General features: G+C 73.0%; 47 protein-coding genes, 1 tRNA gene, 1 pseudogene and 1 riboswitch (2 of these 50 running past the window's edge). Of the genes and pseudogenes, 17 read left to right on the forward strand and 32 right to left on the reverse strand.

Features of this window, described 5'->3' with window-relative positions; all coding sequences use genetic code 11:
- From ACZ7KF_RS02765 to ACZ7KF_RS02785, 5 genes are all read right to left on the reverse strand, one after another.
- Window positions 1-465 carry the 5' end (the start) of a hypothetical protein gene (locus tag ACZ7KF_RS02765; protein ID WP_471068742.1) on the reverse strand. Its footprint begins 630 nt before the window's first position, so the window shows 465 of its 1,095 coding nt (coding positions 1-465); it begins with the start codon at window positions 463-465; the stop codon falls past the left edge of the window.
- Entirely contained in the window at window positions 462-1,349 is an 888-nt protein-coding gene (locus tag ACZ7KF_RS02770; RefSeq protein WP_471068745.1) for a COG1470 family protein, read from the reverse strand. Before ACZ7KF_RS02770 ends, ACZ7KF_RS02765 begins: the two co-directional genes overlap by 4 nt.
- Before the next feature lie 430 nt (window positions 1,350-1,779).
- Window positions 1,780-2,502 (reverse strand): LPXTG cell wall anchor domain-containing protein, encoded by a 723-nt coding sequence (locus tag ACZ7KF_RS02775; protein WP_471068748.1) that lies wholly within the window; start codon window positions 2,500-2,502, stop codon window positions 1,780-1,782.
- Window positions 2,503-2,671: 169 nt separating this feature from the next.
- Entirely contained in the window at window positions 2,672-3,250 is a 579-nt protein-coding gene (locus tag ACZ7KF_RS02780) for an ATP-binding protein (RefSeq protein WP_471068751.1), read from the reverse strand.
- Between the two features lie 321 nt (window positions 3,251-3,571).
- Window positions 3,572-3,949, reverse strand: a complete 378-nt coding sequence (locus ACZ7KF_RS02785; RefSeq protein WP_471068754.1) for an STAS domain-containing protein — start codon at window positions 3,947-3,949, stop codon at window positions 3,572-3,574.
- A 247-nt stretch (window positions 3,950-4,196) separates the two neighbouring features.
- Between ACZ7KF_RS02785 and ACZ7KF_RS02790 the strand changes: the two genes are divergently transcribed.
- The 3 genes and pseudogenes from ACZ7KF_RS02790 to ACZ7KF_RS02800 form a co-directional block, all read left to right on the forward strand.
- A complete protein-coding gene (locus ACZ7KF_RS02790; RefSeq protein WP_471068757.1) occupies window positions 4,197-5,093 on the forward strand; it encodes an RNA polymerase sigma factor SigF in 897 nt (298 codons plus the stop codon).
- A gap of 578 nt (window positions 5,094-5,671) precedes the next feature.
- Window positions 5,672-7,219, forward strand: a complete 1,548-nt coding sequence (locus tag ACZ7KF_RS02795; protein WP_471068759.1) for a ricin-type beta-trefoil lectin domain protein — start codon at window positions 5,672-5,674, stop codon at window positions 7,217-7,219.
- Window positions 7,220-7,391: 172 nt separating this feature from the next.
- Window positions 7,392-8,285 (forward strand): annotated as a pseudogene (locus ACZ7KF_RS02800) (DMT family transporter); the annotation flags it as partial.
- A 407-nt stretch (window positions 8,286-8,692) separates the two neighbouring features.
- Here ACZ7KF_RS02800 and hutI read toward each other — a convergent pair.
- From hutI to hutU, 4 genes are read right to left on the reverse strand one after another with little or no spacing between them, the layout of a single operon-like run.
- On the reverse strand, window positions 8,693-9,868 hold the full coding sequence (gene hutI / locus ACZ7KF_RS02805; RefSeq protein WP_471068762.1) for an imidazolonepropionase: 1,176 nt from the start codon (window positions 9,866-9,868) through the stop codon (window positions 8,693-8,695).
- Between the two features lie 29 nt (window positions 9,869-9,897).
- Window positions 9,898-11,250, reverse strand: coding sequence for a formimidoylglutamate deiminase (locus ACZ7KF_RS02810; protein WP_471069561.1), 1,353 nt, complete (start codon window positions 11,248-11,250; stop codon window positions 9,898-9,900).
- Window positions 11,241-12,458, reverse strand: a complete 1,218-nt coding sequence (locus ACZ7KF_RS02815) for an allantoate amidohydrolase (protein WP_471068765.1) — start codon at window positions 12,456-12,458, stop codon at window positions 11,241-11,243. Before ACZ7KF_RS02815 ends, ACZ7KF_RS02810 begins: the two co-directional genes overlap by 10 nt.
- Window positions 12,455-14,119, reverse strand: a complete 1,665-nt coding sequence (hutU, locus tag ACZ7KF_RS02820; RefSeq protein WP_471068768.1) for a urocanate hydratase — start codon at window positions 14,117-14,119, stop codon at window positions 12,455-12,457. Before hutU ends, ACZ7KF_RS02815 begins: the two co-directional genes overlap by 4 nt.
- Window positions 14,120-14,360: 241 nt before the next feature.
- Between hutU and ACZ7KF_RS02825 the strand changes: the two genes are divergently transcribed.
- The 5 genes from ACZ7KF_RS02825 to ACZ7KF_RS02845 all read left to right on the forward strand — a co-directional run bounded on the left by ACZ7KF_RS02825 (window position 14,361) and on the right by ACZ7KF_RS02845 (window position 17,975).
- A complete protein-coding gene (locus tag ACZ7KF_RS02825; RefSeq protein WP_471069562.1) occupies window positions 14,361-15,677 on the forward strand; it encodes a type III PLP-dependent enzyme domain-containing protein in 1,317 nt (438 codons plus the stop codon).
- Window positions 15,678-15,855: 178 nt separating this feature from the next.
- A complete protein-coding gene (locus ACZ7KF_RS02830) occupies window positions 15,856-16,239 on the forward strand; it encodes a hypothetical protein (protein ID WP_225822278.1) in 384 nt (127 codons plus the stop codon).
- Complete coding sequence (locus ACZ7KF_RS02835; protein WP_471068771.1) at window positions 16,236-17,048, forward strand: transcriptional regulator; 813 nt, start codon at window positions 16,236-16,238, stop codon at window positions 17,046-17,048. Before ACZ7KF_RS02830 ends, ACZ7KF_RS02835 begins: the two co-directional genes overlap by 4 nt.
- Window positions 17,049-17,079: 31 nt before the next feature.
- The gene (locus tag ACZ7KF_RS02840) at window positions 17,080-17,583 is read left to right on the forward strand and encodes a roadblock/LC7 domain-containing protein (RefSeq protein ID WP_471068774.1); all 504 of its coding nucleotides are present in this window, start codon (window positions 17,080-17,082) and stop codon (window positions 17,581-17,583) included.
- 20 nt (window positions 17,584-17,603) lie between these two features.
- Window positions 17,604-17,975, forward strand: coding sequence for a roadblock/LC7 domain-containing protein (locus ACZ7KF_RS02845; protein WP_471068777.1), 372 nt, complete (start codon window positions 17,604-17,606; stop codon window positions 17,973-17,975).
- A 7-nt stretch (window positions 17,976-17,982) separates the two neighbouring features.
- Here ACZ7KF_RS02845 and ACZ7KF_RS02850 read toward each other — a convergent pair whose 3' ends face one another.
- Both ACZ7KF_RS02850 and ACZ7KF_RS02855 read right to left on the reverse strand, forming a co-directional pair.
- A complete protein-coding gene (locus ACZ7KF_RS02850) occupies window positions 17,983-18,567 on the reverse strand; it encodes a hypothetical protein (RefSeq protein WP_471068780.1) in 585 nt (194 codons plus the stop codon).
- A 98-nt stretch (window positions 18,568-18,665) separates the two neighbouring features.
- Window positions 18,666-19,508 carry a MurR/RpiR family transcriptional regulator gene (locus ACZ7KF_RS02855; protein ID WP_471068783.1) on the reverse strand — a complete coding sequence of 281 codons (843 nt, stop codon included), beginning with the start codon at window positions 19,506-19,508 and terminating at the stop codon, window positions 18,666-18,668.
- A gap of 254 nt (window positions 19,509-19,762) precedes the next feature.
- Here ACZ7KF_RS02855 and ACZ7KF_RS02860 point away from each other — a divergent pair, with 254 nt between their 5' ends.
- Window positions 19,763-20,212, forward strand: coding sequence for a hypothetical protein (locus ACZ7KF_RS02860; protein WP_471068786.1), 450 nt, complete (start codon window positions 19,763-19,765; stop codon window positions 20,210-20,212).
- Between the two features lie 22 nt (window positions 20,213-20,234).
- Here the strand turns inward: ACZ7KF_RS02860 and ACZ7KF_RS02865 are convergent, their stop codons facing one another.
- The gene (locus tag ACZ7KF_RS02865) at window positions 20,235-20,996 is read right to left on the reverse strand and encodes an SDR family oxidoreductase (protein WP_471068788.1); all 762 of its coding nucleotides are present in this window, start codon (window positions 20,994-20,996) and stop codon (window positions 20,235-20,237) included.
- Between the two features lie 148 nt (window positions 20,997-21,144).
- On the opposite strand from ACZ7KF_RS02865, the gene ACZ7KF_RS02870 reads away from it, so the two are divergent.
- Entirely contained in the window at window positions 21,145-21,990 is an 846-nt protein-coding gene (locus tag ACZ7KF_RS02870) for a helix-turn-helix transcriptional regulator (RefSeq protein ID WP_471068791.1), read from the forward strand.
- A 422-nt stretch (window positions 21,991-22,412) separates the two neighbouring features.
- On the opposite strand, the gene ACZ7KF_RS02875 is transcribed toward ACZ7KF_RS02870, so the two are convergent.
- Entirely contained in the window at window positions 22,413-23,804 is a 1,392-nt protein-coding gene (locus tag ACZ7KF_RS02875) for a cystathionine beta-synthase (RefSeq protein WP_471068794.1), read from the reverse strand.
- Window positions 23,805-23,963: 159 nt separating this feature from the next.
- Between ACZ7KF_RS02875 and ACZ7KF_RS02880 the strand changes: the two genes are divergently transcribed.
- The 3 genes from ACZ7KF_RS02880 to ACZ7KF_RS02890 all read left to right on the forward strand — a co-directional run bounded on the left by ACZ7KF_RS02880 (window position 23,964) and on the right by ACZ7KF_RS02890 (window position 27,564).
- Window positions 23,964-24,983, forward strand: coding sequence for an SGNH/GDSL hydrolase family protein (locus tag ACZ7KF_RS02880; RefSeq protein WP_471068797.1), 1,020 nt, complete (start codon window positions 23,964-23,966; stop codon window positions 24,981-24,983).
- Between the two features lie 286 nt (window positions 24,984-25,269).
- Window positions 25,270-26,490, forward strand: a complete 1,221-nt coding sequence (locus ACZ7KF_RS02885) for an acetyl-CoA C-acetyltransferase (protein WP_471068800.1) — start codon at window positions 25,270-25,272, stop codon at window positions 26,488-26,490.
- Between the two features lie 291 nt (window positions 26,491-26,781).
- Window positions 26,782-27,564 (forward strand): hypothetical protein, encoded by a 783-nt coding sequence (locus ACZ7KF_RS02890; protein ID WP_471069563.1) that lies wholly within the window; start codon window positions 26,782-26,784, stop codon window positions 27,562-27,564.
- 99 nt (window positions 27,565-27,663) lie between these two features.
- Here ACZ7KF_RS02890 and ACZ7KF_RS02895 read toward each other — a convergent pair whose 3' ends face one another.
- On the reverse strand, window positions 27,664-27,975 hold the full coding sequence (locus ACZ7KF_RS02895) for a hypothetical protein (protein WP_471068803.1): 312 nt from the start codon (window positions 27,973-27,975) through the stop codon (window positions 27,664-27,666).
- 99 nt (window positions 27,976-28,074) lie between these two features.
- Here ACZ7KF_RS02895 and ACZ7KF_RS02900 point away from each other — a divergent pair, with 99 nt between their 5' ends.
- A complete protein-coding gene (locus tag ACZ7KF_RS02900) occupies window positions 28,075-28,305 on the forward strand; it encodes a DUF4287 domain-containing protein (RefSeq protein WP_189814252.1) in 231 nt (76 codons plus the stop codon).
- A 55-nt stretch (window positions 28,306-28,360) separates the two neighbouring features.
- On the opposite strand, the gene ACZ7KF_RS02905 is transcribed toward ACZ7KF_RS02900, so the two are convergent.
- From ACZ7KF_RS02905 to ACZ7KF_RS02915, 3 genes are all read right to left on the reverse strand, one after another.
- Window positions 28,361-29,221 (reverse strand): Bax inhibitor-1/YccA family protein, encoded by an 861-nt coding sequence (locus ACZ7KF_RS02905; protein ID WP_471068806.1) that lies wholly within the window; start codon window positions 29,219-29,221, stop codon window positions 28,361-28,363.
- 149 nt (window positions 29,222-29,370) lie between these two features.
- Complete coding sequence (locus ACZ7KF_RS02910; protein WP_471068809.1) at window positions 29,371-30,597, reverse strand: 4-hydroxybenzoate 3-monooxygenase; 1,227 nt, start codon at window positions 30,595-30,597, stop codon at window positions 29,371-29,373.
- A gap of 185 nt (window positions 30,598-30,782) precedes the next feature.
- Window positions 30,783-30,866, reverse strand: a tRNA-Leu gene (locus ACZ7KF_RS02915).
- Between the two features lie 412 nt (window positions 30,867-31,278).
- Here ACZ7KF_RS02915 and ACZ7KF_RS02920 point away from each other — a divergent pair.
- A complete protein-coding gene (locus ACZ7KF_RS02920) occupies window positions 31,279-32,049 on the forward strand; it encodes an ABC transporter ATP-binding protein (RefSeq protein ID WP_471068812.1) in 771 nt (256 codons plus the stop codon).
- Entirely contained in the window at window positions 32,049-34,577 is a 2,529-nt protein-coding gene (locus tag ACZ7KF_RS02925) for an ABC transporter permease (protein WP_471068815.1), read from the forward strand. Before ACZ7KF_RS02920 ends, ACZ7KF_RS02925 begins: the two co-directional genes overlap by 1 nt.
- 88 nt (window positions 34,578-34,665) lie before the next feature.
- Here the strand turns inward: ACZ7KF_RS02925 and ACZ7KF_RS02930 are convergent, their stop codons facing one another.
- The 15 genes from ACZ7KF_RS02930 to ACZ7KF_RS03000 all read right to left on the reverse strand — a co-directional run bounded on the left by ACZ7KF_RS02930 (window position 34,666) and on the right by ACZ7KF_RS03000 (window position 55,711).
- The gene (locus ACZ7KF_RS02930; protein WP_471068818.1) at window positions 34,666-35,958 is read right to left on the reverse strand and encodes a class I SAM-dependent methyltransferase; all 1,293 of its coding nucleotides are present in this window, start codon (window positions 35,956-35,958) and stop codon (window positions 34,666-34,668) included.
- Window positions 35,959-36,158: 200 nt separating this feature from the next.
- The gene (locus ACZ7KF_RS02935; RefSeq protein ID WP_225822296.1) at window positions 36,159-37,541 is read right to left on the reverse strand and encodes an NAD(P)/FAD-dependent oxidoreductase; all 1,383 of its coding nucleotides are present in this window, start codon (window positions 37,539-37,541) and stop codon (window positions 36,159-36,161) included.
- Window positions 37,542-38,119: 578 nt separating this feature from the next.
- Window positions 38,120-39,766, reverse strand: coding sequence for a DUF501 domain-containing protein (locus tag ACZ7KF_RS02940; protein WP_471068821.1), 1,647 nt, complete (start codon window positions 39,764-39,766; stop codon window positions 38,120-38,122).
- 28 nt (window positions 39,767-39,794) lie between these two features.
- Complete coding sequence (locus ACZ7KF_RS02945) at window positions 39,795-40,271, reverse strand: FtsB family cell division protein (RefSeq protein WP_471068824.1); 477 nt, start codon at window positions 40,269-40,271, stop codon at window positions 39,795-39,797.
- A 107-nt stretch (window positions 40,272-40,378) separates the two neighbouring features.
- Entirely contained in the window at window positions 40,379-41,665 is a 1,287-nt protein-coding gene (gene eno, locus ACZ7KF_RS02950; RefSeq protein WP_471068827.1) for a phosphopyruvate hydratase, read from the reverse strand.
- A 298-nt stretch (window positions 41,666-41,963) separates the two neighbouring features.
- Window positions 41,964-42,656 (reverse strand): transglycosylase family protein, encoded by a 693-nt coding sequence (locus tag ACZ7KF_RS02955; protein ID WP_471068830.1) that lies wholly within the window; start codon window positions 42,654-42,656, stop codon window positions 41,964-41,966.
- A 4-nt stretch (window positions 42,657-42,660) separates the two neighbouring features.
- Window positions 42,661-42,837, reverse strand: a riboswitch (cyclic di-AMP (ydaO/yuaA leader).
- A 183-nt stretch (window positions 42,838-43,020) separates the two neighbouring features.
- Complete coding sequence (locus ACZ7KF_RS02960; protein ID WP_471068833.1) at window positions 43,021-44,079, reverse strand: transglycosylase family protein; 1,059 nt, start codon at window positions 44,077-44,079, stop codon at window positions 43,021-43,023.
- 168 nt (window positions 44,080-44,247) lie between these two features.
- On the reverse strand, window positions 44,248-45,522 hold the full coding sequence (locus ACZ7KF_RS02965) for a cytochrome P450 family protein (RefSeq protein ID WP_471068835.1): 1,275 nt from the start codon (window positions 45,520-45,522) through the stop codon (window positions 44,248-44,250).
- Window positions 45,519-48,005, reverse strand: a complete 2,487-nt coding sequence (locus ACZ7KF_RS02970) for a hypothetical protein (protein WP_471068838.1) — start codon at window positions 48,003-48,005, stop codon at window positions 45,519-45,521. Before ACZ7KF_RS02970 ends, ACZ7KF_RS02965 begins: the two co-directional genes overlap by 4 nt.
- Window positions 48,006-48,047: 42 nt before the next feature.
- Window positions 48,048-49,073 carry a nucleoside triphosphate pyrophosphohydrolase gene (locus ACZ7KF_RS02975; protein ID WP_471068841.1) on the reverse strand — a complete coding sequence of 342 codons (1,026 nt, stop codon included), beginning with the start codon at window positions 49,071-49,073 and terminating at the stop codon, window positions 48,048-48,050.
- Between the two features lie 226 nt (window positions 49,074-49,299).
- Window positions 49,300-49,950, reverse strand: a complete 651-nt coding sequence (locus ACZ7KF_RS02980; protein WP_471068844.1) for a SurA N-terminal domain-containing protein — start codon at window positions 49,948-49,950, stop codon at window positions 49,300-49,302.
- A 147-nt stretch (window positions 49,951-50,097) separates the two neighbouring features.
- Complete coding sequence (locus ACZ7KF_RS02985) at window positions 50,098-50,925, reverse strand: glycoside hydrolase domain-containing protein (RefSeq protein WP_471068846.1); 828 nt, start codon at window positions 50,923-50,925, stop codon at window positions 50,098-50,100.
- Between the two features lie 142 nt (window positions 50,926-51,067).
- Window positions 51,068-52,561 (reverse strand): protein kinase domain-containing protein, encoded by a 1,494-nt coding sequence (locus tag ACZ7KF_RS02990; protein ID WP_471069564.1) that lies wholly within the window; start codon window positions 52,559-52,561, stop codon window positions 51,068-51,070.
- Between the two features lie 38 nt (window positions 52,562-52,599).
- Window positions 52,600-53,217, reverse strand: a complete 618-nt coding sequence (locus ACZ7KF_RS02995) for a hypothetical protein (protein ID WP_471068849.1) — start codon at window positions 53,215-53,217, stop codon at window positions 52,600-52,602.
- A gap of 199 nt (window positions 53,218-53,416) precedes the next feature.
- Window positions 53,417-55,711: an N-6 DNA methylase gene (locus ACZ7KF_RS03000; RefSeq protein ID WP_471068850.1), complete on the reverse strand. Its 2,295-nt coding sequence runs from the start codon at window positions 55,709-55,711 to the stop codon at window positions 53,417-53,419.
- Window positions 55,712-55,898: 187 nt separating this feature from the next.
- Here ACZ7KF_RS03000 and ACZ7KF_RS03005 point away from each other — a divergent pair, with 187 nt between their 5' ends.
- Window positions 55,899-56,376, forward strand: the 5' portion of a protein-coding gene (locus ACZ7KF_RS03005) for a hypothetical protein (protein ID WP_471068852.1). It continues 212 nt past the right edge of the window; 478 of the gene's 690 nt are visible here — the first part of the coding sequence; the start codon lies at window positions 55,899-55,901; the stop codon falls past the right edge of the window.

The raw sequence follows: 56,376 nt of genomic DNA on the forward strand, positions 1-56,376 counted from the left end.
GGTCAGCCGGGGGTCGGACAGCACCGCCAGCCGGCCGGTGGAGCGCTCGGCGGGCAGCGGGGCCACGGGATGCCCGGCGACCTCCAGGACGGCGTCGGCCTCCGCCCTGGCGCCGGTGACGGTGGCCACGTGCACCACGCAGGGGCAGGGCACGGGGGGTTCGGCGACCGGCAGTCTCCGGCTGAAGGCGCCGGCGGCGTCGGTGGTCACGGCCCGGCCGTCGCCGTTGGCACAGGAGTTGGTGCCGCCGACGACCCCCCGGGCCGGGGTGGCCCGCCCGCAGACCAGCATCATCAGCAGGGTGCGGGGCCGCCAGCCGGTGCCGCCGACGGTGACGGAGCCGCCGGTGCCGGCCTGGACCGCCGACAGCTTCACGGCCGGTCCGTCCGCCGCTCCGGCCTGGCCGGCCGGCCCGGCGAGGGCCAGCAGCAGCGCGACGAGCGCCGGCAGCACGAGCCGCCTCACGACACTGCTCCCGTCGGCTCGGCCCCGGCAGCCACGGGTGCGGGCCCCGTCCGGCGCGCGCGCCGCCGGCGCAGGAGGACGGCCGTACCCGCGACCGCCGCGCCCGCACCGCCGGTCACCGCGCCCCACGGCACGTACGCGGCCGACGCGGCCGCCGTGTCCCGCGCCCCGCCCGCCGCCGTCACCGTCAGCCGTACCCGCACCTCGTCCAGCACCGGCCGGCCGGGCCACGGCTCGCTGAACGTGCGGCGGGCGCCCGGGGGCAGCCGGACCGGCAGGGTGCGCGGGGCCCGCTCCAGGAGCCGGCCGAAGACACCGTCGGCGCGCACCGCGAGCCGTGGCACCAGGACGGTCGTACCACGGTTGACCAGCTCGTACGTGATCCGGTCGGCGTGGACGGCGAGGTGTTCGACGGTCAGCGCGGCGAGCGAGGGGCCGCCGACGCGCAGCCGGACCGGCACGCGCACGGTACGGCCGTGCGCGTCCCGCGCGACGATCGCGCCGGTGCGGTCGCCGGGGGCGGCGGCCTGCGGCACGGTCACGGTGAACGGCACCTCGGCCCGGGTACGGGCGGGGATGCGCAGACCGCTGCGGGCGAACACCGCCGGCACGCCGGTGCCACGCAGCCGGACCGTGACCGGGGTCCGGCCGCGGTTGGTCACGGACACGGTGTCCCGCAGGACCGTCCCGGGGGCGCCCTCGGCGTAGAACGCGGGGCGCCCGCCGCCCAGAGGCGCGAGGGACCAGCCGCCGGACTGCGCCTGGGCGGGCGGGGCGCCGGTCAGCAGCGCGAGCGGGAGCAGCAGGGCGACGAGGGCCAGCGGGGGGCGCGATGATCGCGAGGGTGTCGTACGTGGGGTGCGCGTGGTACGCGGGGTGCACATCGTAGGCGCTGTGCATGTGGTGCATGTGGTGCAGGCAGTGCATGTGGTGCAGGCGGTGCATGCGGTGTGCGTGCATGCGGTGCTCGTGGCGCACGTCGTGCGCTGTGGCGGGCCGAGGACGCGTGCGGCGGGCGGCATGGGCGGCTCCAGCGGTGGTGGCCGGACGGTTCAGCGGGCGGCGCCGGGGCGGCGGGGAGCGACCGGGGCGAGGCGGTCTGCGGCGGGCGGGCGGGGCGAGGCGGGCGGGGCGAGGCGGGCGGGGCGAGGCCGTCGTGGGTGCGCGGTCGGGCCGGGCTGGGGCGGTCAGCGGCTTGCGGTCGACGGCGTTCGCCTGCGGTTGACGGCGTTCGCGTGCGATCGGCGGCGTTCGCGTGCCATCGGTGGCGCTCGCGTGCCATCGGCGGCGCTCGCGTGCCATCGGCGGCGTTCGTCAGCGGCGGGCGGTCTGGTTCCGTCGGGTCAGCCACAGGGCGCCCGCCGCGCCGGCGAGGAGGACCGTGCCGCCGAGTGTGCCGAGAGCGACCGCGGAGTCCTCGGGGCCGGTCTGCGGCAGCTGCCCGCCGGTGGACGAACCGCCGGAGCCGCCGGAGGCCCCGGTGGACCCGGAGGTGCCGGACGACGAGCCGCCGGACGACGAGCCGCCCGCCGCCGTCACGTCCAGGGTCAGGGACGCCTTGGGGCTGTTGGTCGGCGTGCACGTCGTCGTCGTGCCGAGCGCCTTGATGGTGAGCGTGCCCGCAGTGAAGGTGACCTTGCCGCTCTTCTTCGGCGTGTAGGTGCCGCTCAAGTCGCTGATCTTGATGGGGGTGTTGGCCGGGATGGCCGCGGCGTTGGCGGGGCCGCTGACCGCGAGCGTGCCGCTGTCGGCGCCGCCCAACGCGATGGTGGCGCTCGGGCTCATCGCCCCCTTGCCCAGCTCGACCGGACTGGAGGAGACGCCCTTCTGCCAGGACATGGTGACCGTGTAGCCGCTGCCGCTCTTGACGCCCTTGATGTCGATGGGCGAGACGGCACTCTTGACGCCGATCGGCGTCTGACAGCGGTAGTTGACGTCGACGACGTCGGCGTGGGCCGCCGGCGCGGCCAGCAGCACCGCCGAGCCGGCCAGGGCCGCGACGGACGCGAGCGCGGCGGTTCGTTTCGGGTACGACACGTTCGGTCCACCCCATTCATTCCTGACGGCATATCAGATTCGGCCGTCAAGGTACGCCCGGGGTCGTGAGGAAGGAAGACGCGGCACACGCCGGAGTTGTGACGATCCGGCGTGCGCGAAGGGGTGCCGGAGTGGAGGGAGGCGGGGGCTCGGGTGCCCCCGGCGTCGGTCAGGCCGGGGCGCCCAGTTCCGCCCACACCGTCTTGCCGGAGCGGCCCTGCGCGCGCACGACGCCCCAGTCCAGGCACAGCCGCTGCACGATGAACATGCCGTGGCCGCCGGGGCGGCCGGCGCGGTGCGGGGTGCGCGGGGCCGGCTGGCCGGTGCCCTGGTCGGAGACCTCGACCCGGATCACCTTGTTGTCGCAGGAGATGACGATCTCCTCGGGACCCTCGGCGTGCAGGCAGGCGTTGGTGACCAGTTCGGAGACGACGAGCAGCACGTCCTCGGCGGCGGCCCGCTGATCGGCCGCGGCGGCGGGCAGCCAGCCCCACGCGTACAGCGCCTGCCGGGCGAAGTCACGGGCGAGGGGGACGACTCCGCTCTCTCCCGCCAGGCGGAGCCTGCGCACCTGCGGGTCCGCCCCCGCCGACGCACCGGCGGCCGGGCCGGACGGCGCGGACGACACGGACGACACAGCTGCCCCCGCGGGCGCGCCGACGGTCGGCGCGGCCCCTTCGGGCACGCCGGAAGCGCCGCTGGGCTCCGGGCCGCGGTCGCCCGGCGAGTAAGGCCGGGTGGTGCTCATCAGCGCTTCACCTCACCGATTCACCAGTTCACGATTTCAAAAGTCCGGTCAGCAGTCCGGCCCGCGGCGCGGTCGGAAGTCCGGCCAGGGGTCCGGTCGAAGGTCCGGCAGGGCGGTACGCCGTGCGGCCGTACGCCGTCCGGCCGCCGGCCCGGCACCGTACGCCCGCGGCCCGGGCGGGGTCCCGTGCCGGACGCCTCCTGCCTTCTTCTGCCCTCTCCTGCCCGACCGATCCGGCGAAACACCCCCAACTTCGGCGTGACGCGCGCAACGCTCGCGAAAGCCGGTGGGCGGACCGGGGCGGCGGGGAGGGGCGGCGGCTCAGTCGGCACCGTCGGCCAGTGCCGCCTCCACGGAGTCGTGGACGGTGAACACCGCCTCGGCTCCGGTGATCTCGAACACGCGGGCGACGACCGGCTGCATTCCGGCCAGGTGAACCCCGCCGCCCGCGGCCTCCGCCTTCAGCCGGGCGCCGAGCAGGACGTTCAGCCCCGTGGAGTCGCAGAACTCCAGGCGTGTGCAGTTCACGACGAGCCGCGAGAAGCCCTTGGCCAGGAGGTCGTCGAGGGGCTCGCGCAACAGATCGGCGGTGTGGTGATCCAGCTCACCCGCCGGTGTCACAACGGCGCTGGAGCCCTCTTCCCGCACCTCCACCAGAAGCCGGCCCGACTGTGCGCTGCCGACCGTCCCGTGGTCCATGCCGTCTCTCTCCCGAGGTCGTGGCTGCTGATGCCCTCGAACATTACGCCTTCCAAGCGCACTCCGACACCCGAACATCCGCGCACAATCGGACATATCGCAACAGAACGCACTTGCGACCCGCTCGGTGGAGCGGGTAGGCCTAGTAAGGACACACACCCCTACACGCCGGCTTCGGAGGCGCCGCACACCGCAGTGCACGCAATTGGCTTCGGCAGCCATAAGCCGAGAACGATGGAGGACACCCATGTCACCCCGGCTCGACGCATCGCCTACCCCGATCGCGACGTCGACACCCCCACCGGAACAACTGGATCATCCCATCGACGCCCTCGATCTCTTCGAGGGACTCCCGGAGATCCCCCCGTACGACGAGATCGGCCCGGTCGACGCGCGGGCCCTGTCCAAGACCCTCTTCGAGCGACTGGAGTCGCTGGAGGAAGGGACGCACGAGTACTCGTACGTCCGCAACACCCTTGTCGAGCTGAACCTGGCGCTCGTCAAGTTCGCCGCCTCCCGCTTCCGCTCCCGCAGCGAGCCGATGGAGGACATCATCCAGGTCGGCACCATCGGCCTGATCAAGGCGATCGACCGCTTCGAGATCGCCCGCGGCGTGGAGTTCCCCACCTTCGCGATGCCAACCATCATCGGCGAGATCAAGCGGTTCTTCCGTGACACCTCGTGGTCCGTGCGCGTCCCGCGCCGGCTTCAGGAGCTGCGGCTCGACCTCGCCAAGGCGGGCGACGAACTGGCGCAGCAGCTGGACCGCGCCCCCACGGTCACCGAACTCGCCGAGCGCCTCGGCATCTCCAACGACCAGGTCGTCGAGGGCATGGCCGCCTCGAACGCCTACACCGCCTCCTCGCTGGACGCCCAGCCCGAGGAGGACGAGACCGAGGGCGCGCTGGCCGACCGCATCGGGTACGAGGACCACGGACTCGAAGGCATCGAGTACATCGAGTCGCTCAAGCCTCTGATCGCCGATCTGTCGTCCCGGGACCGGAAGATCCTCTCCCTGCGTTTCGTGGCGAACATGACCCAGTCGGAGATCGGCGAGGAACTCGGCATCTCCCAGATGCACGTGTCACGGCTGCTGTCGCGCACGCTGGTGCGGCTGCGCAAGGGCCTGACCCTGGAGGAGTGACCCTCCCGCCCGGACCACGGAACGCGGCCCGGCCCCGGCCCCGGGCCGCTTCGCCGTGTCCGGAGCGGCGTGACCCGGCGGCGTGAGCGGCGTGACTCGGACGCGGCCCGGGACCCGGGCGGCCAGGGGCGGCTCGGGGCCGGGTGGCTCGGTACGGCTCGGGGTCGGGCGGGGCGTCTCTGCGCTACTCGGCCCGGCGCGGCTCTGCCCGCCGCGGCTCTGCCCGCCGCGGCTCTGCCCGCCGCGGCTCTGCCCGCCGCGACTCGGCCGGGCTCAACTCCGCCCGGCTCAACTCGGCGCAGCCCGGCCCGGAAGGCCCTGCCCGGCCTGGCCTGGCCTGGCCCTGCCCTGCCCTGCCCTGCCCTGGCCTGGCCTGCCCTGGCCTGGCCTGGCCTGGCCTGGCCTGGCCTGCCGAAGGATGTCCGGCGCCCGGACCGTCGTGCGGTCACCTCGGCCCCCGTCCCCTCCGTTACGCGATCAACCGGCGAAACCTCTTTCCCGCGGGCGACGTCGTCCACCACTATGGGCCACCGAACCGGCTGGTATGTCAGCTGCCTTCTCGGGACGGAGGGTGTCGCATGGCCGAGGGGGACCACGCCACGGCGGAGGGCCACGAGGACGCACCGGACGCACGGCTGACGGAGCTGCTGCGCTCCGCCGCCGGCACGGCGTACCCGGCGCTCCAGGAGCTGCGCCGACGGCACCACCCCGCGGTCCTGCGCTACGCCCGGCTGTGCGCGGCGAGCGAGCCCGTGGCCCGCCGGCTGGCGGCGGAGGCGTTCACCACGGCCGCCCGCGAGACCGCCCGCGGCGTCGAACCCCCCGTCCCCCTGCGGCACCGGCTGCTGCTGCTCACCGTCCGGCTGGCGGCCGGCTGGGCGCACGACGAACGCTCCGCGGGCGTCGACCCGGGCCTGCTGCTGGTGCTGAACGCGGCCGGCCTGCCCGACGGCCCCACCCCGCCCCTCCTCCCGGCGTTCCGGTCCCTGCCGTCCCGCACCCAGGGCCTGCTCTGGTACGGCGTCCTCGACGCGGAACCCGTGGAACGCACCGCCGCCTTCCTCGGCCTGAGCCGCGCGGACGTCACCCACGGCACCCCGCAGGCCCTCGGCGACCTCGCCCGGGCCTGTCTGCGACACCGTCTGGCCGCCTCCGACGACCCGCGCTGCGCGGACTTCCGGCGGCTGATCGAGGAGGCGGTCCGGCCGGACGCGCCGCGCCACAGCGCCGACCTGGACGCCCACATGGCGCGCTGCCCGCACTGCACGGCCGGGTTCGAGGACCTGCGGGCGCTGCGGGACGCGCCACGACAGACCCTGGCCGAGGGCCTGCTGCCATGGCGCGGAACGGCGTACCCGCCCCAGGATCCGCCGCCCGCGCCCGTGGCCGTGGCCGGAGCGGCGGACAAGGCGGGCCCGGCGTCCCGCCGCCGCGTTCTGCTGGGGTCGGCGGCCCTGGTCGTGGCCCTGACCCCGCTCCTCGTCCATCTGCTCGCCCCGGCGCGCACCGGCGACCAGCAGCCGACGGCGGCGACCCCCGCGGTGACGGTGACGGCAACGGTCTCCGTCACGCCCTCCGCCACCACCCCACCGGCCTCCCCTACCGCTTCCCCCTCCCCGTCCCCCACCGCCGGGCCCCCTTCCCCCACCCCCTCCGCGCACCGCCCGTCCCCCACCCCGGCCCGCCGGAGGACGCCCCGCCCGACCCCTCCGCCCGCCCCGCCGGGCACCACCTACGCGCAGGTCGTCAACCTCGCCTCCGGCCGCTGCCTGGACATCCGCGACGGCGACCTCTCCGAGGGCAACGACGTCCTCACGGCCCCCTGCTCCGCCTCTCCCACCCAGCGCTGGCGCGTCGACACCGACCCGGGGGTGCTCCGCTCGGCGGCCGACGACGACTTCTGCCTGGACAGCCGGGGTTCGGCCGACCGGGGAGTGGGCATCTGGGAGTGCGACTCGGTCCACGGCCGCAACGGCGACAACCTCCGCTTCACCGTCGACCCCGACGGCACGATCCGCCCGCGCATCGCCGTCGAGACGGCGGTGACACCGGACGGCGGCGACGGCGTGGCCCTGCGACCACTGGACGGCGGGACGGGCCAGCGGTGGCGGGCGGGTGCCGCCTGACGTTCCGGACGGCCTGGTGATCGCGTACACGCCGTCCTGACCACCGGCCGTCTGTTCTTCCCGCCGACCGTAGGGTTCCTGCCGTGCGTCGTCCTCCGTGCGTTTCCGTACGTCCTCCGTACGTTCCCGTACGTTTCCGCACGTCCTCCGTACGTCCTCCCGAGGAGTGTCCATGACCGTCACCGCGCCCCGCGGCGGCCGGCCGACCGATCTTCCCGTGCTGCTGGTCGCGGTGGTGTGGGGTTCCAGCTATCTGGCCGCCAAGGGCGTCACCACGGAGCGGACCGTACTCGCCGTCCTGGTACTGCGGTTCGCCGTCGCCCTGCCGGTGCTGGTGACCGCCGGGTGGCTGCGGCTGCGCGCGCTGAGCGCGGTGCAGTTGCGCGGTGCCGGGGTGCTGGGGCTGATCCTCGCCGGGATCTTCCTGCTGGAGACGTACGGGGTGGTGCACACCTCGGCGACGAACGCGGGACTGATCATCAGCCTCACCATGGTGTTCACCCCGCTCGCCGAGAGCAGGGTGCGCGGCACCCGGCTGCCGGGGTCCTTCATGGCGGCGGCCGGACTGTCGGTGCTGGGCGTGGCCCTGCTGACCCAGGGCGCGGGTTTCACCGCCCCGACCGGCGGTGACCTGCTGATGCTCGGCGCCGCCGTCGCCCGTACCGTGCACGTCCTCGCCATGTCCCGGATGGAGTCGGTGCGCGGCGCGGACGCGCTGTCGCTGACCACCGTCCAACTGGGCGGGGCGGTCCTCGTGTTCGCCGTGCTGGTGGCGCTGCCGGGCACCGGCGCCTCGCCCTGGTCGGCCGCGGCCGGCTTCGACGGCGGGGACTGGCTGGGACTGCTGTACCTGTCCGCGTTCTGCACGCTGTTCGCGTTCTTCGTGCAGATGTGGGCGGTGCGCCGCACCTCCCCGTCCCGGGTCAGTCTGCTGCTCGGCACGGAGCCGGTGTGGGCCGCGGCCGTCGGCATCGCCGTGGGCGGTGACCGGCCGGGCGTCCTCGGTCTGCTCGGCGCGGTCCTGGTGCTCGCCGGTACGGCGTGGGGACGAACGCTGGCGGACCGGAAGCGGGAGGCCGCCGGCGCGGGGCGGGCCGACCCGCGGCCCGGCACGGGCATGGGCGCGGGCACGGGCGCGGGCGCGGGTACGAGCACGGGCGCGGGCGCGGGTACGAGCACGGGCGCGGGCGCGGGCGGCGGCAAGTCCGGCGGGAGTGCGGGCGGCGGAGGGGGCGGCACGGTCGGGAGCGTCTCGGGAGACTCGGCCGGGGAGCCCGTCTGACCGGCTCGCCGTCCAGCCCTCCAGTCCCTCAGCCCTCCAGCCCCTCAGCCCTCCGGCCGTTGAGTCCTCGCGCCCCCCAGTCCCTCGGCCCCCCAGCCCCTCGGGCCCCGCAGCCCTTCCGGACGTCCGGCCGTCCGGTCCTCCAGCCGGGCGGCCGGGCGGCGTGCCCTTCCCGGTTTTCCGGCCGGCGCTCAGGCGACCCGCTCGCCCCTGCGCCACACCTCGCTGACCAGCGGCACCCCCGGCCGGTAGGCCAGGTGGACATGGCTCGGGGCGTCGAGCAGGACGAGGTCCGCCCGGGCACCGGGGGTGAGGCGGCCGATGTCGGTGCGGCGGAGGGCCGCGGCACCGCCCGCCGTGGCCGACCAGACCGCCTCGTCCGGGGTCATCCGCATGTCGCGGACGGCCAGGGCGATGCAGAAGGGCACGGAGGAGGTGAAGGACGAGCCCGGGTTGCAGTCGGTGGACAGCGCGACCGTCACGCCCGCGTCCAGGAGACGGCGGGCGTCCGGCCACTCGGCGCGGGTGGAGAACTCGGCGCCCGGCAGCAGGGTCGCGACCGTACGGCCGTTGGCCAGGGCGTCGACGTCCGCGTCCGTGAGGTGGGTGCAGTGGTCGGCGCTGGCCGCGTCCAGCTCGACGGCCAGCTGGACGCCGGGGCCGTAGGAGAGCTGGTTGGCGTGGATGCGCGGGTGCAGGCCCCGGGCCCGGCCAGCGGTGAGGATCGCGCGGGCCTGGTCGCCGTCGAAGGCGCCCTTCTCGCAGAAGACGTCGATCCAGCGGGCGTGCGGCGCGCAGGCGTCCAGCATCTCGCCGGTGACCAGGGCGACATAGGCCGCCGGGTCGTCGGCGAAGTCGGGGGAGACGATGTGCGCGCCGAGGTACGTCACCTCGTCCGTGTGCTTCGCCGCGAGGCGCAGGGCGCGGGCCTCGTCCTCGACGGTGAGGCCGTAACCCGACTTCGTCTCGAACGTCGTCGTGCCCTGGCGGAGGGCCTCGTCCAGGTAACGGGTGAGGTTCGCCTCCAGTTCCGCGTCGCTCGCGGCCCGGGTGGCCGCGACCGTGGTGCGGATACCGCCCGCCGTGTAGGAGCGGCCGGACATGCGGGCGTTGAACTCCTGCGTCCGGTCGCCCGCGAACACCAGGTGGGAGTGCGAGTCCACGAAGCCCGGCAGCGCCGCCCGGCCGCCGGCGTCGACCCGGTTGTCAGTGGCGGGTGCTTTGCTGGATTCACCGGTCCACACGATGCGGTCGCCGTCGACGACGACGGCCGCGTCCTGGATCAGGCCCAGGGGGGAGCCGTCGCCGAGGGAGGGATCGTTGGTGACCAGCGTGGCGATGTTGGTGATGACGGTGCTGCTGCTCATGGTGTCGTCCTTGTGGGGGTCGGCGGTCCTCAGCCGCGCAGGGCTTCGACGGCGGCGGCCAGCGCCTGCGGCACGTCCGGTACGAGCGTGTGCGCCCCGTCGCGTACGACGTGCCGGCCGCCCACGACCGTGTGCCTCACGTCCGCCGCGCCCGCCGCGAATACGGCCGTCTCGGCGCCCAGCCTGGGCACCGGCCCGGCCGTCCTGACCGAGTCCAGGGCGATCGTCGTCAGGTCGGCGAGCGCGCCCGGCTCGATGGTGCCGGCATCCGTCCAGCCGAGGGCGGCGTGACCGTCGGCGGTGGCGGCCCGCAGCAGCGCGGCGGCGGTCCAGTGGCCCCGGGTGCGGGTGCGCAGCCGCTCGTTCAGTTCCATCGCGCGTGCCTCTTCGAGCAGGTCGATGACGGCGTGGCTGTCGGAGCCGAGGGAGAGCGGGGAGCCGGCCCGCTGGAGGGCGACGGCCGGACCGATGCCGTCCGCCAGGTCCCGCTCGGTGGTGGGGCACATGCAGGTGCCCGTGCCGGAGCCGCCGAGCAGGGCGATGTCCTCGTCGGTCAGATGGGTGTTGTGCACGCCGGTGGTGCGCGGACCGAGGACACCGTGGTCGGCGAGCAGCCGGGTGGGCGTCCGGCCGTGCGCGGCGAGGCACGCGTCGTTCTCGGCGGTCTGCTCCGACAGGTGCACGTGCAGCGGGGCCCGTCGTTCCTCCGCCCATCCGGCCACGGTCGCCAGCTGCCCCGCGGGCACCGCCCGCACCGAGTGGATCGCCGCCCCGACCCGTGCGTGGTCCCGCTCCTTGAGAACTGCACAGCGTTCGGCCCAGGCCTCCGCGCTGCCGTCGGAGAATCGCCGCTGGTGGGCGTCGGGGGCCTCGCCGAAGCCGGAGGAGAGGTAGCAGGTGTCGAGGAGGGTGATCCGGATGCCGGCCTCGGCGGCGGCGTCGATCAGTGCCTCGCCCATGGCGTTGGGGTCGGCGTAGGGGGTGCCGCCGGGGGCGTGGTGCACGTAGTGGAACTCGCCGACGCAGGTGATGCCGGCCAGCGCCATCTCGGCGTACACCGCGCGGGCGAGGGCGTGATAGGTCTCCGGGGTCAGCCGGTCGGCGACGGAGTACATGACCTCGCGCCAGGTCCAGAAGGTCCCGGAGCCGACCTGGACGGTGCCGCGCAGCGCCCGGTGGAAGGCGTGCGAGTGGGCGTTCGCGAGGCCCGGCAGGGTCAGCCCGCGCAGGATCTCGGCGCCGGGCGGCGGGGTGGGCACGTCGGTGCGGACGGCGGTGACGCGGCCGTCCGCGACCCGCACCAGCACACCCGGCTCGACATGGGTGCCGAGCCAGGCGTGCTCCAGCCAGTACGTCCGCGTCGTCTCCGTCGTCACGTGCAGGCCAGCCCTTCCAGTACGTCGGCGAGTGCGTGCACCCCGGCCACGCAGTCGTCCTCGGCCGCGAACTCGGCCGGGGAGTGCGAGACACCGGTGGGGTTGCGCACGAACAGCATGGCGGTCGGGATGCTCCCGGAGAGGATCCCGGCGTCGTGTCCGGCGCCGGTTCCCAGGACGGGCACCTTCAGGTCGGTGTCCTTGCCCAGGATGCGGCCGAGTTCGTCGCGCAGGGCGTGGTCGAACTCCACGACCGGGGTGAAGGACTCCCGGACGACGTCGAGATCGATGCCGTGCGTGGTGGCGTACTCCCGCGCGGCCTTCTCCACTCCCCCGACGACCGTGTCCAGGGTCTCCTGGTCGGCGGCGCGGGAGTCGAGCCAGCCGCGCACCAGCGAGGGGATGGCGTTGACGCCGTTCGGTTCGACGGAGATCTTGCCGAAGGTGGCGACGGCACCGGCGAGTTCGGCCTCCCGGCGGGCGGCGAGGACGGTCTCGGCGTACGACAGCATCGGGTCGCGCCGGTCCACCAGCCGGGTGGTGCCGGCGTGGTTGGCCTCGCCGCGGAAGTCGAAGCGCCAGCGGCCGTGCGGCCAGATGGCGCCGGCGATGCCGACCCGGTCGCCGGACAGGTCCAGCGCGCGGCCCTGTTCGACGTGCAGTTCCACGAAGGCGCCGATCCGGGCCAGCCGTGCGGGGTCGGGGCCGATGGCCTCGGGGTCGTACCCGGCGGCCTCCATGGCCTGCGGCAGGCTGACGCCGTCCCCGTCGGTGAGCCGGTGGGCCTGCTCGACGGTCAGGTGGCCGGCGGTGAGGCGGGAGCCGACACAGGCGAGCCCGAACCGGGCCCCCTCCTCGTCACCGAAGTTGACGATGGCCAGCGGCTTGCCGAACCGTGCTCCCCGGCCGCGCAGTTCGTCCAGCGCGGCGAAGGAGGACACGACGCCGAGGGGCCCGTCGAAGGCGCCTCCGTCCGGCACGGAGTCCAGGTGCGACCCGGTGACGACGGCGTCCCCGGCGTCGGGGTCCCCGAGCCAGGCCCACTGGTTCCCGTTGCGGTCGACCTCGTGGACCAGCCCACGGGCCTCCGCCTGCTCCTTGAACCAGGCCCGGCAGTCGGCGTCGGCCCCGGTCCAGGCGTATCGCCGGTAGCCGCCGGAGGCGGAGCTGCGGCCGATCGGCAGCAGCTCCGCCCACATGCTGTGGAAGGTCACGCCTGGTCACCCTCGCGCATCGGCACCCGCACCCCGCGCTCGGCCGCCACCGACTCGGCGATGTCGTAGCCCGCGTCCACGTGCCGGATGACGCCCATGCCGGGGTCGTTGGTCAGCACGCGCCGGATCTTCTCGCCGCCCAGCTTCGTGCCGTCGGCCACGGTGACCTGGCCCGCGTGGAGGGAGCGGCCCATGCCGACGCCGCCGCCGTGGTGGAGGGAGACCCACGACGCGCCCGAGGCCACGTTCACCATGGCGTTCAGCAGCGGCCAGTCGGCGATCGCGTCGGAGCCGTCGAGCATGGCCTCGGTCTCGCGGTACGGGGAGGCGACGGAACCGCAGTCGAGGTGGTCGCGGCCGATGGCCAGCGGGGCCGCCAGCTCACCGGAGGCGACCATGTCGTTGAAGCGCTCGCCGGCCTTGTCGCGCTCGCCGTAGCCGAGCCAGCAGATGCGCGCGGGCAGGCCCTGGAAGTGGACGCGCTCGCCGGCCATCTTGATCCAGCGGGCCAGGGACTCGTTCTCGGGGAAGAGCTCCAGGATCGCCTTGTCCGTCTTGGCGATGTCGGCGGGGTCGCCGGAGAGGGCCGCCCAGCGGAACGGGCCCTTGCCCTCGCAGAAGAGGGGGCGGATGTAGGCGGGGACGAAGCCGGGGAAGGCGAACGCCCGGTCGTAGCCGGCGAGCCGGGCCTCGCCCCGGATGGAGTTGCCGTAGTCGAAGACCTCGGCACCGGCGTCCATGAAGCCGACCATGGCCTCCACGTGCTTCGCCATCGACTCGCGCGCCCGCGTGGTGAAGCCGGCCGGGTCCTTCGCGGCGGCGTCGGCCATGTCCTCGAAGGCGATGCCGACGGGCAGGTACGCCAGCGGGTCGTGGGCGGAGGTCTGGTCGGTGACGATGTCGATGGGGGCGTTCATGGCGAGCAGCTGCGGGACCAGCTCGGCGGCGTTGCCGAGGACGCCGATGGACAGCGGCTTGCGCTGGTCGCGGGCCTCGGTGGCCAGCTGCAGCGCGTGCTCCAGGCTGTCGGCCCTGACGTCCAGGTACCGGTGCTCGATGCGGCGCTCGATGGCGCGCGGGTCGCAGTCGATACAGAGGGCGACGCCGTCGTTCATGGTGACGGCGAGCGGCTGGGCGCCGCCCATGCCGCCGAGGCCGGCGGTGAGGGTGATCGTCCCGGCGAGGGTGCCGCCGAACTTCTTCGCGGCGACGGCGGCGAAGGTCTCGTAGGTGCCCTGGAGGATGCCCTGGGTGCCGATGTAGATCCAGGAGCCGGCGGTCATCTGGCCGTACATGGTCAGGCCGAGGGCCTCCAGACGGCGGAACTCCTCCCAGTTGGCCCAGTCGCCGACCAGGTTGGAGTTGGCGATGAGGACGCGCGGGGCCCACTCGTGGGTCTGCATGACGCCGACCGGGCGGCCGGACTGGACCAGCATGGTCTCGTCCTGCTTGAGGGTCCGCAGGGTGCGGACCATGGCGTCGAAGGAACGCCAGTCACGGGCGGCCTTGCCGGTGCCGCCGTAGACGACGAGCTTGTCGGGGTGCTCGGCGACCTCGGGGTCGAGGTTGTTCTGCAGCATCCGCAGGGCGGCTTCCTGCTGCCATCCCAGGGTGCTCAGTTCCGTGCCGCGCGGTGCTCGTACGGGGCGGGGTCCCGACATCGTCTGCCTCCTCCTGTGCCTACGTCTATTCACATCCTGTCCCTCTGAATAGAGCTAGTCAATACATCGGGGCGGCCGCGTCCGGGCGCGGCGGATGTTTGTCTGGAAGCACCGGTAGCCGACACAGGACGGGGAAGCCGTGGAGCAGGAGTACGCGCAGGAGTACGCGCAGGGGCACGCACAGGACGAGCGCACGAGCGAGGGCGAGGCCCGGGAGCGGGCGGACCGGCGGGACCGGGCGGTGCGGGCGGCGGTCGCGCAGGGGCTGCTGGGCCCCGACGCGGCCGTGGTGGGCCTGCTGGACGTCATCGGCATCCGGGAGTCGGCGGCGGCGCTGCGGGCGGCGTTCGAGGCGGTGACCGCGCCCGGCACGCCGGTGCTGCACGCCTTCGCGGTGAAGGCGACCCCGCTGGTGCCGGTGGTGCGGCTGCTGCACGAGGCGGGCATCGGGGCGGAGGTGGCCAGCCCCGGGGAGCTGGCGCTGGCCCGGGCGGCCGGGGTGCCGCCCGAGCGGACCGTGCTGGACTCCCCGGCGAAGACCCCGGCGGAGCTGCGCGAGGCCCTGGCCCTCGGCATCGCGGTGAACGCGGACAACCCGCAGGAGCTGGACCGCCTGGACGCCCTCGTCCACTCGGCCCCCACCCGGTCCCCGCTCGGCATCCGGGTCAACCCGCAGATCGGCGGCGGCACGATCGGGGCGACGTCGACGGCGACACGGACCTCGAAGTTCGGGGTGGCGCTGCGGGACGAGGGGGCGCGCGCCTGGGTCGTACGGGCGTACGCGGCGCGCCCCTGGCTGACCCGGCTGCACGCGCACACCGGCTCGCAGGGCATCCCGTTGCCACTGCTGGCCCGGGGCGTGGCGGAGGTGTACGCGCTCGCGGAGGAGATCAACGCGGCCGTCGGGCGGCGACAGGTGGACACCATCGACATCGGCGGCGGGCTGCCGGTGAACGTCGCGGCGGAGGAGACCGCCCCGTCGTACGCGCAGTACGCGCGGCTGCTGGCCGCGGAGGTGCCGGGGCTGTTCGACGGGCGGTACGGGCTGGTGACCGAGTTCGGCCGGTCGCTGATGGCCAAGCAGGGGACGGTGGTGGCCCGGGTGGAGTACGCCAAGACCGCGGGCGGGCGGCGGATCGCGGTGACGCACGCGGGCGTGCAGGTGGCGGCACGGACCGTGTACATGCCGGGGGCCTGGCCGCTCCGGATCGCCGCGTACGACGCCGCGGGGTACCCGAAGACGGGGCCGGAGACGGTGCAGGACGTGGCCGGGCCGGCCTGCTTCTCGGGCGACCTGCTCGCCGAGGGGCGCGCCCTGCCCCCGCTGGAGCAGGGCGACTACGCGGCCGCGCTGGACACGGGCGCGTACTACTTCGCCCACCACTACGCCTACAACTCCCTCGCCCGGCCGGGCATCCACGGCTTCGCCCCGGACGGCACGGGAGGCATCGCCTTCGCGGTCGTACGGGAGCCGCAGACCATCGCGGAGGTGGTGGCGGAATCGGGAGGGGCGCACGCGTCGTCGCTCACCACCCTGCGCGCACCAGAGAGCCGTTGACACGCCCCGTCACCCCTCGAACAAATGGATCAACGGCCTTGTCACACACGTCAGTTGGTCAACACTAGTACGCCGGAAGCATGTTCCACCGGAAAATGCCAAAGGCCTCACCTCCCGCGCACACGTTGCGTAGTGTCGACGTCACTCAGCCGGAGTCCCAGGCGGGAGGGGAGCCACGGTGCCCGGAATCGACGAGTGCCTGCTGGAAGCGATGCGACTGCCCGGTGCCCGGGGGGCCGCGCTGGTGGACTGGACGAGCGGACTGGCCCTCGGCACGGTCGGGGAGGCACCCGGCGGTGACCACGAGACGACCGCCGCCGAGGCCGCCGAACTGGCCCGGATGGCGGCCGAACACGGAACCTTCGCGGCGCGCGGCGACGCGCCCGCACCGGTGGAGGACGTGATCATCAGCAACGGCGACAGCTACCACCTGCTGCGCTTCGTGGACACGTCCTTCGACAGCAGCGTGTTCCTGCACCTGTGGCTCGGCCGCGAGGAGGGCAATCTCGCGCTCGCCCGGATCCGGCTCGGCGAGATGGCGGCCCGGCTGGTGCTGGGATGAGCGCGGTCAGAACCCCTCCGCCGGCGCTCCCCGTGCGCGACAAGCGGGCCGTCCGCGCCCTGTCCCCGATGCTGACCCGGCTCGCCGAGGAGCGGGCCACCGGCATCCTGGTCCGCGAACACGGCGTGCTGCACCTCGCCGAGGGCCGGGTGGTGCACGCCGAGAGCCCCCTCGCCCCCGGCCTCGACGTCCTCCTCACGGCGCACGGCACCCTCGCGAGCGCCGCCTGGCAGCGGGCGGCGGCCCGGACCCCGGGCCCCCTGCACGCGGCCGAACTCCTGCTGAGTTCCGGGGTGCTGCCCACCGGCGCACTGGAGCTGTGCCACCTGGACGCGCTGTACGACGCGGGGTACTTCGCGCTGGCACCGAGCAGCACCCCGGGCCGGTTCCGCTACGACCACACGCCCCGGCTCGGCCCGCTGCCCTCGGTCCCGGTCGTCGCGCTGGAGCACGAGACGCTGCGCCGCCGCCTGCTGCTGCACCGGCTGTGGCCCGACCCGGCCGCCGACAGCGCCCCGCTGATCCGCGCGGCCCCGGCCGACCGCGCCCCGGCCGCACCGGTCACGCCCCGGCAGCGGGCCGTCCTGGACCGCGTGGACGGCCTCCGCACGGCCGCCGACATCGCCCGGAACCTGGGCCGGCAGGCCTTCCACACGCTGGTCGACGTGCGCCGGCTCACGGCGGCCGGGCAGATCACGCCCGTCCCCGCGGCACCGCCCGCGCCACCCCCGGCCCCGCTCCACCAGGTCACCACCGACCCCGACATCGCGCTGCTGAAGAGGCTCAGGGATGCGCTGGAGGCGCTTTGAACGGCACCGCCCCGCCGAGAGGAGACACCTGATGGTGGCCGAAGAGGACCTGCAGACCGTCCTGACCGAACTGCACCGGCTGCGCACCCGGGTCCCGCAGCTCACCGGCGCCCTCGCGGCCGGGGTCGACGGCCTCGTCGTCGCCCACGACACCCCCGGAGTCGACCCGGACGGCCTGGCCGCGCTCACCGCCGCCGCGCTCGGCGTCGCCGTACGGATCACCGACGCCACCGGCAACGGCGGCTTCCGCGAGCTGCTGGTGCGCGGCGAACGGGGCTACATCGCCACCTACGCCGCCGGCCGCACCGCCGTGCTGACGCTGCTCGCCCAGGACCGGGTCAACGTCGGCCGGCTGCACCTGGAGGGCCGCCGGGCCGGCGCCCGCGTCGGGGAGCTGCTGGACGCCGCCGAGGCCGCCGCCCGGGCGGCCCGCCCGGCCGGCAGGGCGCTGGGCGCCGTCAGCGCCGCACCCCCGGCCCGTACCCGTACGACCCGCACGACGAGCGCCGAGGCGCACACCGCAACCGACAGTTGACCCTTTTGAGAGGACCGACCATGGCCAACACCGAGACCGCACTGAAGGAAGCCCTCACCTCCATCGAGGGCGCCACCGGCGTCGCGCTCGTCGACTACACCAGCGGGATGGCGCTGGGCACGATGGGCGGCAGCAAGACCTTCGACCTGAACGTGGCCGCCGCCGGCAACACCGACGTCATCCGCGCCAAGATGCGCACCATGGAACACCTGGGCCTCAAGGGCGAGATCGAGGACATCCTGATCACGCTGTCGGACCAGTACCACCTGATCCGCCTGCTCAAGGGCCGCGGCGGCAACGGCCTGTTCCTCTACCTGGTCCTGGACGGCCGGGCCAACCTGGCGATGGCCCGGCACCAGCTGAAGAAGATCGAGGCGGACCTGGAGGTCTGACGGCGCCTCAGACGAACGCCGTGGTACGGCGACGGGTCCCGCCGGGGGCCGCGTCGCCGGCCGCGACGCCCGTACCCCGCAGGCCCTTCACGGCCCTGCCCGCCGGGCGCCCGCCGCGCCGGTCGAGCCAGTCCACGCGCACCCACAGCAGCGTCTGCTCGGCCCGCTCCAGCCGCCCGAGCCAGGCCGCCTTCAGCCGCAGCCCGGTGCCGAGCCCGGCCAGCAGCATGCCGCCGGCCGCGGGCACCGCGAAGGCGGAGCCGAGCGCGACCGCCGCGCCCAGCAGCAGCCACCAGCGGTGACCCCGGCGCCACACCCGCACGGTCACCGCGCGGTCCTGCAGCACGTCGTGCCTGCCCGCGCGGGCCACCCCACGGGCGAGGGCGGTGTACCGGCCCCGCCGGACCAGCGGCACCACGGCCGCGCCCACCAGGAACAGCACCGCCCCGGCCAGCACTCCGATCCGGCGCCCGGTCAGTCCCTCGGGCGCGACACCGATCCCCGCGGCGGCCACTCCGAGCCACCACAGCGGAGCGGCCCCCGCCCGTACCACGACGGCCACCCGGGCCAGCCCCTGTCCTCCGCGCGCCACGTCGGCCTCCCGTGTCACGTGTCTCCACAGCGTTCGCGTCTCGCGCAGACGCTAACGGCAGAACGTGAGACGAGTCTGAGAGAGGCCGTGCGGAAGCCTCACTCCACGAACAGGCCGCGGGCCGCCGCTCGCACGTCGAACTCCTCCAGGCGGGCCTGGGCGTCCGGCAGGTCGTCGCAGAGCGCCTCCAGCAGCACCCGGCCGAGCAGCATGGGCGCGCACGCGGTGTCGAAGGCGAGCCCGGTGCCGACGGCGGCGGGCAGCAGCAGGTCGGAGTGCTTGGCGACCGGCGCGAACGCCGAGTCGGCGACCGTGACCACGGTCAGCCCCGCGTCCCGGGCGTAGGCGAGGGTGTCCACGACCTCCCGGGGATGCCGGGGCAGCGCGAAGCACAGCAGGGCGGTGGCGCCGGCCCGGACGGCGGCGTCGATGCGGTCGTGGATCATCGTGCCGCCCTCGTGGAGCAGCCGGACGTCCGGATGGACCTTGGCGGCGAAGTAGGCGAAGCCGTACGCCTGCGAGGCGGCGGCGCGCAGCCCGAGCACCGGCAGCGGGCGGGAGGCCGCGAGGATCCGGCCGGCCCGCTGCACCGGGCGGGGGTCGGCCAGCAGCTCGGCCAGGTGCCTGAGGTTCTCGATCTCGGCCTCGACGGCCTGCTGGTACTCGTTGTAGGCACCGGCCTCGGCGGCCGGCTCGGCCGGGACGACCTCGCGCAGGTGCTTGCGCAGGGCGGGGTAGCCGTCGAAGCCGAGGGCGACCGCGAACCGGGTCACGGACGGCTGGCTGACCCCGGCCAGTTCGGCCAGCTCCACGCTGGACAGGAACGGCACGTCGGCCGCCCGGCGCACCATGCTGTGCGCGATGCGGCGCTGGGTCGGCGTGAGCCGGTGGCCCTCGAAGAGCGCCTGCAACCGGTTCGCAGGGCTGTCGGTCGCGCTCATGACGTACTCCCCCTCCAGATCTCCTCGACGCCTCGGGAGAGTACAGCGCCGAGGCGTCGGCACACACCGGCCACCTATTCAGGCAATGTGTCGCTGCATACCGTTATACAGCCCGGCGGCGGAGAGCGGTACGACCCGAGCCGCCCGCACCCGCCCCCGCCCGCCACGGCCCCCGCGCCGGTGGCCCTCCCGGCCCCGGACCGGGGGGGTTAGCCCCAGTGCGGCCGGGCCGACCGCTCCCTAGGCTGACCCGCATGAGCACACTCGATCCGGGGGACGCCGACCTCAGGACGGACCTCGGCCTCCGCAAGGACCTCGACGCGACCGTGCGGGCCCGCCGGGAACTGGGCGAGGAGTACGACTCCGCCCTGGTCGACTCGTTCCTGGAGAAGGTCGAACAGCGGATCGACGACACGGTGGACCGCCGGGTGCGGCGCCTGCTGGCCGAGCGGCGGATGGCGACGGCCCGCGAGTCCCGGCGGCCGAAGCCGGCCGACTCCTGGCCCGAGCGGTACGGCTTCGCCCTGCTCACGCTGGTCCTGGCGATCCCGCTGTCCGCGATCGCCGGCGCCCTCGCCGGGTTCTCCGGGACGGTGGTCACCTGGATCGGCATCGTCGGCGTCAACGCGCTGCAGGCCGTACGGCTGAACCCGGAACTCCTCGCGGGACGCCGCGGCCCGGACCGGTCCGCCGGGGACGACTGAGCGGACCGCCCGTTCCGCGGGCTCACGCCTGTCGGGTCGGCAGCACCACGATCTGGCGGAGGTTCACGTGCCGGGGCCGGCTGGTGGCGTAGGCGACGACGTCCGCGACCTCCTCCGCGGAGAGCGTGCCGATCGCCTCCAGCATGCCGTCCAGCTCCCCGGCCAGCTTCTCGCTGGTGACGTGCGAGGCCAGCTCGGTCCGCGTCAGCCCCGGCTCGATGTTGGTGACCCGGACGTCCCGCGGTCCGAACTCGCCGCGCAGGGTCTGCGAGAGATGGGTGACGGCCGCCTTGGTCGCCCCGTACACCGCGTAGTTGGGGAAGGCCACGTGGGCGCCGATGGAGGAGACGTTCACCAGGTCGGCGGTGCCTCCCCGGGCCGCGGCGGCGAGCAGGTCGGCGCCGAAGGCGCGGATGACCCGCAGCACCCCGGTGACGTTGGTGTCGAGCATCCGCTGCCACTCGTCGAGCCGGCCCTCCTCGATCGGGTTCGGCAGCATGACACCGGCGTTGTTGACGACGAGGTCGACGGCCCCGAAGGTCTCGTGGATCCGCTCCCGGGCGGCCTCGACGGAGGCGTCGTCGGTGACGTCGGCGGTCACCGCGAGCGCCTGGCCACCGCCCGCCCTGATCTTGTCCACCAGCACTTCGAGCCGGTCCGCGCGCCGGGCGAGCAGCGCCACCCGGGCCCCTTCGGCGGCCAGTTGCAGGGCGACGGCCTCGCCGATGCCGCTGGCGGCTCCGGTGACGACGGCGGTACGGCCGGACAGGTTCGCGTACGACATGGGTGTTCCCTCGTGGATCGCTGGCCGGGGCGGCTCCCCGGCGGCTGACACCACTGTCACCGCGTCCGGCCGCCGTACCCAGGGATGCGCTTTTCCTGGGTCTGCCAGTACCAGGATGGCACCGGTGCCGCTCCCCTACGATCGGGTCATGGACGGGGACTGGACCGAAGCAGAGGTGGGCGACTTCCTGCGCTCGCGCCGCGCCCGCATCCGGCCCGAGGAGGTGGGCCTGCCCGTGCACGGGCGGCGCCGTGTGCCGGGCCTGCGCCGCGAGGAGGTGGCCCAGCTCGCGGGCGTGAGCGTCGACTACTACATCCGGCTGGAGCAGGGCCGGGGGCCGACCGTGAGCGACGCCGTCCTGGACGCGATCGCGCGGGTGCTGCGGCTGGACGAGACCGAGCACGCGTATCTGCGCACGGTGGCACGCCCGCGCCGGCAGCGCCGGAAGCCGGCTCCCCGGCCCCGCGTCCGCCCCGGCCTCCAGGCCCTCCTCGACGGCATGGAGCGCACCCCGGCGTTCGTGCTGGGCCGCCGCATGGACGTGCTGGCCTGGAACGCGCTCGGCGACGCGGTGAACGGCTTCAGCCGGATGGCACCGGCCGAGCGGAACATGCCCCGGCAGGTCTTCCTCGACCCGGGCGCCCCGGACCTCTTTCCCGAGTGGGCCGCGGTGGCCGCCCAGACGGTGGCCCACCTGCGCCTGAGCGCGGGCCGGTACGCCGACGACCCCGAGCTGTGCGCGCTGGTCGGCGAACTGTCGCTGAAGAGCGCCGACTTCCGCCGGCTCTGGGCGGACCACGAGGTCAGCGAGTGCGCGTACGGCGTGAAGAGGCTGCGACACCCGGTCGCGGGCCTGCTCACCCTGCCCTACGAGACCCTGACCGTCCCGGCGGACCCGGAGCAGACGATCGTGGCGTACGTCCCGGAGCCGGGCTCGGAGACGGCGGAGCGGCTCGCCCTGCTGGGGAGTTGGGCGACCGCCCACACCGGCTGACCGGTGCCGCGCCGGGATCGCGGGGTCTCGGGGTCGCGGGGACGGTGACCGGCGGGGTGACCGGCACCCGGGCCCACCGGGGTACGCACCGGCCGGAAAGAACTTTCGCGGGGACCGCCGCACCCCCGTTGCCGGGGGGCGGGACGACGGCGGTCCCCGCGAGGGACGCGGGCCGGGTCAGGCCGGGCTTGCGCGTCCGTGGCGTCCATGGAGGTCCGGGAGCCGCTCCGGAGGTCCTTGGCGCCGTTCGGCGCCGGCTTGGGCGGGGAGCCGCTCCCGCCCGCCGGCACTCACTAATCTGCCGGACCCGTGTTAAGCGTGTGCTGCGCGCACGTGACACGCTCGTACCACTTCCGGTACGGCTCGATCGGCCCAGGTCACCGCGAGTTCGCCGAGGTCATGGGCGATTCACCGGCCGTTCGCTACTTGTTGCCGCCCTTGGCCAGGAAGGCCAGCAGGTCCTGCCGGCTGACGACGCCGGTCGGCTTGCCCTCGACCAGGACGATCGCCGCGTCCGCCGCGCCCAGCACCTGCATCAGGTCGCCGACCGGCTCACCGGAGCCGACCTGCGGCAGCGGGGCGCACATGTGCTTCTCCAGCGGGTCCTCCAGCGAGGCGCGCTTGCTGAACAGGGCGTCGAGCAGCTCGCGTTCGACCACGGAGCCGACGACCTCGGCGGCCATCACGTCCGGGTGACCGGCGCCCGGCTTGACGACCGGCATCTGGGAGACGCCGTACTCGCGCAGCACCTCGATGGCCTCGCCGACGGTCTCCTCCGGGTGCATGTGCACCAGGGACGGGATGGAGCCGCCCGCCTTGTCGCTCAGGACGTCGCCGACGCGGGCGCTGGGGCCCTCGTCCTCCAGGAAGCCGTAGTCGGCCATCCACTCGTCGTTGAAGATCTTGCTGAGGTAGCCGCGCCCGCTGTCCGGGAGCAGGACGACCACGACGTCGTCCGGGCCGAGCCGCTCGGCCACCTCCAGCGCGGCCACGACGGCCATGCCGCAGGAGCCGCCCACCAGCAGGCCCTCCTCCTTGGCCAGGCGGCGGGTCATCTGGAAGGCGTCCTTGTCGGAGACGGCCACGATCTCGTCCGCGACGGTGCGGTCGTAGGCGGTCGGCCAGAAGTCCTCACCGACGCCCTCGATCAGGTACGGCCGTCCGGACCCGCCGGAGTACACGGAGCCCTCGGGGTCGGCGCCGATGACCTTGACCTTCCCCTGGCTGGCCTCCTTCAGGTAGTTGCCGGTGCCGGAGATGGTGCCGCCGGTGCCCACGCCCGCCACGAAGTGGGTGATCTTCCCCTCGGTCTGCTCCCACAGCTCGGGGCCGGTCGAGTGATAGTGCGAGAGCGGGTTGTTGGGGTTGGAGTACTGGTCCGGCTTCCAGGCGCCCGGCGTCTCACGGACGAGGCGGTCGGAGACGTTGTAGTACGAGTCCGGGTGCTCGGGGTCCACGGCGGTCGGGCAGACGACGACCTCGGCGCCGTACGCGCGCAGCACGTTGATCTTGTCGGTGCTCACCTTGTCCGGGCACACGAAGATGCACTTGTAGCCCTTCTGCTGGGCCACGATGGCAAGACCCACACCGGTGTTCCCACTGGTCGGCTCGACGATGGTGCCGCCCGGCTTCAGCTCCCCGCTCTGCTCGGCGGCCTCGATCATGCGCAGGGCGATGCGGTCCTTCACGGAGCCGCCCGGGTTGAAGTACTCCACCTTGGCCAGGACGGTGGCCTGGATGCCCTTGGTCACGTTGTTGAGCCGCACCAGCGGGGTGTTGCCGACGAGGCTGATCATCGAGTCGTGGAATTGCACCGTTGTCTCCGGTCGCCGCAAAAGAAGTGTTCGTAGTGGTGTCGCCAGCCTAAGGCCAGCGGTGCGGCCGGGTCGGCCGTTCACTCCCCGTTGAGATTGGCGCACGGTCTGTACGGGGCAAGGAGAGGGTGTACGGCTACGAGGAGGTGGCGGCGACGCATGACGAGCATGTCGAGGGCGCGAGTGGCCCGGCGGATCGCGGCCGGGGCGGCGTACGGCGGGGGCGGGGCCGGACTGGTCGGCGCGGCCGTCGTCGGTCTGGTGCTGGCGGAGGTACGGCTGGCGCGGCGCCAGGTGGGCAACGGCAGCGGCGGCCGGGTGCCGATGGCCGACGGTGTGTACGGCCACGCGTACGACATCCCCGGCGAACCACCGCTCCGCCTCACCATGCTCGGCGACTCCACGGCCGCGGGGCAGGGGGTGCACCGGGCGGGCCAGACCCCGGGGGCACTGCTGGCCTCCGGGCTGGCGGCGGTGGCGGAGCGCCCGGTGGAACTGCGGAACGTGGCGCAGCCCGGGGCCCAGTCCGACGACCTGGAGCGCCAGGTCTCCCTGGTGCTCTCCTCCCCCCTCTCCGCCCCGGACATCTGCGTGATCATGGTCGGCGCGAACGACGTGACCCACCGGATGCCGCCGACCCGCTCGGTACGGCACCTGTCGGCGGCGGTACGGCGGCTGCGCACGGCCGGCGCGGAGGTGGTGGTCGGCACCTGTCCCGACCTCGGCACGATCGAGCCGGTGCAGCAGCCGCTGCGGTGGCTGGCCCGGCGGGCGTCCCGGCAGCTGGCGGCGGCCCAGACGATCGGCGTGGTGGAGCAGGGCGGGCGCACGGTGTCGCTGGGCGATCTGCTCGGCCCCGAGTTCGAGGCGAATCCGCGGGAGCTGTTCGGGCCGGACAACTACCACCCGTCGGCGGAGGGCTACGCCACGGCGGCGATGGCGGTCCTGCCCACGGTGTGCGCGGCGCTGGGACTGTGGCCGGCCGAGGAGGACCGGCCGGACGCGTCGCGGCGTGAGGGCTTCCTGCCGGTCGCGCGCGCGGCGGCCGAGGCCGCATCGGAGGCGGGCACCGAGGTGACGGCGGCGATGCCGACCGGGCCGCGGGGTCCGTGGGCACTGCTGAAGCGCCGGCGCCGGCGGCGGGTACCCGAGGCGGAGCCGGCGACCCCGTCGCTCTGACCCCCTGGGCCCCGCGCGGTCTCCCAGGGGGCCGCCCGGACCTCCCTGGGGGTCTGCACGGACCTCCCTGGGGGTCTGCGTGGACCTCCTTGGGGGGTCTGCCCGGCCCTCCCGGGGCCCGGTCCCGGGAGCCCAGGGGCCCGTTCTCCGGGTCCTGCCCCCTCCTCTGGCAAGCAAGCGCTTAGTAAATTGCGGTCAGTGTCACACCCCGACACCGATGACCTCGCAGGTACGGCCGGGTAACTTCCCAACCGCCCCTGCCCAACCCCCTTTCACTGGAGCCGTGATGCCCGAAGCCGTCATCGTCTCGACCGCCCGCTCCCCCATCGGCCGCGCGAACAAGGGCTCCCTGAAGGACCTGCGCCCCGACGACCTGACCGCCACGATCATCCGGGCGGCGCTCGACAAGATCCCCGAGCTGGACCCGAGGGACATCGACGACCTGATGCTCGGCTGCGGTCTCCCCGGCGGCGAGCAGGGCCACAACCTCGGCCGGATCGTCGCCGTGCAGATGGGCATGGACCACCTGCCGGGCTGCACGGTCACCCGCTACTGCTCCTCCTCCCTGCAGACCTCCCGCATGGCCCTGCACGCCATCAAGGCCGGCGAGGGCGACGTCTTCATCTCGGCCGGCGTCGAGACGGTCTCCCGCTTCGTCAAGGGCAGCTCCGACGGCCTCCCGGACACGCACAACCCCTTCTTCGCCGAGGCCGAGGCCCGCACCGTCGCCGTCGCCCAGCAGGAGGGCACCACCTGGCACGACCCGCGCGAGGACGGGCTGGTCCCGGACGCGTACATCTCGATGGGCCAGACCGCCGAGAACCTCGCCCGCTGGAAGGGCGTGACGCGCCGGGACATGGACGAGTTCGGCGTCCGCTCGCAGAACCTCGCCGAAGAGGCCATCAAGAGCGGCTTCTGGGAGCGCGAGATCACCCCGGTGACCCTCCCGGACGGCACGGTGGTCAGCAAGGACGACGGCCCGCGCGCCGGCGTCACCCTGGAGGCCGTGGAGGGGCTCAAGCCGGTCTTCCGCCCGGACGGGCTCGTCACCGCCGGCAACTGCTGCCCGCTCAACGACGGCGCCGCCGCCCTCGTCATCATGAGCGACACCAAGGCCCGCGAGCTGGGCCTGACCCCGCTCGCCCGCATCGTGTCGACCGGTGTCTCCGGCCTGTCCCCGGAGATCATGGGCCTCGGCCCGGTCGAGGCGAGCAAGCAGGCGCTGCGCCGCGCCGGCCTCACCATCGACGACATCGACCTGGTCGAGATCAACGAGGCCTTCGCCGCCCAGGTGATCCCGTCCTACCGGGACCTCGGCATCGACATCGACAAGCTGAACGTCAACGGCGGCGCCATCGCCGTCGGCCACCCCTTCGGCATGACGGGCGCCCGGATCACCGGCACGCTCATCAACTCGCTCCAGTGGCACGACAAGCAGTTCGGCCTGGAGACGATGTGCGTCGGCGGCGGCCAGGGCATGGCGATGGTCATCGAGCGCCTCAGCTGACCCACCGTCCGTAGCGGATCACGCACGTCAGGTCGTGGAAGGGCCCGGAACCGAGGAGACTCCAAGGTTCTGGGCCTTTCCGTGATCCAATCTCCCCCAGGATGTGACCTATCTCGCTCACCGGGCACATCGGTGCAGGTCAGCGCAGGTCAGCACGGCGTACGACGAAACCACAAGGCCAAAGTCCTGTCCGTTTCGTGACGTTACGCACTGACAGCTGGTTAGTCCGCCCTTCAAGCTGATGTAGGAAGTCGGGGGTCGACTTGAACCAGGAGTATGTCAGTGAGCGCCATGCCGATCGCCCTCCTGCTCACCACGGTTGCCACCGGTGCCGTGGGTGTCGCCGTCCTGCGCACCGTCCTGAAGCTGCGCCGGCAGCTCACGGAGTTGCAGCGGCAGCTCGCCGAGAACCAGGCGGCCACCACCCGCGCCCTGCTGCCGAACGCCCGCACGACGGCGGACGCCGAGCAGATACGCGCCGCCGTGGCCGAGGCGCTCGCCGAGGAGCGGGAGCGCGAGCTGGCCGAGGCCCGCGCCTTCTGGGCGGCGCAGGAGGCCCGTGACGCCTCCGACGCGCCCTCGCTGTTCGGCCTGCCCGAGGCCGATCCGTTCCTGCCCCGGCAGGCGGACTTCCTGGGCCTGGAGCCGCTGGAGCCGGTGACCGAGCCACCCGTCGACGCCGACGAGTTCTCCGGGGACTCCCCGGAACTCGCCGCGGCCCGCCGCCGGCACCCCTCGCACCCCGACTTCGTGCCGGTGCAGTCGTCGGCCGTGAACGACCACGAGCGCACGGTGACCACCCTGGAACAGCTGGCCGCCGAGCGGACCGAACTCTCCGACGTCCGTCCCGGCCCGCTCGGCACGCTCGACGTCTACGTCTTCGCCGACGGCACCACCCTGTGCATGACGCCGGGGCACCGCGAGACGGCGGAGCGCCTGGCGGCCTCCCTGGAGTCGGGCGAGACCCCGTACCTGCTGGGCGGCTCGGGCATCTCCGGCGCCTACACCCTCACGTTCGCGTGCGGCGAGGACATGGTCTACATCCTCGCGGACAGGGTCATCGCGTCGCTCTGACCACGCCGCTCCGACCGCGTCCCTCCGGGGCGCGGAGCCGTGTCGCCGCGCCGTGCGGGCGCGGCGGACCGCGACGGAACCGACGGCGGCGCTCCGGCCTCAGACCCCCGCTTTCCGCCGCGCCTCCTCCACCAGCCGCACGGCTTCGGCGACCTGGTCGTCGGTCTCCAGCAGCACGGCCAAGTCGTGCGCGGCCACGAGGATCTGATCCGCCGCCGCGAACATCCCGGCGTCCGGCATCTCCCGAGGCTCGCTCCCGGGCTCCTCCACCGCCTGGGCCCACCGGGACAACTCCCTGGCCAGGGCGAGAGCCTCCGCCGCGGCGCTCCGCTGAAGCCGGCTCTGCGGCGCCGCGCGCAACCTGTCGGCGAAGTGTTCCACTGCTTGGGTCAAGGGCGTCGTATCAACCACGCGCCGAGCGTAACCCGCCGCACTGTTGCCAATACGCGAACGCTCAGGCACGGTGACCTGAAGGACCGGCTTACATCCCCTTTGCGTTCGGAGGCGCCGATGTCCCACGTCTTCTCCGAGGAGACCCACCGCAATCTGCTCGCCCGCATCCCGCACTGCACCGGTCGTGAGGTCTCCGACTGGCTGCGCACCGTCGAAGAAGGCCCCGCACTGTTCCGCTTCGAGGAGAAGGTCAGCTGGCTCCGGCACGAGTACGACCTGGCGTACGGCCACGCCAAGGCGCTCGTGCACGAGTACGACCTGAGGAGGGCGGCCCGCAAGCTGCTCTGAACGCCGAAGGGCCCCGGGCGAATTGCCCGGGGCCCTCGCACGACCGGCGAACGCGCTAGTCGTTGCTGCTGAAGATCGCCACCAGCCGCAGCATCTCCACGTAGATCCACACCAGGGTCATGGTGAGGCCGAACGCGGCGAGCCAGGACTCGTTGCGCGGGGCGCCGTAAGCGATGCCGTCCTCGATCTGCTTGAAGTCGAGGGTCAGGAAGAACGCGCCGAGCACGATCGCGATGATGCCGACGAGCGCGCCGAGCGGGCCGAAGCTGCGCAGTCCGCCGTCGTCGGCGACGCCGAAGGCGACCAGCAGCAGGTTGACGGCCATGACCACCAGGAAGGCCATCGCGATGGCGAGACCGATGCGGGCGTAGCGGGCGGTGACGCGGATCCAGCCGGCCTTGTAGATCAGCAGGGTCGCGCCGGAGACCGCCATGGTGCCGAGCACCGCCTGGAAGGGGGCCCCGCTCCAGCGGCTGTTGTACATCTCGCTGAGGACGCCGAGGAAGACCCCCTCGAAGGCGGCGTACCCGAGGATCAGCGCGGGCGACGGGGTCCGCTTGAAGCTCTGGACCATCGCCAGGACGAACGCGATCAGCGCGGAACCGACCGCCAGACCGTAGCTGGTGCCGGAGACCGGCAGCAGCGCCCAGGCGAGGACGGCGCCGACGGCGACCGTGCCGAGCGTGAGGGCCGAGCGGACGACGACGTCGTCCATGGTCATCCGGCCGGTGGCGGCCGGGGCCTGCGGCGGGGCGCCGTGCTGGACGTCCCCCTGTGCGTAGGGGTTCTGCGCGTACGGGTTCTGCGCGTAGGGGTTGCCCTGTGCGTACCCGGCCTGCGGTGCGGTGTTGAAGCCGGCGTAGCCGTTGTCGCGGCTGAACCCCCGTCGCGAGAAGACCGGGTTGCTGCTCCTCATTTCACTCCTCCATGGCTGCCGAGCGCAGCCTTGGCCTCAAGAGTAATGGATTGGCAAAGGATCGACCATGATACTTGAGGAGGATCTTTCCCCTGCCGTGCTGCGCAACACGCTACGCGGGCGGTTGATTCCCGGCCATGGACGCACGGCTAACCGAGCGGAAACCCTGTGTACGCCTCGGCCAGGTCGGCCCCGGCCGCGGGAGAGGAGACGATCCGCTCCAGCCGGGCCAGCTGGAGGCGGTCGTCGAAGGCGGTGGCGTCCGGGGCGCGGTGCAGCAGGGTCGTCATGTCGTAGGAGAACCGCTCGGCCTGCCAGATCCGGCGCAGACAGGTGGCGGAGTAGGCGTCGAGAAGCTCCGCGGAGCCGGTCTCCTGTTCGTGGACGAGGGCCCGGGCGAGGGTGACGACGTCGCCGACGGCGAGATTCAGCCCTTTGGCGCCGGTCGGCGGCACGATGTGGGCGGCGTCGCCGGCGAGGAGGAGCCGGCCGTGCCGCATCGGCTCGTGCACGAAGGAGCGCATGGGCGTGACCGACTTCTGGGTGACGGGCCCGCGCTCCAGCCGCCAGTCGTCGTCGGTCTCGAAGCGTCGCTCCAGCTCGTCCCAGATCTCCTCGTCGCTCCACCGCCCGGCCTCGGTCCCCTCGGGCACCTGGAGGTAGAGCCGGGAGACGAACGATGCGACGGGGAGCGACGCGGCGTCCCCGCGAGGGCGGTGGCGGGTGACGGGCGGGCGCATGGACAGCAGGGCGAAGCCGCGCTCGTGACGGGCGTAGACGAGTTCGTCGTGCGAGGGCGCGACGTCGGCGAGGATGCCGAGCCAGGCGTAGGGGTACGTCCGCTCGAAGACCCGGCAGGCGCCGGCCGGGACCGCCTTGCGCGCCACGCCCCAGAAGCCGTCGCAGCCGACGGCGTAGTCGCACTCCAGCACGTCCTCGCACCCCTGGTACCGGAAGGGGATCCGCGGCCGGTCGCTCTCCGCCCCCTCCACCGCCAGCGCCTCCGCCTCGAACAGCAGCGGCCCGCCCTCCTTCAGCTGGAGCGCGACGAGGTCCTTGCATACCTCGGTCTGGGCGTAGACGGTCACGGACCGGCCGCCGGTGAGCGCGGGGAAGTCGATCCGGTGCCGGCGCCGGTCGAAGCGCAGCTCGATCCCGTCGTGCCGCAGCCCCTCCCGGTCCATCCGGTCCCCGGCCCCGGCGGCGCGCAGCGCGTCGGCCGTGCCCTGCTCCAGGATCCCGGCGCGCTGCCGGTGCTCGACGTGGGCGCGGTCGCGGCGCTCCAGGACGACCGCGTCGACGCCGGCCCGGTGCAGCAGCCGCGCGAGCAGCAGTCCGGCCGGTCCCGCTCCGATGATCCCCACGGTGGTGCGCATCGGCCGTCCCCTCCCCCGCCGTCGGCCCACGGCGCTGCCGTGGCCCCAGGGTTCGCCTGGTGAAATTTCCTTCACTTCCGCCTGGCCGCGAGTCTCCGACCGCACGGGCGCCGCTGTCAACGGTCGCGCAGCGGTTCGAAGGGGGCGCGAAGGGGTGGGAGAGGGATGAATTCAAGGGCGGAAGGTGCCCGGAGCCGGACTTGAACCGGCACGCCCGCGAAGGGGCAGCGAGGTTTAAGCTCGCCGTGTCTGCATTCCACCATCCGGGCAGGCCATGGGCTCCGCATCGAGGGTCTGAGCCTATCGGGACCCGTCCCCCGAACAGCGGATGGGTGGACCGATGTTGTCTTATTTTATTGAGGTCTGAGGGTGCATCAGCCCGCGGAACGCGCCATCCGCACTTGCCAATAGCGTGACGTGACAGGTGTACGCGCGCACACGAAATGACGGAATTTCACCGTCCGAACAAGGGCGTTCCACCTGTTCTCGACGAGTCGACGGTCCTCCGGCGCCCTCCCCTTGTCGGGGTCGGCCGTCCTCCCCAGGTATGACACGGGGGCCTCCCGTGCGACCCGGGTCGCCCCCCGGAACCGGAACAGCGACTGACTACAGGCGCTTTCGGCGCCGGGACGATGGAGCGGTCCCCAGGAACACACGTCGTCCCGACAGGAGCACTCCCCCGTGACCACCACACCCACCGCCGGCCGGACCACCGCCGTGGCCGCACGCGCCTCGGAGCTGTCGAAGATCTACGGGCAGGGTGAGACCCGGGTGGTCGCCCTGGACCGGGTCTCGGTCGACTTCCGGCAGGCCGAGTTCACCGCGATCATGGGGCCGTCCGGCTCCGGCAAGTCCACGCTGATGCACTGCGTGGCCGGTCTGGACACCTTCTCCTCCGGGTCGGTGCGCATCGGCGAGACCGAGCTGGGCTCGCTGAAGGACAAGCAGCTCACCAAGTTGCGCCGGGACAAGATCGGGTTCATCTTCCAGGCGTTCAACCTGCTGCCCACGCTGACCGCCCTGGAGAACATCACCCTCCCGATGGACATCGCCGGGCGGAAACCGGACCGGGCGTGGCTGGATCAGGTCATCCAGATGGTGGGGCTGTCCGGGCGGCTGAGCCACCGGCCCTCCCAGCTCTCCGGCGGCCAGCAGCAGCGTGTGGCGGTCGCCCGGGCCCTGGCCTCCCAGCCGGAGATCATCTTCGGTGACGAGCCGACCGGGAACCTGGACTCGCGTTCCGGCGCCGAGGTGCTCGGCTTCCTGCGCAACTCGGTGCGCGAACTGGGCCAGACCGTCGTCATGGTGACCCACGACCCGGTCGCCGCGGCCTACGCCGACCGCGTGATCTTCCTCGCGGACGGGCGGATCGTCGACGAGGTGTACGGCCCCACCGCCGACTCCGTGCTCGACCTCATGAAGCAGTTCGACGCGAAGGGCCGTACCAGCTGATGTTCCGCACCGCCCTGCGCAACGTTCTCGCGCACAAGGCCCGCCTCCTGATGACCGTCCTCGCCGTCATGCTCGGCGTGGCGTTCGTCTCCGGGACGCTCGTCTTCACCAACACCCTCTCCGACGCCTACCAGAAGAGCTCCGCCAAGGGCTTCGACCTGGTCGACGTCGCCGTACGGCCCGAGTACCAGGACTCCGAGGGCGACAAGGTCGGCAAGACCCCCGAGCTGACCCAGGCCCTCCTCGACAAGGCCGCCAAGGTGCCGGGGGCCGCCTCGGCCACCGGTGTGGTCACCGGCTTCACCGCCGTCGCCGGCAAGGACGGCAAGCTCGTCGGCGGCGACTGGCAGTCCGCCGGTGGCAACTACTGGGGCACCGAGGACCCCCGCTACCCGCTCGTCGGCGGCCACGCCCCGCACGGCAAGGACGAGGTGCTGCTCGACTCGGCGACCGCCGAGCGCGCCGGCCTGAAGGTCGGCGACCCCGTGCGCCTCTCCGTCGACGGCCCGGTCCTCACCCCGACCGTCAGCGGCATCTTCACCACCGACGACGGCAACGTGGCCGCGGGCGGCAGCCTCACCCTGTTCGACACCCCGACCGCGCAGGCCCTGTTCGGCAAGAAGGGCACCTTCGACGAGATCGACGTGCGGGCCGCGGCCGGCACCGGCCAGCCGGCCCTCAAGGCCGCGCTGGACAAGGCCCTGCCCGCGAAGCTCGTGCAGACCACCACCGGCGAGCAGCTCGCCGACGACCAGGCCCAGGCGATCTCCGCGTCCATGAGCGGCCTGAAGCAGGCCCTGCTGGTGTTCGCCGGTATCGCGCTGTTCGTCGGCACGTTCATCATCGCCAACACCTTCACCATGCTGGTCGCCCAGCGCACCCGCGAGCTGGCCCTGCTGCGCGCGGTCGGCGCCTCCCGCCGCCAGGTCACCCGCTCGGTGCTCATCGAGGCGTTCGCGGTCGGCACGGTCGCCGGGGTCACCGGTCTGGCCGCCGGTGTCGGCATCGGCGCGGGCCTGCGCGCCCTGCTCGGCTCGCTCGGCGCGAGCATGCCCGACGGACCGCTGGTGATCAGCCCCGGCACGGTGGTGACGGCCCTGGCGGTCGGCATCCTCATCACCATGCTCGCCGCCTGGCTGCCCGGCCGGCGAGCCGCGAAGATCCCGCCGGTGGCGGCGATGAGCAGCGTGCACGCCAAGGCGACCACCAAGTCGCTGGTGCTGCGGAACACGCTGGGCTCGCTGTTCGCCGCGGCCGGCATCGCGGTGGTCCTCGCGGGCACGAGGATGAACGCCGACTCCGGCCAGGGCGCGATGGGCATCGGCGCGGTCCTGCTCATCATCGGCGTGTTCGTGCTGACCCCGCTGCTGTCCCGGCCGCTGGTCGCCGCCGCCTCGCCGGTGCTGCGCGCCTTCGGGGTGTCGGGCAAGCTGGCCCGACAGAACTCGGTGCGCAACCCGCGCCGGACCGCGGCCACCGCCTCCGCGCTGATGATCGGTCTCACCCTGATCACCGGCATGACGGTGATCGCGGGCAGCCTGCAGACGTCCATCGACAAGATGGCCAGCTCGGCGATCCGCGCCGACTACGTCGTCTCGATGGCCAACCGCGGCCCGCTCTCCCCCGATATGGCGCGGAAGCTCGCCGCCGCCGACGGGGTCACCGAGAGCAGCCCGCTGCGCAACGGCGAGTCCCGCATCGACGGCGAGACGGAGTTCCTGACCGGCGTCGACGGCGCGGCGATCGGCAAGCTGACGGACCTGAAGGTGACCGACGGCTCCTTCTCGGTGGGCGGCACGCGGGTCGTCGTGGACGAGGACCGGGCCAAGGACTTCGGCTGGAAGGCCGGTTCGCGGTTCACCGCGCACTTCGAGGACGGCAAGGCGCAGCGGCTGACGGTCGCGGGGGTGTACGAGGGCAACGACATGCTCAACGGCATCATCCTCGACAACAAGGTCCTCACCCCGCACCTGAGCGACCCGGCCGACATGCAGGTCATGGTCAAGACCGCCGACGGCCCCTCCGACGCGGCCAAGGACACCCTGGAGAAGACCCTCGGCTCCAACCCGGCCGTCAAGGTGCAGGACAGGCAGGACATCTCTCACGAGATCGCGAAGATGTTCACGCTGATGCTGAACATGGTCTACGGCCTGCTCGGCATGGCCGTGATCGTCGCCGTGCTCGGTGTCGTCAACACCCTGGCCATGTCCGTCTTCGAGCGCTCCCAGGAGATCGGCATGCTCCGCGCGATCGGCCTGGAGCGCAGGGCGGTCAAGCGGATGGTCCGTCTGGAGTCCCTGGTGATCTCCCTGTTCGGCGGAGTGCTGGGCATCGGCCTGGGCGTGTTCTTCGGCTGGGCGGCCGGTGAGCTGCTGGGCACGAAGATGCCGACGTACGAGCTGGTCCTGCCCTGGGGCCGGATGGCGGTCTTCCTGCTGCTGGCGGGCACGGTCGGCATCCTGGCCGCCCTGTGGCCGGCCCGCCGCGCGGCCCGGCTGAACATGCTGACGGCCATCAAGGCCGAGTAGCCGTACGGCAGCGGCCGTACGACACCGGGAGGGGCCCCGCGGCTGCGGGGCCCCTCCCGTCGTACCGGTGCCGGTGCCGGGCCGGCTGTCAGGCGTTCCAGGTGCGGGTGCGCAGCGGGAGGCCGGAGGCGCCGGGCTCGGGGGTGCGGACCGCGAGGACCTGGTTGACGCCGATGCGGTTGCGTTCGAAGGCGAGCGCGGAGGCGGCCATGTACAGCTGCCAGACACGGGCGCGGCCGGGGCCGGCGAGCCGGACCGCGTGGTCCCAGTCGGCCTCCAGGTTGATCACCCAGCGGCGCAGGGTGCGGGCGTAGTGCTCGCGGATGGATTCCACGTCCCGCACCTCGAACCCGGCCCGTTCCAGCTGGGTGACGGTGGTGCCGATCGGCGCGAGTTCACCGTCGGGGAAGACGTAGGCGTCGATGAACGGATCGACCGCGTACGCCGCCTCGTCCCCCTGCGGGCGGCGGGCGATCTGGTGGTTGAGCAGCCGTCCGCCGTCCTTGAGCAGGGCGTACAGCTGGTTCGCGTAGGCGAGGTAGCGTTCGGCGCCGACGTGTTCGGCCATGCCGATGGAGGAGATCGCGTCGAAGGGGCCGTCCGTGACGTCCCGGTAGTCCTGGACGCGGATCTCCACCCGGTCGGTCAGCCCCTCGTCGGCGACGCGCTTGCGGGCGTACGCGGCCTGTTCCTGGGACAGCGTGACCCCGACGACGCTCACGCCGTGCTCACGGGCCGCGTGGATGGCCATCGAGCCCCAGCCGCAGCCCACGTCGAGCAGCCGCTGCCCCTCCTTCAGGCCCAGTTTGGCGCAGATCAGTTCGAGCTTGTCGCGCTGGGCGGACTCCAGGGTGCCGGCGTCCTCCCAGTAGGCGCACGAGTACACCATGGACGGGCCGAGGACGATCTCGTAGAAGTCGTTGCCGACGTCGTAGTGGTGGCTGATGGCCCGCTTGTCGGTGCGGCGGGTGTGCAGGCGTCGGCGGGGTCTGCGGACCTCCTCGCGCGGCGGGGCGGGCGGGAACGGCGGTCCCGCCAGTTTCAGCAGGTCCCGGACGGCGGCCCGGACGGCGGGGTCGCGCGCGGCCTGGACGAGGGTCCGTGCGTCGTCCCCCCGTTCCCAGACGAGGGACGCCACCGCGTCGAGCGCGGCGTACAGGTCGCCCTCGATGTCCAGGTCGCCCGCGACCCAGGCACGGGCGAGTCCCAACTCGCCCGGTTTGAACAGCATGCGGCGCAGGGCTCGACGGTTGCGGATGACGAGGGCGGGCGCGTCCGGCGGCCCGTCCACCGAGCCGTCCCAGGCTCGCAACCGCACCGGGAGCGGAACTCCCAGCACCTGCTCGGCAAGACTCCTCAGCCGCTGCGCGGCTTCGGCCATGGCGCACACCTCCAAGACGACGATCCCGGATGCCGGTTACCACGTAAACACCGAGAGGTACTTCGCGCAGTCCCGCAAAGGAGTTACAACTGTGCAAAACAGTTGTACGTGCCATGCAGATGGGCCGCCGGGAACGCCGAAGGACCTCCCGCACCACGGATGGCGGGAGGTCCTTCGGATGGTTCGGCGACCGCAGGAGGTCAGGAGGCCTTGGCCTTCTCCTCGTTCTTGCTCGCGGCGGCGACCGGCGCGGGCTTGGCGGCCTCGTAGAACTCCTCGCGGGGGTTCTCCATGGCGCCGAGGGAGACGACCTCGCGCTTGAGGAACATGCCGAGGGTCCAGTCGGCGAAGACGCGGATCTTGCGGTTGAAGGTCGGCATCGCCATACCGTGGTAGCCACGGTGCATGTACCAGGCGAGACGGCCCTTGAGCTTGATCTTCACCTTGCCCATGACGATCATCGCCACGCCCTTGTGGAGGCCGAGACCGGCCACCGCACCCTTGTTGGCGTGCTCGTAGTCCTTCTGCGGGAAGCCCCGCATGCCGGAGATCACGTTGTCGCCGAGGACCTTGGCCTGGCGCAGCGCGTGCTGGGCGTTCGGCGGGCACCAGGCGTTCTCGTTGCCCGCCTTGCGGCCGACGAGGTCCGGGACCTGTGCGTTGTCGCCGGCGGCCCAGATGTAGTCCGTGCCCTTGACCTGGAGGGTCGGCTCGCAGTCGACGTGACCGCGGGGGCCGAGGGGCAGACCGAAGCGGGCGAGGGCCGGGTTCGGCTTGACGCCGGCCGTCCACACGATCGTGTTGGCGTCGACCTCGAGGCCGTTCTTCAGCACGACGTGACCGTCGACGCAGGAGTCCATCGAGGTGGAGAGGTAGATCTCCACGCCCCGGCTCTCCAGGTGCTCCTTGCCGTACTGGCCGAGCTTGGGGCCGACCTCGGGCAGGATCTTGTCGGCGGCGTCGACGAGGACGAACCGCATGTCCTCGCGGGAGACGTTCTTGTAGTACTTGGCGGCGTCCCGGGCCATGTCCTCGACCTCGCCGATGGTCTCCGCGCCCGCGAAGCCACCGCCGATGAAGACGAAGGTCAGCGCCTTGCGGCGGATCTCCTCGTCGGTCGTGGAGTCGGCCTTGTCCAGCTGCTCCAGGACGTGGTTGCGCAGGCCGATGGACTCCTCGATGCCCTTCATGCCGATGCCCTGCTCGGCGAGGCCGGGGATCGGGAAGGTGCGGGAGACCGCGCCCATGGCGATGACCAGGTAGTCGAAGGGCAGCTCGTACGCCTCGCCCACCAGCGGGGCGATCGTGGCGACCTTGCGGTCCTGGTCGATGGTGGTGACCCGACCGGTGAGGACCTCCGCCTTCGGCAGCACGCGTCGCAGCGGGACGACGACGTGGCGAGGGGAGATGTTGCCGGCGGCGGCTTCGGGGAGGAAGGGCTGGTAGGTCATGTACGACCGGGGGTCGACGACCGTGACGGTCGCCTCGCCGTAGCGCATCTTCTTGAGGATGCGCCGAGCTGCGTACAGGCCTACGTACCCACCGCCTACTACGAGGATCCTGGGACGCTCCGTGGTGCTCATGCCATCGAGTATCCACCCGCCTCGGCAGGGGTGCTCGTGCGCCCCTTCACAAGCTTCGACAGGCCCTGTGTTAAACTCCGCGGCCCGCGTGACGCAGGTCATGTCGGCCGGAAGGAACCGCGGGGCGGTTCGCCCCGTTGTCAATGCCGCGTGAGCTGCTTCTCCGGGCCCTCGGGGCCACGGTGAGGATGTCGTGACTCCCTCGGAACAACCCCCTCCGCCGCCCTCCCGCACACCCCATCTGAACATGTTCAAACGGCTCTTGGGCCCCCGGAAGGGCCAATGGGCCCCTCTTGGGGGGCCGGTCCGACGGAAATCCTTGTGAAGAACTTCACGAAGTTTTCCGAAGCGGCCTCGCTCGGCGGCGTGTCACCCCTCCGTCGGGGCGCTCATACGGTAACGGGACTGCTCAGCCGCAGGCTACCGATCGGTAATAAAAGAGACCTGAGCCACGGTCCGGAGCACCGAGGCGCCCGCTCCGCCCCGCCCGCCGCACACCGCCCGCGCCCCGGGACGCACGACGACGGGCCCCGGCCCCTCTGCCCGAGGAGCCGGGGCCCGTCACGCGTCGGCACGGGTCAGCCGCGGGGCTGGTCCTCCCGCGCGTCCTGTGCCGCCCTGAAGGCGATGCCGTCGAGGATGTCGTGCTCACTGACGACCACCTCCGCGGCCCCGGTCCGCTCCATGATCGCGAGCAGCACGAGGGCGCCCGCGCCGATGACGTCGACCCGGCCCGGGTGCATGGACGGGACCGCGGCGCGCTCGGCGTGCGTGGAACGCAGCAGCCACTCGGTGATCTCGCGGACCCGGTCCCGGGAGATCCGGGAGTGGTGGATGCGCGCGGAGTCGTACTCGGGCAGTTCCTGGGCGATCGCGGAGACCGTGGTGACGGAGCCCGCCAGGCCCACCAGGGTGCGCGCCTCGCGCAGCGGGACCGTCTCCTCGGCGAGGTCCAGGGCGGCCTCGATGTCGGCCCGCATGGCGGCGATCTGCTCCTCGGTGGGCGGGTCGCTCACCTTGCCCTCGTGCACCAGGTGCCGCTCGGTCATCCGCACACAGCCGACGTCCACCGAGCGGGCGGCGCGCACATGGTCGTCGCCGACGACGAACTCGGTGGAGCCACCGCCGATGTCCACCACGAGGTAGGGCCGGGGGAGGTCGCCCGCCCGCCGCCCGCCGGCGTCCTCGATCGACGAGCGCTGCACGCCCGCGTCGTCGCGGTCCCCGAGTTCCGCGGTGGCGCCGGTGAAGGAGAACTCCGCCTCCTGCTCGCCGGTGACGACCTCGGGCTCCACGCCGAGGATGCCGAGCACGCCCCGCACGAAGTCGTCGCGGTTCTCCGCGTCCCGGGAGGCCGAGGTGGCCACGAACCGCACCCTGGTCGCGCCCAGTTCGCGGATGACGTCGGCGTACTCACGGCACGCCGCGAAGGTCCGCTCCAGCGCCTCGGGCGCCAGCCGGCCGGTGCGGTCCACGTCCTGGCCGAGCCGCACGATCGTCATGCGCCGGTCCAGCTCCAGCAGCTCCCCGCCGGCCGGGTCGACGTCGGCGACGAGCAGCCGGATGGAGTTGGTCCCGCAGTCGACGGCGGCGACGCGGGAGAAGCCCTCGGGGACCGGCGGCCTGGCGGTGAAGGCCCCGCCTCGGGCCTCTGCGGGGTCCGAGACCGCGCCCTCCTCGCCGGGGTGCTCGTCCGCCGGGTCGGGCGCCACGAGCGGCTGTACGCACGGCCCCTTGAGCCACCACTCCGGCAGCATGGCGATCGCCTCGTCGCCGAGCGGGTTCACACCCGGTCCCGCGGCCAGCGAGTGGCCCACCAGCACGTGCAGGCACTTCACCCGGTCCGGCATGCCGCCGGCGCTCGGGAAGCCCTCCAGGACCTCGATCTCGTCCCGGCGCCGGATGTAGTCCTCGTGCGCGGCCCGGTAGGCGGCGGCCAGCTCGGGGTCGCGCTGCAGCCGCTCGGTCATGTCCTTCATGACGCCGTTCGCCTCCAGCGTGCCGATGGCGGAGGCGGCGCGCGGGCACGTCAGGTAGTACGTCGTCGGGAAGGGCGTACCGTCCGGCAGCCGCGGAGCCGTCTCCACGACGTCCGGCTGCCCGCAGGGGCACCGGTGCGCGATCGCCCGCAGCCCGCGCGGCGGACGCCCGAGCTGCTGCTTGAAGGCCTCGACGTCCGCGTCGGTCGGCTCGGTACGCGGAGTGGGCGGCGGAGGCGTTTCCATGACTGTCTTCGGCTGTCTTTCTGTCGGTTCACTGATCGGAGGCGTCGGACTTGTCGACCCCGTCCCAGACGTTCGCGTACCAGGGCCGGTGGGCGGCCCCGAGGTCGGCGCGGGACTGCTTGGCCGCGCCCGGGTCGACCACCACGTACCCGGTCTCGCCGGGCTTCACGTAGTGCAGCCGGCGGCGGATCTGCTGCTCGGCGTAGGCGTCGTCCTGCCAGCGTGCCTTCAGGTCGCGCAGTTGTTCGACGCGCTGGCGGGCCCGCTCCTGCTGCCGCTGGAGGTCGGCGATCTCCGCGCGCTGGGAGACGTACTGCCGCATCGGGTAGGCGAGGGCGACGACCAGGGAGCACAGCACCAGCGCGAGGAGCGCCGCGCGGCCGGTGAGCCGGGAGCGGCGGGCCTGCCGCCGGGTCTGGGAGCGATAGACACGCGCCGCGGTCTGCTCGCCGAGCAGCCTGAGCCTGGTCGCGGTGGAGAACCGGTCCCGGTCCTTCACGGCCATGTCCCGCCTCCCCTTCACGTGCGTACGTCCCCGCACACGGTACGGGACCGAGTACGGGGACGTACGTACGACTGGCTGAGCCTTGACCCTGGTGGGGTCCGGTGGGGTCAGCCCTTGAAGCGCGGGAAGGCGCTGCGGCCGGCGTACACCGCGGCGTCGTCGAGGATCTCCTCGATGCGCAGCAGCTGGTTGTACTTGGCGACGCGCTCGGAGCGGGCCGGGGCGCCGGTCTTGATCTGGCCGCAGTTGGTGGCGACGGCCAGGTCGGCGATGGTGACGTCCTCGGTCTCGCCGGAGCGGTGGGACATCATGCACTTGAAGCCGTTGCGCTGGGCCAGCTCGACGGCGTCCAGGGTCTCGGTCAGCGAACCGATCTGGTTCACCTTCACGAGCAGGGCGTTGGCGGTGCCCTCCTCGATACCGCGGGCCAGGCGCTCGGGGTTGGTGACGAACAGGTCGTCGCCGACCAGCTGCACCTTGTCGCCGAGACGGTCGGTGATGACCTTCCAGCCGGCCCAGTCGTCCTCGAACAGCGGGTCCTCGATGGAGACGAGCGGGTAGGCCGCCACCAGCTCCTCGTAGTACTCCGTCATCTCGGCGGCGGAGCGCTCCTTGCCCTCGAAGAGGTACTTGCCGTCCTTGTAGAACTCGGAGGCGGCGACGTCGAGCGCGAGGGCGATCTGCTGGCCGGGGGCGTAGCCGGCCTCCTTGATGGCCTCCAGGATGAGGTCGAGGGCCTCACGGTTGGAGCCGAGGTTCGGGGCGAAGCCGCCCTCGTCGCCGAGGCCGGTGGACAGGCCCTTGTTCTTCAGGACCTTCTTCAGGGTGTGGTAGACCTCGGTGCCCCAGCGCAGCGCCTCGGAGAAGGACTCCGCGCCGATCGGGGCGATCATGAACTCCTGGATGTCCACGTTGGAGTCCGCGTGCGAGCCGCCGTTGAGGATGTTCATCATCGGCACCGGCAGCAGGTGCGCGTTCGGGCCGCCCAGGTAGCGGAAGAGGGGGAGGTCGCTGGCCTCGGAGGCGGCGTGGGCGACGGCGAGCGAGACGCCGAGGATGGCGTTGGCGCCGAGGGAGCCCTTGTTGTCGGTGGCGTCCAGGTCGAACATGGCCTGGTCGATCAGGCGCTGCTCGGTGGCGTCGTAGCCGACCAGCTCCGGGCCGATCTGCTCGATGACGGCGAGGACGGCCTTCTCGACGCCCTTGCCCTGGTAGCGGTTGGGGTCACCGTCGCGCAGCTCGATGGCCTCGAAGGCGCCGGTGGAGGCGCCGGACGGGACGGCGGCACGACCCGTGCTGCCGTCGTCGAGGCCGACCTCGACCTCGACCGTGGGGTTGCCTCGGGAGTCCAGGATTTCCCGGGCTACGACGACGTCGATGGACGGCACGAGCATCTCCTTCTTGGATGTGACGCTGGAAGTGCGGGGCTGGTGTGCCTTGCGACTAGAGCCTAACCGTCCCGGGGGCGTCGGCCACCGACCGACCGCCCCGTGGACAAGGCGACGGTACCTTTTGTTTCTACCCGAAACAAAGGTCTTCGGGGGACTGGGCGCAAAAAAGCCCCGTCCCGGTGCGTACGGGGGAACACGCACCGGGACGGGGGGCCCGTGGGGACGGGGGTGGCCCGCACGGGGGCCTTCGGCCAGGCCCGCGGGGATGCGCGGGCCGGGTGGGCCGGCTCTGGGCCAGGGGTCACTTCAGGTGCAGCTGCTGGCCCGGGTAGATGAGGTCGGCGTTCTCGACGATGCCCTTGTTCAGCTCGAAGAGCTTCTCCCAGCCGCCCCCGACCTGGTGCTTCGCGGCGATGGTGCTCAGGGTGTCGCCCTCGACGACCTTGTACTCGCCGTCGCCCTTCTTGACCTTCTTGCCGGTCGGGGTGGTGACGGTCTGGCTCTTGCTCGTGGACGGGGCCGGACGCTCGGCGGAGCGGGAGGCGGCCTGCTCGTCGGTGGAGCGGGAGGTGGTGGTGCTGCCCGAGGTCGAGGGGGCGCTCGGGGCGGAGCCGTTGTACGCGGCGCCGGACAGGCCCGTGCCGCAGACCGGCCAGGCGCCCTTGCCCTGCGCGGCGAGGACCTTCTCGGCGACGGCGATCTGCTGCGCCTTGGTGGCCTGGTTGGCCTGCCCGGCGTAGGCGGTGCCGCCGTACGCGGCCCAGGTGGAGGCGGAGAACTGCAGGCCACCGTAGTAGCCGTTGCCGGTGTTGATGGACCAGTTGCCGCCGGACTCGCACTGGGCGACGGCGTCCCACTCGGAAGCGGTGGCGGCGGAGGCGTTGCCGGCCGCCATCAGCGGGGCGGCGACGGCGGCACCGGTGACACCGGCGAGCGCGACGGCGCGGACGGCCTTGGACGGACGACGGTGCTTGCCCTTACCGGAAAACAGCATGGAAGGATCCCCTCACCGACGCCTGCGAGGTGAGCTGTCGGGTTCGGGCCGGTTGAGTTGCCCGGCCGCACCTCATCGCTGTGCGCGAGATGCGGCTTCACCCCCAGCCGGTCCCAGCTTCAACTGCTGGTCCCGGCACTTACCTTGGGTCCCCCGCTCCTGCCTACGGCGCTTGACGCGTCGACTGTTCCCGGGTGACCGCTGGCAGGATTCGGCGTTGCGGTCGCCGGGGCTCGTGGTGACGAGCGGCCTCGACCGTAGGCACGCGATCCGCGGAATTTCAAAGACGATCACGACTTCTGAGACTCATCCCACACTTTCGCCAAACCGGACATTAGGGCGTCAAGTGGGGCGTCAACTGCCGCTACTTACCGCCCGTTTCGCCCCTGACTTCCAGGGTCTGACCGGCACTGATGTGATTCGGGTCGGACCCGATGGCGTCCTTGTTGTCGGCGTAGAGCCCGCGCCATCCGCCGTCGACGTCAAGGGAGTCGGCGATGGAGGCGAGGGTGTCGCCCTCGTGGACGGTGTAGCTGCCCGGCTCACGGGAGGCGTGCCGGCCGGAGGACGCGGCGGTCTGTCCGCCCGCGGGGCTTTCGTCCGCGCTCGCGCCCCGGTGACGTCCGCCGCTGGCGAGCGCTCCGGTGTCGACCAGGCTCCAAGAACCGGCGGCCTGCTGGGGGTTGTCCTCGATCCCGGGGTCCGGGGTCACCGTGGGGGTGCTGCCGGTCTCCGGCAGACCACCGGTCTCCGGCGAGGCGGACTTGTCCGACTTGGGGGTGTCGGTCCCGGTGGAACCCTTGTCCTTGCCGGCGCCCTTGCCCGGCTTCGCGTCCGGCTTGCCGGTGGCGTCCGAGGAGGAACCGCCCTTGGAGCCGGAGCCGGCACCCGGGTCCGCGTCGGCGGAGTCCGATGAATCCGGCGCATCGGACGAGTCGGAGCTGTGGGACTTGTCCGACGAACCGGAGCTGTCGTCCGATCCGGACGAGTCGTGCGAACCGGTGTCGGCGGAGCCGCCGACGCCCGTGTCGACGTCCACGGAGCCCGAGTCCGTGGTCAGGCCGGACAGCAGGGCGCACGTGGCCCACGGGGAGGTGCCCCGGTCGGCGAGGATCTTCTCGGCGACGGCGATCTGCTGGAGGCGGCTGGCCTGGTCGGCGCTGCCCGCGTACTGGCCGCCGCCGTACTTGTCCCAGTCGTCCTGCGAGATCTGCAGGCCGCCGTAGTACCCGTTGCCGTTGTCGGCGCTCCAGGAGCCGCCGCTCTCGCACTCGGCCACCTTGTCCCACGTGGTGCCGTCCGCCGCGTTGGCACTCGCCGCGCCGAGGAGCGGGATGGCGATGGCGGAGCCGGTCACGCCGGCCGCGACGAGGAGAGCCGGGGCCTGGCGGGGGCGACGGTGTCGGCCGTTCCCGGAGAGCATGCAGAAGCCTTTCGAGCGACAGCAGGACCGACGCGGCGGATGAAGCCGGTCGCCGCGCTGATGGGTGAACGTATAGGCAGACGATCACTTGTCACAAGTTCATGCCGCACAGATCACGTGAAGATCACAAAGTTGAACGCCTGTCATGCTTCTCGGCGGGGGCTGTGTTCAGTCGGTGGGCGTGAACTCGACCGGCAGCGTGCGCAGGCCGCGCATGATGAGCCCGCCGCGCCAGCGCAGCTCTGCGGGATCCGCGGCGAGTCGCAGGTCGGGGAGGCGGGTGAGGAGGGTCGCGAGCGCGGTCTGGCCCTCCAGCCGGGCGAGCGGCGCGCCGAGGCAGTAGTGGATGCCATGGCCGTAACCGAGATGCTGGTTGTCGCGGCGGGCGAGGTCCAGCACGTCCGGATCGGCGAACCGCTCCGGGTCCCGGTCGGCGGCGGCGAGGACGACGAGCACCGGATCGCCCGCCGCGATGTCCTGCCCGCCGATGGCGAGCGGCTCGGTGGCGAACCGCCAGGTGGCCAGCTCCACCGGGCCGTCGTAGCGCAGGAGTTCCTCGACGCCCGTCTCCAGCAGGTCGCTCTCCCCGGCGGCCAGGGACCGCTCCAGCCGCCGGCGCTGCTCGGGGTGGTTGAGCAGGGCGTAGGTGCCGTTGCCGATGAGGTTGACGGTCGTCTCGAAGCCGGCGAAGAGGAGGATGAAGGCCATCGCGGCGGCCTCGTTCTCGGTGAGGTGCTCACCGTGGTCGGAGGCGCGGATGAGACCGGAGATCAGGTCCTCGCCGGGCTCGGGCACGGCGGGCAGCGCCTCGCGCTTCCGGTGGATCAGCTCGGCGAGATAGCCGCGCATCTTCTTCACCGACCGGGCGACCCCGCCGCGCGGGCCTCCGCCGTGCCGGATCATCATGCCCGCCCAGTCCCGGAAGTCGTCCTGGTCCTCGCGCGGGACACCGAGCAGGTCGCAGATGGCGTAGATGGGCAGCGGGAAGGCGAACTCGTGGATGAGATCGGCCGAACCCGTCTTCGCGAACCCGTCGATGAGACGGTCGGTCAGCTCCTGTACCCGGGGGGCGAACTCGGCGACCCGGCGCGGGGTGAACGCCTTGCTGACCAGCCTGCGCAGCCGGGTGTGGTCCGGTGGGTCGATGTTCAGCAGGTGCGTCATCAGCTCGGCCTTGCGCTCGCCCGGAATGCCGGTCTTGCCCTTGGCGTGCTCGGGCTCGTCGTGATGCGCGGGGTTCTTGCTCAGCCGCTGGTCGGCGAGGGCCTGCCGGGCATCGGCGTACCGGGTGACCAGCCACGCCTCGACGCCGCTCGGCAGCCGTGTCCGGTGCACGGGGGCGTGCTCGCGCAGCCAGGCGTAGGCGGGGTAGGGGTCGGCGGCGAACTCCCAGGTGAAGAGGGCCGGGGCGGGGGTCGTCGGGGGGTGGGGCTGGTCGGTCACTCCTCGACGGTATCCGCAGCGTCGGAGGGCGTGCGGCGGAAGGGGGGCGGGAGCGTCCCGGGCGCGGTCGCGGGGGGCGGCGGGAACGCCTCGGGCAGGCCCCGCGGGTCCGCGGCGACCGCCTTGCGCTCCCAGTCGTCCGCTTCCGCGTCCCTGCCCTGTTTGCGCAGCAGCCTGGCCAGGTACTGCTCCGCGTACGGGGCCCCGCGCTCCTGCCCGGTCAGGTACCACGTCCGTGCCTCCTCCTCCCGGCCGAGATGCTCCAGCGAGACGCCGAGGTTGATCGCCGCCGAGGCGTCCCCGGCCTCCGCAGCCCGCCGGAACAGGGGCTCCGTCTCGGCCTCGGTGGCCTTCTTCGCGTTCTCCAGGAAGATGCCGAGGTCGTTCGTCGCGCGCACGTCGCCCCATGCGGCCGCGTAGCGCAGCCACTCCTCCGCCTCCGGCTCGTTCCAGGAGGCCAGGAGGGCGCCGATGCTGCCGGCGACCTCGCGGTGCCCCGCGGCTGCCGCCCTGCGGTACCAGCGCAGCGCGTCCCCCTCCCCTCCGGGTCCCACCAGCATGTCTCCCAGCTCGTGCGCCGCCGCGCCGTCCCCCGCCTCGGCGGCCTCGCGCAGCCAGCGTTCGGCCTGGGCGCGGTGCATCCGGCCGAGGTGCCGCGCCGCCCAGGCGTACCCCGCCTCCGCGGCCTTCTCCAGATACGGCAGCGCCTCCTCCTCGTCCCCCCGCTCCAGCAGCGTCAGCGCCATCACCGACGTCGCCTCCACATGCCCCGCGCCGGCCGCGCGGCGCACCAGGGACTCGCTCTCCTCGCCCTCCGTGCGGAGCGCGAGGGCGAACGTCACCTCGGCGTCGCCCGCCTCGACGCGTGCGCTCAGCGCCGCCCGGGCCGCGCCCAGAATCACGCCGTGGTCCAGCCGTGTCCCGGTGCCGGACTCCGCCGAGTCCAGCAGCGTCCACCACACCCCGTCCGGCACCGGCTCCAGGCCCCCCGACGCCAGCGCCTCGGCGACCAGCGCGCCGTACGCCCGCCAGGTGCCGTCCTCCGCACCCGCCACCAGCAGCCCCGAGACACCGAACAGGGGTGTCGTCGCCCAGGCGAGGGCGTCCTCGTACGACTCTGTGCGCACCGCCTCCTCGTGCTCCGGCCCGTACCGCTGCACCACCTTCGCGAGCAGCTCGGCCGGTACCGCCGCGGTGATCCCGCACCGGGCCAGGTCGACCGCCGCCCGGACCAGTAACCGCCCCAGCGGGTGCTCCCGGCGCGTCCCCGGCCGCCGCCATTCGTCGAACAGCAGGTGCCCCACCGCGAAGTACGACCCCACTCCCTCCGGGCCGCTCCACAGGAACGCCGGGTACGCCCGCGGGTCGTCGTGCGCCGACAGCCGTGCCAGCTCCCCCTCGCTCCACTCGCGGGGCAGCTCCACCGTGCGGGCGGCGCTGACGACCCGGTCACCGGGGGCGGTCCCGGCGCGCCGCCTGTAGTACCCGGCGGGGCTCATCGTGGCGAGCAGGACGGCACCGAGGGCGGTCAGCCGCCCGAGCAGCGGCAGGTCCAGCCGGCCCGCGCCGAGGTGGCCGGTCAGCTCGTCCAGCCAGACCACGTACCGGCCGGGGCTCTCCCGCAGGGCGGCCACCAGGGGACGCAGGTCCTCGCCCGGGTCCGGCTCGTAGACCCGGTGGTCCTTCAGGGAACGCACGGCATGCCAGGCGGTGTACGACTTGCCCGCGTACGGCTCGCCCAGGATGAGCACCAGGCCGGGACGGGCCAGCTGGGCGCCCAGGTCCTCGTCGCAGTCGCGCGGCACGTACGGCGGCACGTCGGGCAGCCCCGGCACGGGCCGCGTCGGCTGCACCCCGAACTCCAGCGGCTCCACGCCACCGGCCGGCCGCCATTTCGCCGGCACCGGCGCCGTGCCGTAGTGGTGGTGCTGCACCCCCACCACCCGGTCGAGGAAGACACCGTCCCGGAACTCGATGTGGTCGCCGGGGGACTCGGGACGGTCGGCGCGCTGCCGTGTGCCGGGTTCCTCGGTGTCCGGCCGCGCGGCGCCGTGGGGATCGGCGTCGGGTGCCGGGGCGGGCGGGGAGAAGAACGCGGGCGGGGAGAAGAAGGGGACGGGATCACCGTCCTGGCTCGCCGCCGCGGGCGGGGGGAAGAAGGGGCCGCCGTCCCGGCTCGCCGCCGAGTGGAAGCCGTCGGCCGTACCCGGGTGGTCCGTGCCGGCCGACAGGGGTGGTGCGGAGCCGGCCCCGGCGACCGCCGTCAGCTCGGCGAACGCGACCGGATGGTCACGGCGCAGCAGCACCAGGGAGGCGAGCTGGAGCTGGCTCGTGAACCCGTCGTCTCCCCGCTGGCTCCACACCTCCATCGCATAGGCCATGTCCGCCTGCCGCAGCGTCTCCTCGACCCGCCGTGCCGCGGCCGGTGAGCGGTGGATCGCGCTCAGCAGCGCGGCCCTCAGCTCCTCCAACTCCCCTGTCACGCGCGCCCCCACGCCTCGCACCCACCCGTTGGGGCAACGGTACTAAGCGGACAGCCCCTCAGCAGCCCGTATCGCGTCCCGGTACGCCCGGGCCGCCGCCCGCAGCGCCGCCTCCGGGTCGACGCCGTCCGCCTCGGCGCCGACGGCCAGCGCCAGCAGCTCGTAACCGATGCCCTCGCCCTGCGGCAGGGGCACCGCCAGGCCCGCCGTACGGGTGCGGGAGGCGAGCTTGGCGGCGAGCGCCAGGCCGGGCTGGCCGAGCGGCACGCCCTCGGTGACCGAGGCACGCCGTTTCTCCTCCGCCTTGGTGCGCAGCCAGTGCTCCTTGACGTCCTCCGGGGTCTCGGCCTGTTCGTCGCCGAAGACGTGCGGGTGCCGGTGGATGAGCTTGGCGACGATGCCCCCGGCGACGTCGTCCACGGAGAACGGCGCGTCCGGGTCCTCCTCGGCGATCCGGGAGTGGAAGACGACCTGGAGGAGGACGTCGCCCAGTTCCTCGCGCAGCTCGGTGCGGTCGCCGGCCTCGATCGCCTCGACCAGTTCGTACGCCTCCTCGATGCCGTACTTGGCCAGGCCCTCGTGGGTCTGCCGGGAGGACCACGGGCACTCGGCGCGGATGCGGTCCATGACCTGCACGAGGTCCAGCAGGCGGGCGCCGGGCAGGTCGTAGGAGGCGGGGAGCAGCTCCAGCTCCGGCATGGCGATCCGGCCGGAGCCGGCCAGCCGGGCGAGGCCGTCGGTGAGCGCCGGCTCGCCCTCGCCCGTCGCCACGACCACCACCGTCCGCCCGCCGGCGCAGGCGTCGACCAGATCCTGCGCGGTGGGGGACGCCTCCGCCACCGCTATCCCGGCCTCGCGGAGATACGGCAGCTGCGGATGCGCGCCGTCCGCGCACAGCACGGCGTCCGCGGTGCGCAGGGCCTGCCAGGCGGGCCAGGACAGCAGACCGGGGGCGACGCGGTGGCTGGTGGTGAGCAGGACGATGCGGCCGGTGGCCGCTTCCGGGGCTGCCGGGGTGCGGGGCGTGGGGTCGGGTCCGGGGCGGGGTCCGGGGCTGGTTTCGTTCACGATCCGAACGTAACCCACGGCGCGAGACGGCGGATCGAGTTGTCCACAGGGCCGAGGGGTCTTGTGATCGTATGACCGCAACCCGCTGCCGTACCGTTCCGGCACCGGTGGCACGCCGCCTCCCGTTCTGGTGCGGCGCCGGCACAGCGCCGCTTCCGGCACCGGTGGCACGCCGCCTCCGTACCGGTGCGGCGCCGTGCCGCACCGGGCCGGGGCGCCCGCCGGGCTAGGCGGTCAGCGGCTTGCCGCCCGCCGTCGTGACCTCCCGCACCCAGGGTGTCTCGGCGTCCACCCGGCTGCTCTTCTGCACGTCCCAGGCGCCGTAACGCGGGTTGAGGTCGACGTGGAGTTCCTCGGAGGCGCTGGACAGGGCTTTCCAGAAGGCGGGCCGGCTGGTGTCGGTGCCGAGCTTCGCGGCGAGCTTCTGCGCCTCCAGCTGCAGGCGCAGATTGTCGTCGAGGCGCGCGGGGGCGATGCCGTACTTCTGCAGCCAGGCCGTCTCCAGACCGGTGCTGCCGCCGGCCTGCTGCTCCAGGCCCGCGCGCATCTGCTGGATCTCCTTGCGGGTGACCGTGATGCCCTCGTCCCGGGCGGCGCGGTGCAGCACCCGGTCGAGCACCATGTTGTGCAGGGTGTCGCGGGTCAGGCTGCTGGTGGAGGAGACGACCTGCTGGTACTGGGTCTCGTCCGGCACCGCGGCGCGCTGCGCCGTGCGGACCTCGTTGACCCGGTTCTCCAGCTGGGCGACGGTGATCCGCTGTCCGCCGACGACGGCCGCGGCGCCCGGGTGCGCATCGCTTCCGCAGGCGGTCAGCAGGGGTGCCGCGGCGGCGATCGCGGCGGTGAGGACGAGCGCGGTGCGACGGCGGCGGTGCAAGGAAACCTCCCGAGGAGATTGTGCGACGGTGCACAAAGTCTTGCGGTGATCGATGGTAGGCAGTGGGCAGGCTGCGGCCAACCCATTCGACCAACGATTCGCGCGCGCTTCGGGCACCGCCGCGCCGCTCCGGGCGGGGGCTCCGGGTCAGCCGACGACGGCCACCGGCGCGTCCCAGGCGTCCCGGTCGACGGTCAGCGTGACACCGCCGTGCGACTCCTTGCTGTTGACCATGTACTGGTGGGCGCGGCTGTGGCCGGTGAACTGGGTGGCGCCCCACGGCCAGTCCGCGGTCGTCGTGTTCCGCTTGTCCCACAGCGCGTACCAGAGGTTGCCCGGCAGGTCCGTCTTGTTCGACGCGGTGGCGATCGCCTTGGCGCTGGAGCTGGTGAAGCCGTAGTAGCCGCCGCGGTAGGTCTTGCCGCGCAGCGTCTTCATGAAGGAGCGCACGTACGTCAGCACGGCGTCGTTGCACGCCTTGTCGCCGACGTCGTACGGCTCCATGTCCAGGTAGATCGGGCTGCCGGTCTTCATGCCGAGCGCGGACGCCTTGCCCACGGCGTCGGCGGCGTCCTTCGCCCCCAGGGAGGCGGCCGTGGCGGCGGTCAGCTTCTCGGGGTTGGAACCGGTCTGGCAGGGCGGCTGGGCGCCGACGTAGAGCGGTATGAGCTTCCAGCCGAGGGAGTCGACCGACTGCACCCAGGAGGCGGTGAGGTTGGGCTGGGCGCAGCCGCGGTTCCTGCCGCCCACGTAGACGGCGGCGGCACCGTAGAAACCGGTGTGCCAGGCCTTCATGGCCGACAGCGAGGGCGCGGTGCAGGTGTCGAACGCGCGGCCGGTGAAGGTCTTCTGGGCGGGCCAGGTGGTGGCGGCCATGGAGGTCTGCGCGGCGATACCGGCCCCGGTGACGACGGCCGCGCCGGCCACCGCCCACGTGAGGTATCTGCGCTTCTTCGACTGCCGGTGACCGGCCATGAATCCCACCCCTGTGTCCTGCGCGCGGTTCACGCGCGCGCGTGCTCGGCGCAAACGAAGCGCAAAGTATCGGGCGCCGGGCCTGCTGCCGGGAAACACGAGCCCTTGCCGTGCACAAGAATCTCTCAGGAACCGGCAAAGACTATCCGCGCACCTGCCCCAGCCACTGCAGGGTCCGCCGGACCTCCAGGGCCAGCGGATGGCCGGGGCCGTGCAGCCGCTCGACGTCCATGACCAGGCGCGCGAGCGTGTCGTGGGCGGCCGGCCGGTCGCCCAGGGCGAGCAGCAGATGACCGATGCGGCGGCGGACCTCGTGGGCGAGCTGCGGGTCGCCCGAGACGTACTGGTTCTCGTAGTACGGCAGCAGCGCGCGGTACTCGGCGAGCGCCGCCGCGGGTTCGCCGAGCTGCTCCAGGCACTGCGCGGCCTCGTAGCGGTAGCGCAGCGACTGCGGGTCGGCCTGGCCGGCCTCGGCGGCGCGTTCGTCGGCGAGACGGCGCAGTTCGGGCAGCGCGCGCCGGTACTGGCCGTCGTCCATGAGCGTGGCCGCGTACTGCTTGCGCAGGGTGCGCACCACCGGGGAATGCTCGCCGTGCTGCTCGGCGGCGGCCGGCAGGATCGCGCCCAGGATGTCGACGGCCTGCGTGATGCGGCCCTCGCCCAGCAGGCGCTTGACCTCGTCCACGGCGGCGGCGACATCGGGCTTCTCGGCCACCGGCGGCGCCGGCGCGACGGAGGCGGGCTGAGGCGCGGGGGTCCGCGCGCGGTCCGGCCAGGGGGCGTGCGGGCGCAGGAAGGGGCGCGTGGGGTCCAAGGGAGCTCCGGTGGGCGTCCCGCGCGCGGGCAGCAGCGACGCCAGGTCCTCGTACACCTCCTGCGCGGACGCCGGCCGGTGCTGCGGATCCTTGGCGAGCAGGCGCAGCACCAGGTTTTCCAGGGCCTCGGGGACCTCGGGGCGGATCCGGCGCACGGGCAGCGGCGGCTCGTACAGATGCCGGTGCAGCACGCCGAGCGCCGTGGAACCCGCGAACGGCACCTCACCGCTGAGCAGTTCGTGCATCAGCACGCCGAGCGCGTACAGGTCGGTGTACGGGCCGACCGCGCCGCCCATCGCCTGCTCCGGCGCCATGTAGGCGGGCGAGCCGATCGGGGATCCGGTGTGGGTCAGGCGGGTGGTGTCGGTGTCCATCACCGAGGCCACACCCAGGTCGAGAACGGTGACCGTGCCGTCCTGCTTCACCATCACGTTCCGCGGCTTGAGGTCACGGTGCACGATCGGCACGGCGTGCACGGCGCTCAGCACGGCGCACAGTTGCGCGGCCACCGCGACCGCCCACTGCCACGGGTACGGATCGTGCTCGGCGAGGTGGTCGGAGAGGTCGGCACCGTCCACGTACTGCATGACGAGGAACAACTCCTCGCCCTCGCTGCCCGCGTCGTGCACCGTGACCAGACCGGGGTGGTCCACCTGCGCGGTCACCCGGCACTCGCGCAGGAAGCGGCGGCGCAGCTCGTCCGCCTCCTGCCCCGCCACCTTGTCGGGGCGCAGCAGCTTCACCGCCACACGCCGGTCGAGTCTGCGGTCGTACGCCGTCCAGACCTGGCCCATGCCGCCCTGCCCGATGAGCGTGGACAGCTCGTAACGGCCGGCGACGACACGTCCTGTCGCCACGCTCACCGTCCGCCCTCGTGGCCGTCCTGCTTGCGCAGGTAGTCGCTCAACTCGTCCAGCTCGGCCCGCACCTGGTCGATCCGCGCCGGCGCCGGACGCTGCGGCGGCGGGGAGACCGGCGGGGGCTGCGGCACGGGTGTGTGCGGCATCGGGGGCGGGGTGTGCGGTCCGGCCGGGTGCGGGGTGTGCGGTCCGGCCGGGGCCGCACCGGTCGGCAGGGTGGGCACGGTCGTCGCCATGTACGGGGTCGCGGGCGCCGGGTAGCCGTACGCCGGAGCCGGCCGCTGGGCCTCGTACGCCTGCTGCCGCACCCAGAAATGACGGATGTCGGCCGTCAGGTAGTACGCGATCGTGGCCACGAGCGTGACGAGCAGGAGCGTCATGCCCACGTAGCCGCCGGGGGTGTGGACCTCGTCGCCCCCTTCGATCCCCAGCAGCGTGACGCTGAGGACGTCGGCGGCCAGCACCGCCACGAACAGCCCCCAGTCCAGCGAACGGCGCGTGACGGCCGCCAGCCGCAGCATCATCGCCGAGGTGAGGAGCCCGATGGTGAGGAGCGCGAGCGTCACGAACAGCACACGCAGGAAAACCAGCCACGCGGTGTGCGGCGGCTGCTTCACCGGCTGACCGTAGCCGTGGCCTTGCATGGCTGCTCCTGATGCCTGAAGTGGGCGTGCGGGCGCGACCGGCGGCCGTCCGCGGGGGCGCGGACCGTGCCGGTCGTGCGATTGTCGCTTCGAGCATATGACCCGGCAGGGACAACCGGTCGGGGTTGTACCGAACCGTTGTCCGGCGGCCGGCGCCGATCGGGGCGCCGGATCAGTCGGGTGCCACCGTCCCGTCGGTGAGGCCGTCGTACATCCCGCGCACGAGCTGATCCCCGAGTCGGCTCGCGTGCCTGAGCGCCCGCTCGAACTCGTCGAGTGCGCGGAAACGCGCGCCGTAGCGCCGCTGTTCCTCCAGCGGGAGCCGGGGCAGCTGCAGACGCCGCACGTCCAGCCGGGTCGCCGTGGAGGCGTAGCTGCTGGCCTGCCGGTTGTTGGCGGTACCGCGCAGGAACCCGGCGAGGAACCACGGGTCGAGCGCCGTGCGATCGGGGCGCAGAAGCACCAGATTGCGCCCCAGGGCGGCGCCCGTCGTCGCCTCGTCGATGACGCGTGCCACCGAGCCTCCGCCGAGCACCGGTACGACGACGTCGCCCGGCTCGGTGAGGACGGCCTCCTCCTCGCTCTCGGGAAGAGAGCCCGAAGGCGCGGTTCCGGCGAGGACGTCGTGGTCGGTGAGGACCGGCACGCGCGCGTGGCCGCCGTTCCCGCCGGTACGCATCACCAGGGCGCCCCCGCGCGCGAGTTCACCGATGGTGGTGAGCGGCCAGCGCGCGGGCGGTGCCGGGTCGGCGGGCGGCGGGGTGAGGTCGGCGGTCAGGCGCAGGGTCGCACCCAGGCGCTCGCGGACCTGCGTGAGCTGCTCCGCGCCGTCGGCCACCGCGGCCGGCGGCAGATGACGGGCGGGCGCGAGGTCCACGTCGTCGTCGAGGAGTTCGATGACCGGCATCGAACGGGCGAGCCCCGGCCGCTCCGCCAGCCGCCCCGCGCGCGCGAAGGCACGCCAGGCGTCCGTCACGGCCTCCCGCACCGCCTCCCAGTCCGGGCCGCCCCGCCCTTCCCCGGCGAACCGTCCCGTGTCCACGAGCAGCACCTCGGGCGTCGCGGGTGTCCGGTCGGGCCGGCGCAGCACCCACAGGTGCAGCGGGATGTTGTAGGGCGGCGCCGCGCCGACCGGCAGCGCCACCACGGCCCGGAGCGCGCCCCGGCGCAGCAGGTCGGCACGGATACGGCGGCCGGAACGGCGGGAGGCGGCGGCCGGCGGCATGAGCAGCACGGCGATGCCGCCGTCGGTCAGCCGGGCCAGCGCGTGCTGCACCCAGGCCAGCTCGGACTCGGTGCGCGCCGGGAAGCCGTACTCCCAGCGGGCGTCGTAGGCGAGTTCGCCGTGGCCCCAGTTGCGCTCGTTGAACGGCGGGTGGCACAGGACCGCGTCGGCGCGCAGCTCGGGGTGCGCGTCGGCGCGCAGGGTGTCGCCGACGGCACCGCGCACGGTCGCCCGGCTGTGCAGCGCGAGCCGCAGCGCGCTGAGCGCGGCGAGTTCCGGGGCGCTGTCCTGGGCGTACAGCTCCTGGTCGGGACGCGGGTCCACGGCGCGCAGCAGGGCGCCGGTGCCGCAGGCCGGGTCCAGGACGGTGCGGGCCGGGCCGGCGAGGTCGGCCATGAGACCGGCCAGCTCGGCCGGGGTGAGCGTGTACTGGCGGGGGTTGGCGTCCAGGTGCCGGCCCAGCAGGAACTCGAACGTCTGCCGCGCCCCCACCTCGGCGGCCAGCTCGGCGGCACCGCGCAGGAGGGGGACGGACGGGAGGAGTTGGGGCCCTGTGGGGGTGCGGAGGGCGGGGGTGGACGGGGCGGCCTGGGTGTCGTGAACCGTCGGAGCGCTGTGAACAGTCGGCGGGGTGTTCACAGGCCGCTGAGCCGGTGAGTGGTTCACAGCGGGGGCCGGGGATGCAGGGTTCACGGCGTCGGCCTCGGCCGAGGCGTTCACACCGGCCGTCCGCGCGCCCGGGGGGTTCACCCTCTCGTCCGCCTGACCGGTGTTCACGGAGAGCGGTCCGTTCACAGCCGCCCCGGCCTCGCGGGGCCCTCCGCCGTGGACGGCACGGCCGGGCGCGGCCCAGAACCGCGGGGTCAGCACCTGGTCCAGCGCGCCGGGCAGCATCGCGGCCAGCCGCGCGTCGGAGCCGGCGCTCGCGTCGAGCCAGACGGTGGGGCGCTCATGGATCAGCAGCAGTACGCAGCCGGTGTGCACCAATGCCGTCAGCGGGCCTTCCGGGTGGCCGGCGAGCTGCTGCCAGACGCGTTCACGCAGGGGGACCTCGGCGAGTTTCCCCTGCTTGCGCAGCCATGCCTCGACCTCGGCGAGGGCGAAGGACGGGCTGGTCTCCGTACCGCCGACCGGCTTGGGGAAGTCGGCGTGCCGGCGGCGCCAGTTGCTGACGGCGGCCCGGCCCACTCCGGCGAGCCGCGCGATACCGGCCGCGGTCACCTCTGTCGCGTTGTCCTGCACCGGCCCGCTCCCCTCGTCCCATGTGTGCACCGAGCATACCGGCGTACACAAGATCCATGGGTTCACGAGCGTGTACTCACTCGACTCTGTGAACCGTGTTGACTCGGTTCACACGTCGTGCTCTTATTGACCCAGCGAACGAGCGGTCACCGGAGGGGGAGGCCGCCGCATTCGGGAGGGTTTCGTCATGGGCATGAAGGCCAAGGTCGCGATCGGTGCCGTCGTGGGGATCGTCGTCATCGGTGCCGTGTCCGCGAACGCCGGCAGTGATGGCAAGGACGGCGGATCCGGGGGCAGCGACAAGGGTTCTTCGGCGTCGGCCGACCGCAAGTCCGGGGGCAAGAAGGACTCGGGGGGCACGAAGGCGGCCGAGGAGAAGAAGGCTGCCCTCGGGGGCGACGGCGAGTACCAGGTCGGATCGGACGTGAAGCCGGGGACCTATCGCACGGTCGGCAACACCGACGACATGTGCTACTGGGAGCGCGCCAAGGACGCCTCGGGCGAGCTGGACTCGACGCTGGCCAACGACAATGTCAGCGGCACGAGTTACGTCACCATCAAGGCCACCGACAAGATCTTCAAGTCCAACGGCTGCAAGGACTGGGAGGCCGTGGACCCGAAGGCGAAGGGCACGCCCGCCTCCTCGATGGACGGCGACGGGGGCA

The organism is Streptomyces sp. NPDC038200 (assembly GCF_055600785.1).

Excerpts from the sequence above, each read along its gene's own strand:
- ACZ7KF_RS02910 (WP_471068809.1), bottom strand. The coding sequence starts at position 30,597 with ATGCGCACCACCGTGGGGATCATCGGAGCGGGACCGGCCGGACTGCTG.
- ACZ7KF_RS02780 (WP_471068751.1), bottom strand. The coding sequence starts at position 3,250 with ATGAGCACCACCCGGCCTTACTCGCCGGGCGACCGCGGCCCGGAGCCC.
- eno (WP_471068827.1), bottom strand. The coding sequence starts at position 41,665 with ATGCTCGTGCCGTCCATCGACGTCGTCGTAGCCCGGGAAATCCTGGAC.
- hutU (WP_471068768.1), bottom strand. The coding sequence starts at position 14,119 with ATGTCGGGACCCCGCCCCGTACGAGCACCGCGCGGCACGGAACTGAGC.
- ACZ7KF_RS02890 (WP_471069563.1), top strand. The coding sequence starts at position 26,782 with ATGCCGATCGCCCTCCTGCTCACCACGGTTGCCACCGGTGCCGTGGGT.
- ACZ7KF_RS02940 (WP_471068821.1), bottom strand. The coding sequence starts at position 39,766 with ATGGAAACGCCTCCGCCGCCCACTCCGCGTACCGAGCCGACCGACGCG.
- ACZ7KF_RS02930 (WP_471068818.1), bottom strand. The coding sequence starts at position 35,958 with ATGGCCGAAGCCGCGCAGCGGCTGAGGAGTCTTGCCGAGCAGGTGCTG.
- ACZ7KF_RS02790 (WP_471068757.1), top strand. The coding sequence starts at position 4,197 with ATGTCACCCCGGCTCGACGCATCGCCTACCCCGATCGCGACGTCGACA.
- ACZ7KF_RS02785 (WP_471068754.1), bottom strand. The coding sequence starts at position 3,949 with ATGGACCACGGGACGGTCGGCAGCGCACAGTCGGGCCGGCTTCTGGTG.
- ACZ7KF_RS02855 (WP_471068783.1), bottom strand. The coding sequence starts at position 19,508 with ATGAGCGCGACCGACAGCCCTGCGAACCGGTTGCAGGCGCTCTTCGAG.
- ACZ7KF_RS02905 (WP_471068806.1), bottom strand. The coding sequence starts at position 29,221 with ATGAGGAGCAGCAACCCGGTCTTCTCGCGACGGGGGTTCAGCCGCGAC.
- ACZ7KF_RS02985 (WP_471068846.1), bottom strand. The coding sequence starts at position 50,925 with ATGGCCGGTCACCGGCAGTCGAAGAAGCGCAGATACCTCACGTGGGCG.
- ACZ7KF_RS02870 (WP_471068791.1), top strand. The coding sequence starts at position 21,145 with ATGGACGGGGACTGGACCGAAGCAGAGGTGGGCGACTTCCTGCGCTCG.
- ACZ7KF_RS02840 (WP_471068774.1), top strand. The coding sequence starts at position 17,080 with ATGGTGGCCGAAGAGGACCTGCAGACCGTCCTGACCGAACTGCACCGG.
- ACZ7KF_RS02880 (WP_471068797.1), top strand. The coding sequence starts at position 23,964 with ATGACGAGCATGTCGAGGGCGCGAGTGGCCCGGCGGATCGCGGCCGGG.
- hutI (WP_471068762.1), bottom strand. The coding sequence starts at position 9,868 with ATGAGCAGCAGCACCGTCATCACCAACATCGCCACGCTGGTCACCAAC.
- ACZ7KF_RS02885 (WP_471068800.1), top strand. The coding sequence starts at position 25,270 with ATGCCCGAAGCCGTCATCGTCTCGACCGCCCGCTCCCCCATCGGCCGC.
- ACZ7KF_RS02900 (WP_189814252.1), top strand. The coding sequence starts at position 28,075 with ATGTCCCACGTCTTCTCCGAGGAGACCCACCGCAATCTGCTCGCCCGC.
- ACZ7KF_RS02960 (WP_471068833.1), bottom strand. The coding sequence starts at position 44,079 with ATGCTCTCCGGGAACGGCCGACACCGTCGCCCCCGCCAGGCCCCGGCT.
- ACZ7KF_RS02925 (WP_471068815.1), top strand. The coding sequence starts at position 32,049 with ATGTTCCGCACCGCCCTGCGCAACGTTCTCGCGCACAAGGCCCGCCTC.
- ACZ7KF_RS02835 (WP_471068771.1), top strand. The coding sequence starts at position 16,236 with ATGAGCGCGGTCAGAACCCCTCCGCCGGCGCTCCCCGTGCGCGACAAG.
- ACZ7KF_RS02770 (WP_471068745.1), bottom strand. The coding sequence starts at position 1,349 with ATGTGCACCCCGCGTACCACGCGCACCCCACGTACGACACCCTCGCGA.
- ACZ7KF_RS02845 (WP_471068777.1), top strand. The coding sequence starts at position 17,604 with ATGGCCAACACCGAGACCGCACTGAAGGAAGCCCTCACCTCCATCGAG.
- ACZ7KF_RS02935 (WP_225822296.1), bottom strand. The coding sequence starts at position 37,541 with ATGAGCACCACGGAGCGTCCCAGGATCCTCGTAGTAGGCGGTGGGTAC.
- ACZ7KF_RS02860 (WP_471068786.1), top strand. The coding sequence starts at position 19,763 with ATGAGCACACTCGATCCGGGGGACGCCGACCTCAGGACGGACCTCGGC.
- ACZ7KF_RS02795 (WP_471068759.1), top strand. The coding sequence starts at position 5,672 with ATGGCCGAGGGGGACCACGCCACGGCGGAGGGCCACGAGGACGCACCG.
- ACZ7KF_RS02945 (WP_471068824.1), bottom strand. The coding sequence starts at position 40,271 with ATGGCCGTGAAGGACCGGGACCGGTTCTCCACCGCGACCAGGCTCAGG.
- ACZ7KF_RS02955 (WP_471068830.1), bottom strand. The coding sequence starts at position 42,656 with ATGCTGTTTTCCGGTAAGGGCAAGCACCGTCGTCCGTCCAAGGCCGTC.
- ACZ7KF_RS02865 (WP_471068788.1), bottom strand. The coding sequence starts at position 20,996 with ATGTCGTACGCGAACCTGTCCGGCCGTACCGCCGTCGTCACCGGAGCC.